At 66.8% G+C, this 55,155-nt stretch carries 55 protein-coding genes and 1 pseudogene (1 of these 56 only partly in view); 25 read left to right on the top strand and 31 right to left on the bottom strand.

Features of this window, described 5'->3' with window-relative positions:
• A pseudogene (locus OEJ37_RS17970) lies at nt 1–95 on the bottom strand (DUF1427 family protein) (its annotated part extends 50 nt beyond the left edge of the window); the annotation flags it as partial.
• 27 nt (nt 96–122) lie between these two features.
• Nucleotides 123–1,100, bottom strand: a complete 978-nt coding sequence (locus tag OEJ37_RS17965) for a zinc-binding alcohol dehydrogenase family protein (protein ID WP_263345021.1) — start codon at nt 1,098–1,100, stop codon at nt 123–125.
• Between the two features lie 202 nt (nt 1,101–1,302).
• Between OEJ37_RS17965 and OEJ37_RS17960 the strand changes: the two genes are divergently transcribed.
• Nucleotides 1,303–1,422 carry a LysR family transcriptional regulator gene (locus OEJ37_RS17960; RefSeq protein WP_411859269.1) on the top strand — a complete coding sequence of 40 codons (120 nt, stop codon included), beginning with the start codon at nt 1,303–1,305 and terminating at the stop codon, nt 1,420–1,422.
• Between the two features lie 134 nt (nt 1,423–1,556).
• Here the strand turns inward: OEJ37_RS17960 and OEJ37_RS17955 are convergent, their stop codons facing one another.
• Nucleotides 1,557–3,725, bottom strand: a complete 2,169-nt coding sequence (locus OEJ37_RS17955; protein WP_263345020.1) for a M1 family metallopeptidase — start codon at nt 3,723–3,725, stop codon at nt 1,557–1,559.
• A 642-nt stretch (nt 3,726–4,367) separates the two neighbouring features.
• Here OEJ37_RS17955 and OEJ37_RS17950 point away from each other — a divergent pair.
• From OEJ37_RS17950 to OEJ37_RS17935, 4 genes are all read left to right on the top strand, one after another.
• Complete coding sequence (locus OEJ37_RS17950) at nt 4,368–4,862, top strand: LEA type 2 family protein (RefSeq protein ID WP_174417296.1); 495 nt, start codon at nt 4,368–4,370, stop codon at nt 4,860–4,862.
• Nucleotides 4,863–5,031: 169 nt separating this feature from the next.
• Nucleotides 5,032–5,364, top strand: coding sequence for a YegP family protein (locus tag OEJ37_RS17945; protein ID WP_034183695.1), 333 nt, complete (start codon nt 5,032–5,034; stop codon nt 5,362–5,364).
• Nucleotides 5,365–5,491: 127 nt separating this feature from the next.
• Complete coding sequence (locus OEJ37_RS17940; protein ID WP_263345019.1) at nt 5,492–6,628, top strand: class I SAM-dependent methyltransferase; 1,137 nt, start codon at nt 5,492–5,494, stop codon at nt 6,626–6,628.
• 89 nt (nt 6,629–6,717) lie between these two features.
• Complete coding sequence (locus OEJ37_RS17935; RefSeq protein WP_174417294.1) at nt 6,718–7,608, top strand: class I SAM-dependent methyltransferase; 891 nt, start codon at nt 6,718–6,720, stop codon at nt 7,606–7,608.
• Nucleotides 7,609–7,657: 49 nt separating this feature from the next.
• On the opposite strand, the gene OEJ37_RS17930 is transcribed toward OEJ37_RS17935, so the two are convergent.
• Nucleotides 7,658–8,230, bottom strand: coding sequence for a DUF1415 domain-containing protein (locus OEJ37_RS17930; protein ID WP_175921020.1), 573 nt, complete (start codon nt 8,228–8,230; stop codon nt 7,658–7,660).
• 76 nt (nt 8,231–8,306) lie between these two features.
• Nucleotides 8,307–8,927 (bottom strand): TetR/AcrR family transcriptional regulator, encoded by a 621-nt coding sequence (locus OEJ37_RS17925; protein ID WP_263345018.1) that lies wholly within the window; start codon nt 8,925–8,927, stop codon nt 8,307–8,309.
• A 220-nt stretch (nt 8,928–9,147) separates the two neighbouring features.
• Here OEJ37_RS17925 and OEJ37_RS17920 point away from each other — a divergent pair, with 220 nt between their 5' ends.
• From OEJ37_RS17920 to OEJ37_RS17910, 3 genes are all read left to right on the top strand, one after another.
• Complete coding sequence (locus OEJ37_RS17920; protein WP_174417428.1) at nt 9,148–10,431, top strand: MFS transporter; 1,284 nt, start codon at nt 9,148–9,150, stop codon at nt 10,429–10,431.
• 156 nt (nt 10,432–10,587) lie between these two features.
• Nucleotides 10,588–11,193 (top strand): nitroreductase family protein, encoded by a 606-nt coding sequence (locus OEJ37_RS17915; RefSeq protein ID WP_263345017.1) that lies wholly within the window; start codon nt 10,588–10,590, stop codon nt 11,191–11,193.
• Nucleotides 11,194–11,381: 188 nt separating this feature from the next.
• Nucleotides 11,382–12,632: an Hsp70 family protein gene (locus OEJ37_RS17910; protein ID WP_174417290.1), complete on the top strand. Its 1,251-nt coding sequence runs from the start codon at nt 11,382–11,384 to the stop codon at nt 12,630–12,632.
• A 97-nt stretch (nt 12,633–12,729) separates the two neighbouring features.
• Here OEJ37_RS17910 and OEJ37_RS17905 read toward each other — a convergent pair whose 3' ends face one another.
• The gene (locus tag OEJ37_RS17905; protein ID WP_006477070.1) at nt 12,730–12,933 is read right to left on the bottom strand and encodes a cold-shock protein; all 204 of its coding nucleotides are present in this window, start codon (nt 12,931–12,933) and stop codon (nt 12,730–12,732) included.
• A gap of 420 nt (nt 12,934–13,353) precedes the next feature.
• Between OEJ37_RS17905 and OEJ37_RS17900 the strand changes: the two genes are divergently transcribed.
• Nucleotides 13,354–14,952, top strand: a complete 1,599-nt coding sequence (locus OEJ37_RS17900) for an APC family permease (protein ID WP_174417289.1) — start codon at nt 13,354–13,356, stop codon at nt 14,950–14,952.
• A 109-nt stretch (nt 14,953–15,061) separates the two neighbouring features.
• Here OEJ37_RS17900 and OEJ37_RS17895 read toward each other — a convergent pair whose 3' ends face one another.
• The 7 genes from OEJ37_RS17895 to OEJ37_RS17865 form a co-directional block, all read right to left on the bottom strand.
• Complete coding sequence (locus OEJ37_RS17895) at nt 15,062–15,853, bottom strand: DODA-type extradiol aromatic ring-opening family dioxygenase (protein ID WP_175921025.1); 792 nt, start codon at nt 15,851–15,853, stop codon at nt 15,062–15,064.
• Between the two features lie 209 nt (nt 15,854–16,062).
• Nucleotides 16,063–16,659 (bottom strand): UbiX family flavin prenyltransferase, encoded by a 597-nt coding sequence (locus tag OEJ37_RS17890; protein ID WP_111015412.1) that lies wholly within the window; start codon nt 16,657–16,659, stop codon nt 16,063–16,065.
• Nucleotides 16,660–16,694: 35 nt separating this feature from the next.
• Entirely contained in the window at nt 16,695–17,006 is a 312-nt protein-coding gene (gene grxD, locus OEJ37_RS17885; RefSeq protein WP_006753626.1) for a Grx4 family monothiol glutaredoxin, read from the bottom strand.
• A 67-nt stretch (nt 17,007–17,073) separates the two neighbouring features.
• Nucleotides 17,074–17,916 (bottom strand): peptide chain release factor N(5)-glutamine methyltransferase, encoded by an 843-nt coding sequence (gene prmC, locus OEJ37_RS17880; RefSeq protein ID WP_175921027.1) that lies wholly within the window; start codon nt 17,914–17,916, stop codon nt 17,074–17,076.
• A gap of 7 nt (nt 17,917–17,923) precedes the next feature.
• The gene (gene prfA / locus OEJ37_RS17875) at nt 17,924–19,006 is read right to left on the bottom strand and encodes a peptide chain release factor 1 (protein WP_174417285.1); all 1,083 of its coding nucleotides are present in this window, start codon (nt 19,004–19,006) and stop codon (nt 17,924–17,926) included.
• 81 nt (nt 19,007–19,087) lie between these two features.
• Nucleotides 19,088–20,386, bottom strand: a complete 1,299-nt coding sequence (gene hemA, locus OEJ37_RS17870) for a glutamyl-tRNA reductase (protein ID WP_152862712.1) — start codon at nt 20,384–20,386, stop codon at nt 19,088–19,090.
• Between the two features lie 26 nt (nt 20,387–20,412).
• Entirely contained in the window at nt 20,413–21,174 is a 762-nt protein-coding gene (locus OEJ37_RS17865; protein WP_174417284.1) for a response regulator transcription factor, read from the bottom strand.
• 171 nt (nt 21,175–21,345) lie between these two features.
• On the opposite strand from OEJ37_RS17865, the gene OEJ37_RS17860 reads away from it, so the two are divergent.
• Genes OEJ37_RS17860 through OEJ37_RS17845 form a run of 4 tightly spaced genes read left to right on the top strand, consistent with a single transcriptional unit; the run spans nt 21,346 to nt 24,660 of the window.
• A complete protein-coding gene (locus tag OEJ37_RS17860) occupies nt 21,346–21,600 on the top strand; it encodes a hypothetical protein (protein WP_034183709.1) in 255 nt (84 codons plus the stop codon).
• An 18-nt stretch (nt 21,601–21,618) separates the two neighbouring features.
• Complete coding sequence (locus tag OEJ37_RS17855) at nt 21,619–23,433, top strand: aminopeptidase P family protein (RefSeq protein ID WP_175921030.1); 1,815 nt, start codon at nt 21,619–21,621, stop codon at nt 23,431–23,433.
• A 55-nt stretch (nt 23,434–23,488) separates the two neighbouring features.
• Nucleotides 23,489–24,040: a cysteine hydrolase family protein gene (locus OEJ37_RS17850; protein WP_263345013.1), complete on the top strand. Its 552-nt coding sequence runs from the start codon at nt 23,489–23,491 to the stop codon at nt 24,038–24,040.
• Nucleotides 24,037–24,660: an HAD family hydrolase gene (locus tag OEJ37_RS17845; RefSeq protein ID WP_174417281.1), complete on the top strand. Its 624-nt coding sequence runs from the start codon at nt 24,037–24,039 to the stop codon at nt 24,658–24,660. Before OEJ37_RS17850 ends, OEJ37_RS17845 begins: the two co-directional genes overlap by 4 nt.
• 136 nt (nt 24,661–24,796) lie before the next feature.
• Here the strand turns inward: OEJ37_RS17845 and ettA are convergent, their stop codons facing one another.
• The 3 genes from ettA to gcvA all read right to left on the bottom strand — a co-directional run bounded on the left by ettA (nt 24,797) and on the right by gcvA (nt 27,977).
• Nucleotides 24,797–26,464, bottom strand: a complete 1,668-nt coding sequence (gene ettA, locus OEJ37_RS17840; RefSeq protein ID WP_072443022.1) for an energy-dependent translational throttle protein EttA — start codon at nt 26,462–26,464, stop codon at nt 24,797–24,799.
• A 184-nt stretch (nt 26,465–26,648) separates the two neighbouring features.
• The gene (locus OEJ37_RS17835) at nt 26,649–26,957 is read right to left on the bottom strand and encodes a DUF3761 domain-containing protein (protein ID WP_175948169.1); all 309 of its coding nucleotides are present in this window, start codon (nt 26,955–26,957) and stop codon (nt 26,649–26,651) included.
• Nucleotides 26,958–27,059: 102 nt separating this feature from the next.
• Nucleotides 27,060–27,977 carry a transcriptional regulator GcvA gene (gcvA, locus tag OEJ37_RS17830; RefSeq protein WP_263345012.1) on the bottom strand — a complete coding sequence of 306 codons (918 nt, stop codon included), beginning with the start codon at nt 27,975–27,977 and terminating at the stop codon, nt 27,060–27,062.
• Between the two features lie 193 nt (nt 27,978–28,170).
• Between gcvA and OEJ37_RS17825 the strand changes: the two genes are divergently transcribed.
• The 5 genes from OEJ37_RS17825 to OEJ37_RS17805 all read left to right on the top strand — a co-directional run bounded on the left by OEJ37_RS17825 (nt 28,171) and on the right by OEJ37_RS17805 (nt 32,880).
• Nucleotides 28,171–29,445 (top strand): MFS transporter, encoded by a 1,275-nt coding sequence (locus OEJ37_RS17825; RefSeq protein ID WP_263345011.1) that lies wholly within the window; start codon nt 28,171–28,173, stop codon nt 29,443–29,445.
• A gap of 81 nt (nt 29,446–29,526) precedes the next feature.
• On the top strand, nt 29,527–29,871 hold the full coding sequence (locus OEJ37_RS17820) for an MmcQ/YjbR family DNA-binding protein (RefSeq protein ID WP_263345010.1): 345 nt from the start codon (nt 29,527–29,529) through the stop codon (nt 29,869–29,871).
• 414 nt (nt 29,872–30,285) lie between these two features.
• The gene (gene gabP / locus OEJ37_RS17815; RefSeq protein WP_174417276.1) at nt 30,286–31,677 is read left to right on the top strand and encodes a GABA permease; all 1,392 of its coding nucleotides are present in this window, start codon (nt 30,286–30,288) and stop codon (nt 31,675–31,677) included.
• A gap of 280 nt (nt 31,678–31,957) precedes the next feature.
• Entirely contained in the window at nt 31,958–32,458 is a 501-nt protein-coding gene (locus OEJ37_RS17810) for a lysozyme (protein ID WP_263345009.1), read from the top strand.
• A gap of 8 nt (nt 32,459–32,466) precedes the next feature.
• Nucleotides 32,467–32,880 (top strand): lysozyme inhibitor LprI family protein, encoded by a 414-nt coding sequence (locus OEJ37_RS17805; RefSeq protein ID WP_411859268.1) that lies wholly within the window; start codon nt 32,467–32,469, stop codon nt 32,878–32,880.
• Between the two features lie 85 nt (nt 32,881–32,965).
• Here the strand turns inward: OEJ37_RS17805 and ychF are convergent, their stop codons facing one another.
• Entirely contained in the window at nt 32,966–34,060 is a 1,095-nt protein-coding gene (gene ychF / locus OEJ37_RS17800) for a redox-regulated ATPase YchF (protein WP_263345008.1), read from the bottom strand.
• Between the two features lie 245 nt (nt 34,061–34,305).
• Between ychF and OEJ37_RS17795 the strand changes: the two genes are divergently transcribed.
• The 4 genes from OEJ37_RS17795 to OEJ37_RS17780 all read left to right on the top strand — a co-directional run bounded on the left by OEJ37_RS17795 (nt 34,306) and on the right by OEJ37_RS17780 (nt 38,946).
• Complete coding sequence (locus OEJ37_RS17795) at nt 34,306–35,484, top strand: UbiH/UbiF family hydroxylase (RefSeq protein WP_174417273.1); 1,179 nt, start codon at nt 34,306–34,308, stop codon at nt 35,482–35,484.
• Between the two features lie 90 nt (nt 35,485–35,574).
• A complete protein-coding gene (locus tag OEJ37_RS17790; protein ID WP_152862733.1) occupies nt 35,575–36,303 on the top strand; it encodes a DsbC family protein in 729 nt (242 codons plus the stop codon).
• Between the two features lie 99 nt (nt 36,304–36,402).
• Nucleotides 36,403–38,202: a M61 family metallopeptidase gene (locus OEJ37_RS17785; RefSeq protein ID WP_263345007.1), complete on the top strand. Its 1,800-nt coding sequence runs from the start codon at nt 36,403–36,405 to the stop codon at nt 38,200–38,202.
• 147 nt (nt 38,203–38,349) lie between these two features.
• Entirely contained in the window at nt 38,350–38,946 is a 597-nt protein-coding gene (locus tag OEJ37_RS17780) for an FMN-dependent NADH-azoreductase (RefSeq protein ID WP_174417271.1), read from the top strand.
• Nucleotides 38,947–39,054: 108 nt separating this feature from the next.
• Here OEJ37_RS17780 and OEJ37_RS17775 read toward each other — a convergent pair whose 3' ends face one another.
• The 8 genes from OEJ37_RS17775 to rpe form a co-directional block, all read right to left on the bottom strand.
• A complete protein-coding gene (locus OEJ37_RS17775) occupies nt 39,055–39,960 on the bottom strand; it encodes a uracil-DNA glycosylase (RefSeq protein ID WP_175921045.1) in 906 nt (301 codons plus the stop codon).
• A gap of 13 nt (nt 39,961–39,973) precedes the next feature.
• Nucleotides 39,974–40,600 (bottom strand): CYTH domain-containing protein, encoded by a 627-nt coding sequence (locus OEJ37_RS17770; protein WP_175948163.1) that lies wholly within the window; start codon nt 40,598–40,600, stop codon nt 39,974–39,976.
• Nucleotides 40,600–41,385 (bottom strand): indole-3-glycerol phosphate synthase TrpC, encoded by a 786-nt coding sequence (trpC, locus tag OEJ37_RS17765; RefSeq protein ID WP_175921046.1) that lies wholly within the window; start codon nt 41,383–41,385, stop codon nt 40,600–40,602. The genes OEJ37_RS17770 and trpC overlap by 1 nt, the downstream gene beginning before the upstream one ends.
• 29 nt (nt 41,386–41,414) lie before the next feature.
• Complete coding sequence (trpD, locus tag OEJ37_RS17760) at nt 41,415–42,446, bottom strand: anthranilate phosphoribosyltransferase (RefSeq protein WP_174417427.1); 1,032 nt, start codon at nt 42,444–42,446, stop codon at nt 41,415–41,417.
• A gap of 13 nt (nt 42,447–42,459) precedes the next feature.
• Entirely contained in the window at nt 42,460–43,050 is a 591-nt protein-coding gene (locus tag OEJ37_RS17755) for an aminodeoxychorismate/anthranilate synthase component II (RefSeq protein WP_175921048.1), read from the bottom strand.
• A gap of 13 nt (nt 43,051–43,063) precedes the next feature.
• Complete coding sequence (gene trpE, locus OEJ37_RS17750; protein WP_105392259.1) at nt 43,064–44,557, bottom strand: anthranilate synthase component I; 1,494 nt, start codon at nt 44,555–44,557, stop codon at nt 43,064–43,066.
• A gap of 357 nt (nt 44,558–44,914) precedes the next feature.
• Entirely contained in the window at nt 44,915–45,679 is a 765-nt protein-coding gene (locus tag OEJ37_RS17745; protein WP_174417265.1) for a phosphoglycolate phosphatase, read from the bottom strand.
• Nucleotides 45,680–45,682: 3 nt separating this feature from the next.
• Nucleotides 45,683–46,369 carry a ribulose-phosphate 3-epimerase gene (rpe, locus tag OEJ37_RS17740; RefSeq protein ID WP_011883156.1) on the bottom strand — a complete coding sequence of 229 codons (687 nt, stop codon included), beginning with the start codon at nt 46,367–46,369 and terminating at the stop codon, nt 45,683–45,685.
• Between the two features lie 182 nt (nt 46,370–46,551).
• Between rpe and apaG the strand changes: the two genes are divergently transcribed.
• Entirely contained in the window at nt 46,552–46,926 is a 375-nt protein-coding gene (gene apaG, locus OEJ37_RS17735; protein ID WP_047899700.1) for a Co2+/Mg2+ efflux protein ApaG, read from the top strand.
• 14 nt (nt 46,927–46,940) lie between these two features.
• On the opposite strand, the gene OEJ37_RS17730 is transcribed toward apaG, so the two are convergent.
• Complete coding sequence (locus OEJ37_RS17730) at nt 46,941–47,084, bottom strand: hypothetical protein (protein ID WP_014898203.1); 144 nt, start codon at nt 47,082–47,084, stop codon at nt 46,941–46,943.
• Between the two features lie 28 nt (nt 47,085–47,112).
• Between OEJ37_RS17730 and OEJ37_RS17725 the strand changes: the two genes are divergently transcribed.
• The gene (locus tag OEJ37_RS17725) at nt 47,113–48,237 is read left to right on the top strand and encodes a murein transglycosylase A (RefSeq protein ID WP_244130892.1); all 1,125 of its coding nucleotides are present in this window, start codon (nt 47,113–47,115) and stop codon (nt 48,235–48,237) included.
• 251 nt (nt 48,238–48,488) lie between these two features.
• Here OEJ37_RS17725 and paaK read toward each other — a convergent pair whose 3' ends face one another.
• The 5 genes from paaK to paaN form a co-directional block, all read right to left on the bottom strand.
• A complete protein-coding gene (paaK, locus tag OEJ37_RS17720; RefSeq protein ID WP_174417264.1) occupies nt 48,489–49,787 on the bottom strand; it encodes a phenylacetate--CoA ligase PaaK in 1,299 nt (432 codons plus the stop codon).
• Between the two features lie 38 nt (nt 49,788–49,825).
• Nucleotides 49,826–50,278 carry a hydroxyphenylacetyl-CoA thioesterase PaaI gene (gene paaI / locus OEJ37_RS17715; protein WP_174417263.1) on the bottom strand — a complete coding sequence of 151 codons (453 nt, stop codon included), beginning with the start codon at nt 50,276–50,278 and terminating at the stop codon, nt 49,826–49,828.
• A gap of 1 nt (nt 50,279) precedes the next feature.
• Nucleotides 50,280–51,071 carry a 2-(1,2-epoxy-1,2-dihydrophenyl)acetyl-CoA isomerase PaaG gene (gene paaG, locus OEJ37_RS17710; protein ID WP_263345005.1) on the bottom strand — a complete coding sequence of 264 codons (792 nt, stop codon included), beginning with the start codon at nt 51,069–51,071 and terminating at the stop codon, nt 50,280–50,282.
• Nucleotides 51,072–51,116: 45 nt separating this feature from the next.
• Nucleotides 51,117–52,319, bottom strand: coding sequence for a 3-oxoadipyl-CoA thiolase (gene pcaF, locus OEJ37_RS17705; protein ID WP_263345004.1), 1,203 nt, complete (start codon nt 52,317–52,319; stop codon nt 51,117–51,119).
• 87 nt (nt 52,320–52,406) lie between these two features.
• Nucleotides 52,407–54,113: a phenylacetic acid degradation protein PaaN gene (gene paaN, locus OEJ37_RS17700; protein WP_263345003.1), complete on the bottom strand. Its 1,707-nt coding sequence runs from the start codon at nt 54,111–54,113 to the stop codon at nt 52,407–52,409.
• A 129-nt stretch (nt 54,114–54,242) separates the two neighbouring features.
• Here paaN and OEJ37_RS17695 point away from each other — a divergent pair, with 129 nt between their 5' ends.
• Nucleotides 54,243–55,019 (top strand): enoyl-CoA hydratase, encoded by a 777-nt coding sequence (locus OEJ37_RS17695; protein ID WP_174417259.1) that lies wholly within the window; start codon nt 54,243–54,245, stop codon nt 55,017–55,019.
• The last annotated feature ends 136 nt before the right edge of the window (nt 55,020–55,155 follow it).

The raw sequence follows: 55,155 nt of genomic DNA, 5'->3' as shown, positions 1-55,155 counted from the left end.
CGAGCGCGACGAGCGGCGGGGCCGGCGAGCGCACGTGCAGCAGCGCGTACAGCACGCCGACGCCCACCCACCGAGAGTGAGGTCGCGTAATCCATCATGGTGATCTCCCGCGCGGTCCGGCGTCAGGGCTTGAGGATGACGCGCTCGCGCGCACCGGCCAGCACCGCGCGATACGCGTCGTGCGCGCGTTCGAGTGGGTACACGTAGTCGTCGCCAATCGGAAACGGGCGCAGCGTGCCGTTGTCGAAACCGGGCGCGAGCGTGTCGAGGATCTGCGCGACCGCGGCACCGCCGAGCTGCAGCGAATCGATACCCACGTACGTATGCTGGCCGCGATAGAACGCGAAGATGTCGAACGGCACGCTGCGGTCGATCGTCGAGATGAAGATCTGCCGCGCACCGATCGCCATCGATGCGTTCGCGGCTTCGAAATACGGGCTGCCGACCGTGTTGTAGACGATGTCCGCGCCGTGGCCGCCGGTCGCCGCGTGCACGGCGTCGGCGACCGGCAGGCTCGACGCGTCGATCATGTGCACGTCCCCCGATGCGTGGCCGCGATAGCCGCCGGGGCCGCGTTCGACGCCGATCACGGTCGCGCCGCGCGCGGTCGCGAGCTGAATTACGGCCTGGCCGACCTTGCCGTTCGCACCGAACACCAGCACGACGTCGTCGGCCGTCGGCAAGCCGGCCCGGCGCAAACCCTCGTACGCGGTGACGAACGGCACACCGACGCCGGCCGCTTCGTCGAGCGTCAGCACGGCCGGCTTGCGGCGCACCAGTGCCGCGTCGAGCACGAGCCATTGCGCGTGCGAACCGTCGCGCCCCACGCCGAGATCGCCGCCCGACCCCCACACGGGCGCGCCGATCCAGTCGGCAGGCCCGCTGCGCACGATGCCCGCCCAGTCGCGCCCGGGCGTGCGCGGCCACACCGCGTGCGGCATGCGGCCGAGCGCGGCCTTCACGTCGCTCGGGTTGACGCCGGCTGCGCGTACCTCGATCAGGATCTGGCCGTCGGCCGGCACGGGTTGGTCGATTTCCCTGACGCGCGCGTCGAGCGATTCGATGTCGGCGGCGGGGGCGTCGAAGCGGATGCTGCGCATGATGATCTCCGTGGCGGATGGCTGCCGCGCTGCCCGGCAGGCCGCCGCGTGCAACGGTTGAAAAGGATGAATGCAGTCTAGTCGGGCCGAACTGACGTGGAAATGCGCAAAGGCGGATGATTGTTTTGCGATCCATGCATGACAAAACCCGAGCCTCCTGAATGGACGACTTCCTTTCCCGCACCTGGCGCCGTTCGTCGACGTGATCGACCGGCAGGGCTTCTCGGCGGCCGCGCGCCGGCTGGGCGTCGCCGCGTCGTCGGTCGTGCGGCGCATCGACCGGCTCGAGACGCAGCCGGCGTGGGATGCCGCGTGGGTGTGACGGCCTGAATGGGCGTCGGGCGATAGCGTCGCGCGGAAAGAAAAAAGGGCCTCGCTCGCGAGGCCCGTCAAAGGTCGGGAGGAGGTGCGCCGGCCGGCGCCGCAGGTTGCGCGGCACCGGCCGGACGCGCACCGTTACTGCGTCAATACCTTGCGCGGCTTGAAGATGCCCTGGTATTGCAGGGCCGGGCGTTCCTTCGTGGCCGGCGCGATGCCGTCGAAGGTCGGCGTCTGGCGCAGCTTCATCGCGGCCGGCGAAGCGACCGAACCGATCGACGTCGAGCGCGAAGCCGGCGCGAGATTGTTCGCGACGAGCAGCGCGGCCTCGCTCTTCAGGTTCGACAGCAGCACCGGATCGGACGAGCCGTTGACCTGCGTGAGCAACCCGCTCCAGGCCGCGTCGCTGTAGTTCACGACGTAGTAGTCGAGCCCGCTCGGGTCTGCGACCACGCCCGTGCAGCCGTCGATCCGCGTTTGCGTCTGCGTGTCCTTCAGCGCGAGCGTCGTGCGTTGCGCGAGACCCTGGCCGTACGCGAGCGTGATCGGCACCGTCCACTGCAGGCCCGGATACGCGTTCTTGTTCGGGAACGGCTGCTGCTTCAGCGTGACGATCGTCTGGTTCTTCGTCAGGTCGCACTGCGTGTCGAGCGAGATCAGCGGCACACCGGTCTGGCGCACGTAGCTGTCGCCGATCGCGCCGACCGACTGGCCGCTCTCCTTCGACAGCGCATCCCACAGGCGCTTCGGCGTGCCGTTGCCGAACGAGTAGTCGACCAGGTACTGCTGCAGACCCTTGCGCAGCGTCTGTTCGCCGAGATAGTTCTCGAGCGTCTTCAACACGTGGCCGCCCTTGTCGTACGTGAACGCGCTGGCGCTCAGCACGAAGTCGTTCGACGCCCAGCCGTTGAAGTTCGGTGCGACCGGGAACGCGTTCGGGCCGATGTCACGATTGATCACGCGGTACTTGTTCTTCACCTGGTCGAGCCAGCTGAACTCGTCGGGGAAGAACTGGATCGTCGTCTTCGTCTCGAAGAACGTCGCGAACGACTCGTTGAGCCACACGTTGTCCCACCAGTCGGTCGTGACGAGATCGCCGAACCACTGGTGCGCGACTTCGTGCGTCAGCACCTCGTTGCCGTAGTGCGACATCGGCTGGCCCGGCTGCGGCAGGATATCGTCGGCGAACTCGAGGATCGACCCCCAGTTCTCCATCCCGCCGAAGTTCAGGTCCTTCTGCTCCTTGAACGCGTCGTTCGCGGCCACCGTGTCGAACTTCGTGAGCGGCAGCGCGATGCCCGTGTAGCGGTAGTAGAAGTCGAGTGCCTGCTTGGTGCGGTCCATCGCCGGCTTCGCCCAGTCCCTCATGCCCGGCGGCGTGAACACGCGCAGGTGCAGGCCGCCCTTGCCGCCCGGCAGCGGGCTCGTGAAGTCGTCCTCGTAGGTGTCGAACAGGCCGCCGCCGAAGAACAGCAGGTACGACGGCATCGGCGGGGTCTTCTCGAACTGCACGAGCTTGTAGCCGCCGCCGACGCTGGTGGACGGCTTCTCGGCCGCGTTCGACACGACGCGCCAGCTCTGCGGCACTTCGGCCGTCACTTCATAGGTCGGGCGGAACGCCGGCTCGTCCCAGCCGGGGAACCATTGGCGCGCCAGGTTGGTTTCGCCTTGGGTGAGGATCGCGCCGCTCGTCGTGCCGTCGGTGCTCTTCAGGTCGACGCGGAAGATGCCTTCCGCGGCCGAGCAGCCAGGATACGGATCGTCGCCGCAACTGCCGCCGGTTTTCTTGACGGGATCGTCATACGACTTGAAGTTGATGATGCCAGACCACTCCATGTGCAGCGAATAGTTGCCCGGCGAGATCGAGCCGCTCACGGGGCGCAACTGATAGAAGTCGCCCTTGTCCTGAGGCGTCGCGATCAGCTGGATATTGCCCGGCTGCAGCGTGATGCGGCCGTTCGTGAACTTGATCCGGTGGCCCGCGATCACGATGTTGTTGACCGGCTTCAGCACCTTGATCTCGACGTCGGCGCGGCCGTCGAACGCGTTCAGCGCTTCGTTCGGGCGGAACCACAGCCGGTAGTTCACAGGTACGACGGTGTCCGGCAACTCGACAGGCGACACGCTCTTGTCGACGTTGGATGCGCTTGGCGGCGCGGTGACGGCGGGCGACGAGCCCGAGTGCGGCGCGCCGGCGGAGCTGAGCGCGGAAGCCGAGCCCACGCCGCCGTCGTCGCCGCCGCACCCGGCGAGCGCGAGTGCGGCGACGAGCGGCAGATAACGCATCTTGCGAATGTTGATCGACATGACTGAAACCTCGATTGTAGAAAGAATCGTTCAGTGCTGCGAAAGCGCCGGCAAAAGCAATCCCCTCGCCGTTAATCGACAGCGATGAAAATGCTAATGACGGATTATTCGAAAAGACGGCGGCCGACTACGTGAAGGTAATCATGGTTTACTGCCCCCTCTGGATTTCCGGATGTCGGTTAACTTGCCGGTTCAAAATGGACGGGCGCGTGTTGTACTGAATTGATTTCGCGCGCACGACACGGGGCCGCACGCCCTGCACGGGCGCGCAATCCCTTTGAACCGACGACCTACGGGGCTGGCCGGGCCAGTTCGCAGGACGGAAGGAAGGCGTGTCGCCATTCCGTAAATGCGCCGTCATGCGGCTTCAAGGTTTGTCGGCTAGCTCGAAGGATGCGTAAATATACTTGATGGTTTTAGGTAAAGGAAACGAAAAATTTAGAAAGTGCGTCTATTGATTTTTTTGCGCTTCATTGAATGCCGTTGGTCATTAATGCGCTTTCCGTTTGGCTGGTGGCTTCGTAGTTTTAATCTATTAACGATCTGGAGCGGCTGCGAAAACTACGAAATCCGGCGCACCGCGGCACGCTCGGTACAATGCGTCGACGACCCGCTCACCGATTGCCGCGAGGAGGCCTTCCCATGCCACGAGCCCTGTTCCGTATCGCGCCGCTGCGCGCCGTGCTGCTGCTGTTCGCCGCCGTGTTCCTGCTCGGCGGTTGCGCGGGGCTGACGCGCGACCCCGTGCGCGTGTCGGTTGCCGGGCTCGACCCGCTGGTCGGGCAGGGGCTCGAGATGCGTTTCAGCCTGAAGCTGCGCGTGCAGAACCCGAACGATGCGCCGATCGAGTACGACGGCATCTCGGTCGCGCTCGACCTGAACGGCACGCTGTTCGCGAGCGGCGTCAGCGATCGCTCGGGCACCGTGCCGCGTTTCGGCGAGGCCGTGCTCGACGTGCCGGTTTCCGTGTCGGCATTCGCCGCCGCGCGGCAGGCGTGGAACCTGCCCGGCGCGGCGGCGAACGGCGAACTGCCGTATGCGCTGCGCGGCCGGCTCGCCGGCGGCGTACTCGGCACCGTGCACTTCAACGACGCGGGGACGCTGCGCCTGCCCGCGATGCCGGGATGGGGCGGATAGCCCGCGCGCCGCGTGGATGCCGGAGTCATGCCTGGCCAAGCGGCGCGCGCGTCGGCCCTGACGATTCCTGACGATTGAATTGCACCGGCCTTGCGTTTTCCCGGCGGGATCGCGCTTAAACTGGCCGGGTCCGGAGGGCCGGACGAACTTTCACCCGAGGGGGATCCCAATGGCAGCGAAATTCGTCATCAAGAAAGCGAGCGACGGTCAGTTCCTGTTCCACCTGAAGGCCGGCAACGGCGAGATCATCCTGCGCAGCGAGCTCTACAAGACCAAGGCATCGGCGGAGAACGGCGTCGCGTCGGTGCGCAAGAACGCGCCGGACGACGCGCGCTACGAGCGCAAGACCGCGAGCAACGGCCAGTTCATGTTCAACCTGAAGGCCGGTAATCACGAGATCATCGGCACGAGCGAGTTGTACAAGGCGGAAGCGGGCCGCGAGAACGGCATCGCGTCGGTGAAGCAGAACGCGCCCGACGCGGCGCTCGACGACGAGACCTGACGCGCGTGCGTCCCGGGCGGCGGTGCGTGCCGCCGCCCGTGCTTTGCCGCGCGGGCAAAGCGCGGTATGGTGTGAGCCGCGCGGCGCGATGCCGCCGCCCGTTGAAGCCAACCGTAACCGAGTTCGCGTGACCGATTTCCCCGTTTTCCACTGGACCGACCCCGACGGCGTCGATCATGCCGTGCGCTGGCGCTCCGAAGCCGGTGTGCAGCCGCCGAAGCGTGCAGTGCCCGCCGACGACCGCCTCACTGCCGACGCGGCCTACCGTCTTGCGTGCGAGGGCACCGCGCTCGTCTGGCAGGGCGACTTCCAGAATGCGCGCCAGCTCGTGCAGGCGATGGCGCGCCGCGTCGAGCGCAAGCCGAAGAAGGCAAAAGCCGCCGCCCCCGGCGTCGACGCGTTCAACCTGCATCGTCTCGCGCAGTCGCAGCGCGCCCGCACGCTCGGGATGCTGCTGATCCCGCTCGACGCCGACTATACGATCCCGCTGCGCCGCGCGCCCGACGTGCGCGCCGCATGCGAGGAGGCGTACGGCCCCGGCGGCGCGCCGTCGGTCGTATCGCTGCGCGAACTTCTCGGCCTCGTCGGCGCGCATGAATGGCGCAAGAAGGGCGTGCCGATCCCGGCGCTCGGCGGCGCGCCGATCCATCCGCACTACGGCGTGTTCTCGCCGGTGCGCGGCGAATATGTCGAACTCGTCGCGCGCACGCCGCTGCCGGCGACGTCGCTTGCGTTCGACATCGGCACGGGCACCGGCGTGCTCGCGGCCGTGCTCGCGTCGCGCGGCGTCGAGCGCGTGATCGCGACCGATCAGGATCCGCGTGCGCTCGCCTGCGCGCGCGAGAACGTCGCGCGGCTCGGTCATGCGGATCGCGTCGACGTCGTCGAGGCCGACCTGTTTCCGGCCGGCCGTGCGCCGCTCGTGGTCTGCAACCCGCCTTGGGTGCCGGCCCGGCCGAGCGCGCCGATCGAATACGCGGTCTACGATCCCGACAGCCGCATGCTGCGTGGTTTCCTCGCGGGGCTCGCCGCACATCTCGAGCCGGGCGGCGAGGGCTGGCTGATCCTGTCCGATTTCGCCGAGCACCTCGGCCTGCGGCCGCGCGACACGCTGCTGCAATGGATCGACGAGGCGGGCCTCGTCGTGCTCGGCCGCGAAGACATCCGCCCCGCGCACCCGAAGTCGACCGACGCCGACGATCCGCTGCATGCGGCACGCCGCGCCGAGGTCACGTCGCTGTGGCGGCTCGGCGCCCGAGCCTGACCGCGCATTTTCGGTAAACTGTCACTCTCCCTCACGAATTCCCGCCGCCGGGCCGTGGTCGACCGACCGTGGCCCGGCGCCGCATCACGATGTCGAACAAGACCCACGAAATCCGCCCGGAGCAGTCCGTCGAGCTGCTGAAGGAACTGCACATCCTCACCCGCGACGGGAAGCTGAACCAGGACAGCCGCCGCAAGCTGAAGCAGGTCTATCACCTGTTCCAGTTCATCGAGCCGCTGCTGGCCGGCGTGCAGGCCGACAAGGGCAGCGTGACGCTCGTCGATCACGGTGCCGGCAAGTCGTATCTCGGTTTCATCCTGTACGACCTGTTCTTCAAGCAGCAGCCGGGGCACGGCACGCCGGCGTTCGCGTCGCACGTGTACGGGATCGAGACGCGCGAGGAGCTCGTCACGCGCTCGACCGAGCTTGCCGAGCGGCTCGGGTTCGGCGGCATGTCGTTCCTGAACCTGTCGGTTGCCGATTCGATCACGTCGCCGCAACTGCCCGAAGCGGTCGACGTCGTCACCGCGCTGCACGCGTGCGACACGGCAACCGACGACGCGATCCGCTTCGCGCTCGCGAAGCGCGCGCAGCACATCGTGCTGGTGCCGTGCTGCCAGGCGGAAGTCGCGGGCGTGCTGCGCAGGAACAAGGGCAAGTCGCTCGCGAACGCGCTGACCGAGGTGTGGCGACATCCGCTGCATACGCGCGAATTCGGCAGCCAGATCACCAACGTGCTGCGCTGCCTGCAGCTCGAAGCGCACGGCTACCAGGTCAGCGTGACCGAGCTGGTCGGCTGGGAGCATTCGATGAAGAACGAGCTGATCATCGCGCAGTACAAGAACCTGCCGCGCCGGCGGCCCGGCGAGCGGCTGAACGAAATCCTCGGCATGTTCGGGCTCGCCGAACTGAACGAGCGCTTCTTCGTGCCGGAGGCCGCGGCAGCGGGCGGCGAGGCCGTCGAGTCGGCTGAAGGCTGACGCGCGGGCGGACCGAACCGCGTAGCGGCCGGCGCGAGCGCGCGGCGCATCAGACGTCGTCGCCCGGCCGGCGCATCCATTCGCGCCAGCCGTCGTGGCCGAGGCGGCGCAGCGTTTCCTGGTTCTTTTCGTAGATCGCGGACGCATCCGGGAACGCGTCGACCGCGCGCGCGATGCTGTCTTCGCGCAGCAGGTGCAGGATCGGATACGGCGCGCGGTTCGTGTAGTTCTCGATGTCGTCGGGGTTGCTGCCTTCGAACCGGTATTGCGGATGGAAACTCGCGATCTGCAGCACGCCGTCGAGCCGCAACTGCTGCACGAGCCGGTCGGCGAAGAACAGCGCGTCGTTGAAGTCGACGAAATCGGCGAACGCATGCGGGAAGATCACGAGCGTCGTGTCGACCTGCTGCGGGTCCGCCGCGTCGAGCGCGCGCAGCTCGGTTTCGAGCTCGGCGAGCGCGTCTTCCAGCGTCGTCGCTTCGCTGATCGCATAGCGCACCTGTTCCTTCACATAGACGCTTTTCGCGAACGGGCACAGATTGAGCCCGATGACCGCGCGAGCGAGCCAGTGCCGCGTGGCGGCTAGGATATCGTCATGCGATTCGGGGCGGGTGTCGGTCATCGTTAAACCAGTCGGGCGGTGGAGCGGAGAGGGCCGCATTGTAGCGGGCACGCCGGGTTCGGGCGTGCGCCGCACGTCATGCGCACGCGGCCTCGATCAACTGCGTGACGAGCGCGGGCGCGATGCCGATCGGCGTTTCGCCGTGCCGGTAGGTCTGGCTCGCCGCGTAGATGCCTTCGATCACCAGCGCGAGCGCATCGGCGAGCGCCTGCGGCTGCCGCGCGTCGGCGCCTTCGCACAGCGCGACGAGCCGCTTCATCAGCTGTTCCTTGTTCTGCGCGACGCGCTCGCGCGCCGGGTGCGACGCATCCGGGAATTCCGCGGCGACGTTGACGAACGGGCAGCCGCGATAGTCCTTCTGCGTCGCGCGCTCGGCAAGATCGACGAAATACTGGATCAATTGCGCCTTCGGCTCACCCGGATGCTTGGCGACGCTCGTCTCGAGACGCTCGAAGAAGCACGCGTCCATCCGCTCCAGGTACGCGAGGATCAGCTCGTCCTTCGACGAGAACTGGCGGTACAGGCTCATCTTGTTGACGCCCGCGCGCTCGACGACCGCCTCGACGCCGACGGTACGAACGCCTTCCCGGTAAAACAGCTCCTCGGCGGCGCGCAGCAGGTGCTCGTGCGCGGTGGCGCCGTCGATCGGCCGGCGCGTGCGGCGCGCTAGCGGTTTGGCGGCTTCGATGCCCGACATGATGACCCTCGACTACGTGATGAATTGCTTGACATGTTACCGACTGGTAACTACGATCGCAACACAGTTGTGACCGATCGGTAACAATGCCGGCCGGATCGACAGACAAATGCCAAGCATCGGCCCGGGTCAGCCGATGCAGTGTGCGGCGGAGGTGGCCTGGCTGGGTGAGGCGGAGCAGGTGCGATGGCGCCGGAGCCGCCAACTGGAGAAGATGACGATGAACTGGGCGGTGACACGAATCGGCGGGCGCTTCCACTACGGATGGCTCGCGGCAGCGGTGGTATTCCTGATCCTGCTGGCGGCAGCCGGCACGCGCGCGACACCGAGCGTGCTGATGGTGCCGCTCGAACGCGAACTCGGCTGGAGCCGCGCGGCGATTTCGCTGGCGATCTCGGTGAACATCGCGCTGTACGGGCTGACGGGGCCGTTCGCTGCCGCCGCGATGCAGCGCTTCGGGCTGCGCCCGACGATCCTCACCGCGCTCGTGACGATGAGCGCGGGCGTCGCGCTGTCGTCGATGATGACGCAGAGCTGGCAGATGGTGGTGATCTGGGGCCTGATGGTCGGCTGCTCGACGGGCGTCGTCGCGCTGACACTGTCCGCGACCTTCGTCACGCGCTGGTTCCATGCGCGGCGCGGCCTGATCATGGGCATCCTGACCGCGAGCACGGCCACCGGCCAGCTCGTGTTCCTGCCGATGCTCGCGGCGATCGCGCAGCGTCACGGCTGGCGGCCGGTCGTGCTGGTCGTCGCGGTGGCGGCCGCGATCGTGATTCCGCTCGTCGCGTTCCTGCTGCCCGAACGGCCGGCCGACGTGCAGTTGCGCCCGTACGGCGAGCCGGCCGATGCGCCGCCCGCGCCCGAAGCGACGAAGGACAACCCGCTCGCGGTCGCGTTCCGCACGCTGCTGATGGCGAGCCGTTCGCGCGACTTCTGGCTGCTGTTCTTCAGCTTCTTCATTTGCGGCGCGAGCACCAACGGCTATGTCGGCACGCACCTGATCGCGATGTGCAGCGACTACGGGATGACCGAAGTGCAGGGCGCGTCGCTGCTCGCGGCGATGGGCGTGTTCGACCTGTTCGGCACGACGCTGTCGGGCTGGCTGTCCGACCGTTACGACAACCGCGTGCTGCTGTTCTGGTACTACGGGCTGCGCGGGTTGTCGCTGATCTACCTGCCGCATGCGTTCGGCATCGATTTCTTCGGGCTGCCGCTGTTCGCGATGTTCTACGGGCTCGACTGGATCGCGACCGTGCCGCCGACCGTGCGGCTTGCGACCGACGTGTTCGGCAAGGCTGCGGCGCCGGTCGTGTTCGGCTGGATCGTCGCCGGCCACCAGCTCGGCGCGGCGTTCGCGGCGCTCGGCGCGGGGCTGCTGCGCGCGAGCCTCGGCACCTACACGATCGCGTCGATGATTTCGGGCGGGCTGTGCATCGTCGGCGCGCTGATCGTGCTACGAATCAACCGCGGCCCGTCGCGCGCAGCGGCGCAGGCGGCCTGAGCACGGTGGCCCGGCCGGTCGCGCGGCATGCGGCCGGCCATTGCAGGCACGGTGATTTGCATAGCGCGGGAGGATCGGGCGCGCAACCGCTCAAGCGGGTATGCTTGCGGTTCGCCGGGCGTTCGCGCCCCTTCATCGATTTCAGCGAGGAACCGCATGTCCGTCAAACCTGCTCCCACCACTGTTTCGATTCACGATCTGATCGCGGGCCGGTGGAGCCCGCGCGCGTATTCGGATGAGCCCGTCAGCGCCGGCGATCTGCACACGGTGCTCGAAGCCGCGCGCTGGGCGCCGTCCGCGTACAACGCGCAGCCGTGGCGCTTCATCGTATTCGATCGCACGCAGGACGGAGAGGCATTCAAGCGCGCGTTCGCGACGCTGGTGCCGTTCAACCAGGGCTGGAATGCGCCGGCGCCCGTGCTGATCGCGGTGACCGCGCACACGCTTTCGCCCAAGGGCGAACCGGCGCCGACCGCGCTGTACGATGCAGGCGCCGCGGCGATGTCGCTGGTGCTGCAGGCGCACGCGCTGGGCCTCGCCGCGCACCAGATGAGCGGTTTCGACGCGAAGGCGTTCCGCGACGCATTCGCGATTCCGGCCGACGTCGCGATCGTATCGATCATCTCGCTCGGCCACTACGGCAACGTCGACAAGCTCGATCCCGTGCTGCGCGATCGCGAGAAGGCGCCGCGCACGCGCCATGCGATCGGCGAAGTCGTGTATGCGGGCGCATGGAAGAAGAGCTTCGACGCGGCAGCCTGATCGCGCCACGCGGATGGCTGCATCGTGCATCCCGTCCGCGCGCATCTTCGGCGCGCCAGGCCGCGCGCCGTCCCCGCTGAAGCCCGTTCCGCGGCACCCGTGGCCGGCCCCGGTTGTGATCCCGCGGGCTTCATGTTAAAAAGCCCGTCCTTTCCGTTTTCGCGCCGGCCCTGCTGCGGCAACTTCCCATGACTTACTGCGCGATCGATTTCGGCACGTCCAATTCCGCCGTGGCGCTGCCCGACGGTGACGGCATGCGCCTCGCGCCCGTCGAGGGCGACCACCTGACGCTGCCCACCGCGATCTTCTTCAACAACGACGAGGAGACGGTCGAGTACGGTCGCGCGGCGCTGGCCTCCTATATCGACGGTTTCGACGGCCGGCTGATGCGTTCGATGAAGAGCATCCTCGGCTCGCCGCTCGCGGAAACGACGACCGATCTCGGCGACGGCAGCGCGATCGCGTACACCGAAATCATCGCGCGTTTCCTGACGCACCTGAAGCGCAAGGCCGAAGCGCGCGCGGGCGCGCCGATCGGCCGCGCGGTGCTCGGGCGGCCCGTGTTCTTCGTCGACGACGATCCGCGCGCCGACCGTCTCGCGCAGGATCAGCTCGAGGCGGCCGCGCGGTCGGTCGGCTTCGCGGACGTTCACTTCCAGTACGAGCCGATCGCCGCCGCGTTCGACTACGAATCGCGCCAGCAGGCCGAACGCCTCGTGCTCGTCGCCGACATCGGCGGCGGCACGTCCGATTTCTCGCTGGTGCGCGTCGGGCCCGAGCGGATGGCACGGCTCGAGCGCAAGGACGACGTGCTGGCCCACCACGGCGTGCACGTCGCGGGCACCGACTACGACCGGCGTGTCGAGCTGGCGGCGATCCTGCCCGCGTTCGGCTACCGTTCGCTTGACCCGGAAGGGCGCGAACTGCCGAACAAGATCTACTTCGATCTCGCGACCTGGCACCTGATCAACACGGTGTACACGCCGAAGCGGCTCGGCGAGCTGAAGCTGATGAAGCACCTGTACCAAGATGCGCGACAGTACGAGCGGCTCACGAGCGTGGTCGAGCAGCGGCTCGGGCATGCACTGATGGCGCGCGCGGAAGAAGCGAAGATCGGCGTCGCAGCGGGCGGGGAGACGATGATCGACCTGAACGACGTGGAAGAAGACTTGCTGATCGCGTTCGATTCCGATCGTCTCGTCGATGCAAGTCGCGACGACACCGCGCGCATCGTCGACGCCGCGCGCGAGACGGTGCGGCTCGCGGGTGTCGCGCCACGCGACGTCGGCGCACTGTATTTCACCGGCGGCTCGACGGGGCTCGCGTTTTTGTCGGGCGCGCTCGCGGGCGCGTTCCCGGATGCGCAGCCGGTATTCGGCGACCGCCTCGCGAGTGTCGCGACGGGGCTCGGCATTCACGCGCAGCGCCTCTTCGGCTGAACGGCGGGCGGCTGCATTGCCGCCGTGCCGAACTGGCGCCGAAAAACAAAAAGCCCCGCCGAAGCGGGGCTTTTTTTCACGAATTATCGCGCCAAGCTTAGACCGGACGGATGTTCGCAGCTTGCAGACCCTTCGGGCCCGTCTTCACTTCGAATTCAACCTTCTGGTTTTCTTGCAGCGTCTTGAAGCCTTCGACGCGAATTTCCGAGAAGTGCGCGAACAGATCGTCGCCGCCGCCTTCCGGGGTAATGAAGCCGAAGCCCTTTGCGTCATTGAACCACTTGACGGTACCGGTTGCCATGTTACTTGTTCCTAAAAAGATAAAACGGGGCCGAAGCCCATGGGGTGCGGAAAATCAAGGAAGGGGTAATAGGACCAACCGGAGTACCGTTGATGGGCGAACTACGAAAGAACCAATTCACTCGCCACTTGAAATCCTGCGAAGTCCTTTATACGGCTAATCATCCGCGTGGTCAACCGTATTTCCATGCTCTCAGGGTTATTGCGTATATCCGGTTTACAAAGCTTGCAAGCGATGCGAATTTTTTGTAGGGGCCGATCGATTTAGGCGCCACGCTTGAGGTGCAACCGTTAAACTACGCGCCGCGCGGACGGGTTGCCCCGATCGGATGACTCGTCCCCCCAAGAATGCGTGCGCGGTGCTGTCCGAGCCGATCCCGGACCGCAGGCCGACCATGCTTTTTGAGACACAGGAGAGGATGTGAAGAGTTCTATTCAACGGAACATCGGCCCGTTTGCATTGATGCTGACGGGGCTGGGTTCGATTATCGGCTCGGGCTGGCTGTTCGGCGCCTGGAAGGCCGCGAAGATTGCCGGTCCGGCGGCGATCTGCGCATGGATCATCGGCGCGGTCGTGATTCTCGCAATTGCATTGACGTATGCCGAACTGGGCGCGATGTTCCCCGAGTCGGGCGGCATGGTGCGCTACGCGCGCTACTCGCACGGTTCGCTGGTGGGCTTCATCAGCGCATGGGCCAACTGGATCGCGATCGTCTCGGTGATCCCGATCGAGGCCGAAGCGTCGATCCAGTACATGAGCACGTGGCCGTATCCGTGGGCGCACGCGCTGTTCGTGAACGGCGAGTTGACGACTCCCGGCCTGCTGTTGTCGGCCGTGCTGGTCGTCATCTACTTCATGCTGAACTACTGGGGTGTGAAGGCCTTCGCGCGTGCGAATACCGCGATCACGATCTTCAAGTTCCTGATCCCTGGCCTGACGATTCTCGGCCTGATGCTGACGAGCTTCCACTCGGAAAACCTCGGCACCGCAACCAACGCAAGCTTTGCGCCGTACGGCTGGTCGGCGGTGCTGACCGCGGTTGCGACGAGCGGCATCGTGTTTGCGTTCAACGGCTTCCAGAGCCCCGTGAACCTCGCGGGCGAAGCGCGCAATCCGTCGCGCAGCGTGCCGTTCGCGGTGATCACGTCGATCCTGATCGCACTCGTGATCTATGTGCTGCTGCAGGTCGCGTACATCGGCGCGGTGAATCCGACCGACATCGCGGCGGGCTGGTCGCACTTCAACTTCAAGTCGCCGTTCGCCGAACTTGCGATCGCGCTGAACCTGAACTGGCTCGCGATCATGCTGTACGTCGACGCGTTCGTCAGCCCGAGCGGCACCGGCACGACCTACATGGCGACGACGACGCGGATGATCTACGCGATGGAGCGCAACAACACGATGCCGAAGATGTTCGGCAACGTGCACCCGCTCTACGGCGTGCCGCGTCAGGCGATGTGGTTCAACCTGCTGGTCTCGTTCATCTTCCTGTTCTTCTTCCGCGGCTGGAGTTCGCTCGCGGCGGTGATTTCGGTCGCGACGGTGATTTCGTACCTGACCGGTCCGATCAGCCTGATGGCGCTGCGCCGTTCGGCGACCGACATCGAACGGCCGTTGTCGATCCCGGGCATGAAGCTGATTGCACCGTTCGCGTTCGTCTGCGCGTCGCTGATCCTGTACTGGGCGAAGTGGCCGCTGACCGGCGAAATCATCCTGCTGATGATCGTCGCGCTGCCGGTGTACTTCTTCTTCCAGGCGAAGTCGGGCTGGACCGGCTGGGGTGAAGACCTGAAGGCCGCATGGTGGCTGGTCGCGTACCTGCCGACGATGGCCGTGCTGTCGCTGATCGGCAGCAAGGAGTTCGGCGGCTACGGCGTCCTGCCGTACGGCTGGGACATGCTGATCGTCGCGGCAATCTCGCTGGTGTTCTACTTCTGGGGCGCGAAATCCGGCTACCGGACCAAATATCTCGACGAGCGCGAGTCGCACGACGAGATCCTCGAAGGCGTCGGCGCCTGACGCCTGACCTGCCGCCGGATTCGGCGGCGGCAGGAAGCAGCGAAAAAAGCCCGCCCGAGCATCGCTCGGGCGGGCTTTTTGTTGGTTGCCGCCGGTAGTCTCGCGGAATTCAGGCGGCCGCGCTCGCGAACACGTAGTTCGTCATCGCGAGCACGCGCTGGTAGGTGCCGAGCGACTGGATGCCGAGCTGGTAATCATCGTCCGCCGCGCCGAGTGCGGTGAACACCGGCAGCAGATGTTCGTCGGTCGGGTGCATCAGCGCCGCGTGAGGCGCCTGCCGGCGGTAGTCGAGCAGCGCGTCGACGTCGCGCGCGGCGAGCTTCGCCTCGAACCAGTCGGTGAATTCCGCGACACGCGGGTCCGCATCCTCGGGCGCCGCGCTGAAATCGGCCGCACGCAGGTTGTGCGTGATCTGGCCCGAGCCGATCACCATCACGCCTTCGTCGCGCAGCGGCCGCAGCGCGCGGCCGAGCGCGAAGTGATGGGCGGCATCCGCGCGCGGCTGGATCGACAATTGCGCGACGGGCACGTCGGCCTCCGGGAACATCAGCAGCATCGGCACCCACGCGCCGTGGTCGAGCCCGTGCTCGGTCGTCGCGGTCGCGATGCCGGCCGCGTTCAGCAGCGCGGCCGCGCGCTCGGCGACGTCGGGGGCGCCGGGTGCCGGATAGCGGATCTCGTACAGCGCGCGCGGAAAGCCGTAGAAGTCGTGGATCGTTTCCGGGTGCGCGGCGACGCTCGCGACCGGCTGTTGCGTGCCCCAGTGCGCGGACAGCATCAGCACCGCGCGCGGGCGCGGCAATTCGGCGCCGAGGTGCGTGAACGCACCGGACGGCAGCGTCGGGTCGATCGGCAGCGTCGGCGCGCCGTGAGACAGGTACAGCGAAGGCAAGCGGTTCATGGCGGTGGCCTGCAAAAGGGTTTGCCTGTGACTATAGGCGTGCACCGTGCATTGATAAATCCGCGTCGAGGAATTTGATTGATTCCTGTTTGTTGATAATCGTCGCGATGCAATGCGCTCTGGTGTGGGTAGGCGTCAGTACGCGTGAAATCGAATGAATTGCCGATTGAATCAGCGAAGATGCACGAGGAAGCGGGGCGGCGATCGGCTTACTGCGCGTGCCGGATGCCGGCCCACGGCGTCGTCAGCGGTGCGCTGAGCGCGAACAAGTCGAGCACGCGGGCGACGGTCTGGTCGACGAGTTCCTCGATCGTCTTCGGCATCGCGTAGAACGCGGGCAACGGCGGAAAGACGATGCCGCCCATTTCGGTGACGGCGGTCATGTTGCGCAGATGCGCGAGGTTGAACGGCGTTTCGCGCACCATCAGCACGAGCCGGCGGCGTTCCTTCAGCGTGACGTCGGCCGCGCGCGTGATCAGGTTGTCGGACAGCCCGTGCGCGACGCTTGCGAGCGTCTTCATCGAGCATGGCGCGATCACCATCCCATCGGTCGCGAACGAGCCCGATGCGATCGTCGCACCGACGTCGCGCACCGAGTGCACGACGTCCGCCCGGCTTTCGACATCGGCCTTCGGCAGCTTCAGTTCATGCTGGATGTTGAGCCAGCCGGCGTTCGAAATCAGCAGGTGCGTTTCGACGCCGCCGGCGGCGCGCAGCAGATCGAGCAGCCGCACGCCGTAGATGGCGCCGGTTGCGCCGGTGATCGCGACGATCAGCCGGCGTGGCGGCGCGCTGGGAGATGCCATCGAAAGGGGAGCGGGTGGGGCGCGGGTCGGGCGTGTTAAGCGGCGGCGAACAGTTGCTGCAGCTCGCCCGACTGGTACATCTCCATCATGATGTCCGAGCCGCCGACGAATTCGCCCTTCACGTAGAGCTGCGGAATGGTGGGCCAGTTCGAGAATTCCTTGATGCCCTGGCGGATTTCGTCGTCCTCGAGCACGTTGACCGTCTTGAACTGGTCGACGCCGCAGGCCTTCAGCACCTGCACGGCGCGGCCCGAGAAGCCGCACATCGGGAATTGCGCGTTCCCCTTCATGAAGAGCACGACCTGGTTTTCGTCGACGATTTGCTTGATACGTTGTTGGGTGTCCATGACTGACCTTGCGTTTGCGGGGCGTTAGATCGAAATGATAGCGGATTTCAACCGGACGGGCCGGGCATCAGCCCGGCAGGCGGCCGCCGGTCGTGCGTTCGATCGCAGCCAGATCGGCGAGCGATTCGACCGCGACGAAGCCGTGCGACAACAGCACCGCGCGGACGGCTTCGGCCTGGTCGTAGCCGTGCTCGATCCATAGCGTGCCGCCCGGTTTCAGGTAGGCGCCGGCGCCCGCGACGATCGTGCGGATTGCGCTGAGGCCGTCGGCGTCGTCGGTAAGCGCACCGCGCGGCTCGAAACGCAGGTCGCCCTGCGCGAGATGCGGATCGTGTTGCGCGATGTACGGCGGGTTGCTGACGATCGTGTCGAATGCGAGCGCCGGATCGAGCACCGCGTACCAGTCGCTCTGCAACCAGTGCAGCGGGCCGCCGGGGCGGTGCGCGTCGAGCAGCTTGCCGGCGTTGCGTTGCGCGACCGAGAGCGCGGCCGGCGAACGATCGAGCGCCCACACGCGTGCATCGGGACGCTCGGCGGCGATCGACACGGCGATCGCGCCGCTGCCGGTGCCGAGATCGAGCACGGCCGGATGCGGCAGCCCGTCGATCGCATCGAGCGCGGCTTCGACAAGCAGTTCTGTTTCGGGGCGCGGGATCAGCACGTCGGGCGTCACGTCGAACGGCCGGCCGAAGAATTCGCGCATCCCGACGAGCTGCGCGACCGGCTCGCCGGCCATGCGGCGCGCTTCGAGCGCGCGATAGCGTTCGACCGCGGCAGCGTCGAGCGGTGCGTCGCCGCGCGTGATCAGTTGCGTGCGGGTCCAGCCGAGCGCGTGCGCGAGCAGCACGCGCGCATCGACCGCGTCGAGCGGCGACGCGCGCAGCAGTTCGTCGGCGGTAGTGTCGGGCATCGCGGCCTCAGTCGGCGTCGCCGAGCGACGCGAGCAGTTCGGCCTGGTGCTCGCTGACGAGCACGCCGATCAGTTCGTCGAGATCGCCGTCCATGATTGCCTCGAGCCGGTACAGCGTCAGGTTGATCCGGTGATCGGTCATCCGGCCCTGCGGGAAGTTGTACGTGCGGATCCGTTCCGAGCGGTCGCCGGAGCCGATCAGGCTCTTGCGCGTCGCGGCTTCCTTCGCGTGCTGCTCGTGATACTGCTTGTCCTTGATGCGCGCGGCGAGCACCTTCAGCGCGCGATCCTTGTTCTTGTGCTGCGAACGGTCGTCCTGGCACTCGACGACGATCCCGGTCGGGATGTGCGTGACGCGCACCGCCGAATCGGTCTTGTTGATGTGCTGGCCGCCCGCGCCGGACGCACGGAACGTGTCGATCCGCAGGTCGGCCGGATTGATCTCGATCTCGCCGATCTCGTCGGCTTCCGGCATCACCGCGACCGTGCACGCGGACGTATGGATGCGCCCCTGCGTCTCGGTCGCCGGCACGCGCTGCACCCGATGGCCGCCCGATTCGAACTTCAGGCGCGAATACGCGCCCTGGCCCGCGATCCGCACGATCACTTCCTTGAAGCCGCCGAGATCCGACGCGCTCTCCGACATCATTTCTACCTGCCAGCGATGGCGTTCCGCGAAGCGCAGGTACATGCGCAGCAGGTCGCCCGCGAACAGCGCCGATTCGTCGCCGCCCGTGCCCGCGCGGATTTCGAGGAAGATGTTGCGATCGTCGTTCGGATCCTTCGGCAGCAGCATTTTCTGCAGCTCGACCTCGAGGCGGGTCATGCTCTCGCGCGCGCTGCGGATCTCGTCCTCGGCGAAATCGCGCATCGACGGATCGGCGAGCAGCTCCTGCGCGGCCGTTTCGTCGCTGCGCGACTGGCGCCACAGCGCGTACTGCTCGACGACCGGGCCGAGTTCCGCATGTTCGCGCGTCAGTTTGCGGTACTGGTCGAGATCGGCCGTGACGTTCTCGCGGCTCAGCAGGTCGTTCAGTTCGGCCAGCCGTGTGGACAGCTGGTCGAGCTTGCGTTGCATGCTCGTCTTCATGGTGTGGAGCGGCGCTCCCGGGCAAGGGTATTCGGAAAGGATAGGCCGGCTCGCGGCCGGCGGCAGGGCGACCGACCGGCGCTAGTGGCCGGACTGGTCGTTCGAGCGCGGCGCGTGCTGGTAGAAGCCGCGCATCAGGTCGATCAGCGAATCGCGATCGGCGCCGTTCACGCGGTTGAGCGCGCTCGTCGGGCCGTGGATCAGCTTGTTGGTCAGCGCCTGCGACAGCGCTTCGAGCACGGCGGCCGGATCGTCGCCGCGCGCGAGCAGCTTCTGCGCCTTGTCGACTTCGGCACGGCGCAGCGCGTCGGCCTGCGTATGCATGTGACGGATCACCGGCACGACGCTGCGCGTGTCGAGCCATTGCATGAAATTCTGCACGCGCGTCTCGATGATCGCTTCAGCCTGCGCGACCGCCGCCTGGCGCGATGCGTTGCCTTCGCGCACGATCGCGCCGAGATCGTCGACGGTGTAGAGGAACACGTCCTTCAGCTTGCCGACTTCGGGCTCGATGTCGCGCGGCACCGCGAGGTCGACCATGAAGATCGGCCGGTGGCGGCGCGCCTTCACCGCGCGCTCGACTGCGCCGAGGCCGATGATCGGCAGCGTCGACGCCGTGCACGACACGATGATGTCGAATTCCTGCATGCGGGCCGGCAGGTCCGACAGCGGCATTGCGCGGCCGTTGAAGCGTTCGGCGAGCCGCTGGCCGCGTTCGGCCGTACGGTTCGCGACGACGAGTTCGCGCGGGCCTTGCGCGGCGAAGTGCGTCGCGCACAGCTCGATCATCTCGCCGGCGCCGATGAACAGCACGCGCTGATCCGACACCTTTTCGAAGATCCGCTGTGCGAGGCGAACCGCGGCGGCGGCCATCGACACCGACTGCGTGCCGATCTCGGTCGTGCCGCGTACTTCCTTCGCCACCGCGAACGTGCGCTGGAACAGCTGGTTCAGATAGGTGCCGAGCGCGCCGGCTTCCGTCGCGGTGCGTACGGCGTCCTTCATCTGACCCAGAATCTGCGTTTCGCCAAGCACCATCGAATCGAGGCCGGATGCCACGCGGAACGCGTGACGGACCGCTTCCGACTGCGGCAGCGCATACACGTGCGGCGCGAGTTCGTCGACCGGAATCCGGTGATACTCCGACAGCCAGCGGACCGCGCCTTCACGTGCCGCGCGATCGTCGGTCGCGCAATACAGTTCGGTGCGGTTGCAGGTGGAGAGGATCGCCGCTTCGGGCGTATTGGGCGCCTGGGGCCCGAGAAGCACGTTCTTGAACGTGACGAGAGCCGGCTTGATCTGCTCGAGCGGAAACGCCACGCGTTCGCGCAGGGCGACAGGCGCAGTGTGGTGATTGATTCCGATCGTGAGGAGTTGCATATCGAGGGCTATCGTTTAGCCTCATATTATAGCGTTTCGGCGATTTCCTCACTCGCCGCATACCGGGCATCGGCGTGGCGTGGCCGGGAATTCGGGGGCTCGATCGGCACGCGGTCGAGCTGATAGCCGTAGCCGTAGAGCGGCAGCAGGCGGTAGCCATGCTCCGGAAGCAGTTGCAACTTGCTGCGCAGCCGGGACGCGTGCGTATCGAGCGTGCGCGACTTCATGTCGCGGCGGCGCGCCCACACCGTCTCGAGGATATGGGCACGCGACACGGGCCGCGACAGGTTCGCGAACAGCAACTGCGCGAAGCGGAACTCCTTGGGCGTGAGTGAAACGATTGCGTCGCCGAAGCGCACAAGGCAGTGCGTGGCGTCGAAAGCGTATTCGCCATACATTTCGCGCGAGCGGGTCGGCGGCCGGCGCACGCCGGCGCGCCGGCTCAGCGCGTTGACGCGCGCGAGCAGCTCGGGCCCGCTCACGGGGCGCACGAGGCAATCGTCGGCGCCCGCGTGCAGGCACGATACGATTTCGCTTTCGCGCGGCAACTGCATCACGGCGATGGCCGGCAGCCCGGGCAGGATCGCTTGCGCGCGCGGTATGACTTCCTCGGCTGGCTGGTCGCCGGCCCAGTTGCCGGTGATCAGCATGTCGCAGGTGTCGGTGGCGAGCCATTGGAAGAACGCCGTGCTGGACGAAAACGCGTGGCACACATGACCGCCCGCAAAGAGCAGGCGGTTCAGGAGTGCGGCATGACGCGCCTCCGGATCGATCAGAGCGATTCGCATGAGAGTTTCTTCAATACGGCAGCCGGTGCGCGCTTGCCATAACGTCGAGTCGGCCCCTACACTCGAATGTTCGCGGCGCCCGGCTGGTCTCGGGTTCGATGGATGAATCGATGCTAGCCGCTGGCAACGTTCACGCCTATGGGACGAATCTGAATTTATAGAAGGCGTCGAATGAACTGGTTTGGAATCCTTGTCCTGGGAGCGGCCGTCGGGCTGTTCGGCCGATGGCTGCATCCGATGCGGCGCACGGGCCGGCCGGCGTGGTGGATCGCGGTGCTCGTCGGCATCGTGGGCGCGGCCGCTGCCCGCATGGCCGGCAATCTCTCGGGACTGTTTTACGATGGCGAGACGCTCGAATGGCCGGTCTGCACCGGCGTCGCGTTCCTTGCCGTAGCCGTGACGGTCGCGCTGTCGGCTCGTCGCTGAATGCTCTCAGGTGAAATCATGAATGCCCGTCTTCCCGAAGTCTCGTCGGTGCCGGCCCGTCTCGCGCTGCTGCGCGGCGCCATGGCCCGCGAGGATCTGGCCGCCTATCTCGTGCCGTCCGCCGATCCCCATCTGTCCGAATACCTGCCCGAGCGCTGGCAGGCCCGCCGCTGGCTGTCCGGCTTCACCGGCTCGGTCGGCACGCTGGTCGTGACCGCGGATTTCGCGGGGCTGTGGGTCGACAGCCGCTACTGGGTGCAGGCTGACGCCGAACTGGCCGGCACGGGCGTGCAGTTGATGAAGATGACGGGCGGGCAGCAAAGCGCGCCGCACGTCGACTGGCTCGCGCAGAACGTGGCGGCGGGCGCGACGGTCGGCGTCGACGGCGCCGTGCTCGGCGTCGCGGCCGCGCGCGGGCTGACGGCCGCGCTGAGCGCGCGCGGCATCGCGCTGCGCACCGATCTCGATCTGCTCGACGCGATCTGGCCCGAGCGGCCGGGGCTGCCCGGCGACGCGGTGTTCGAGCACGCGGCGCCGCAGGCCGATACGACGCGCGCGAGCAAGCTGGCCGAAGTGCGCCGCGCGATGCACGCGCAGGGCGCGCAGTGGCATTTCGTGTCGACGCTCGACGATCTGGCCTGGCTGTTCAACCTGCGCGGCGCCGACGTCAACTTCAATCCCGTGTTCGTTGCACACGCAATGATCGGCGCCGATCGCGCGACGCTGTTCGTCGCCGACGGCAAGGTGCCGACGGCGCTGGCCGCATCGCTCGCGCAGGACGGCATCGACGTCCGTGCATACGATGCCGCGCGCGCATCGCTCGCGGCGCTGCCCGACGGCGCTACGCTGCTGATCGACCCGCGCCGCGTGACGTTCGGCACGCTCGAGGCCGTGCCGGCCGGCGTGAAGCTCGTCGAGGCCGTGAATCCGTCGACGTTCGCGAAGTCGCGCAAGACGTCCGCCGAGATCGAGCACGTGCGCGTGACGATGGAGCACGACGGCGCCGCGCTCGCGGAATTCTTCGCCTGGTTCGAGCAGGCCGTGAATCGCGAGACGATCACCGAGCTGACGATCGAGGAGAAACTCACGGCCGCGCGCGCACGGCGCCCCGGTTATGTGTCGCCGAGCTTCGCGACGATCGCCGGCTTCAACGCGAACGGCGCGATGCCGCATTACCACGCAACGCCCGAGTCGCACGCGACGATCGCCGGCGACGGCCTGCTGTTGATCGATTCGGGCGGCCAGTACGTGACGGGCACGACCGACATCACGCGCGTCGTGCCGATCGGCACCGTCAGCGACCTGCAGCGGCGCGATTTCACGATCGTACTGAAATCGATGATGGCGCTGTCGCGCGCACGCTTCCCGCGCGGCATCCGCTCGCCGATGCTCGACGCGATCGCGCGTGCGCCGATGTGGGCGGCCGGGCTCGACTACGGCCACGGCACGGGGCATGGCGTCGGCTATTTCCTGAACGTGCACGAGGGCCCGCAGGTCATCTCGCACTACGCGCCGGCCGAGCCGTACACGGCGATGGAAGAGGGGATGATCACGTCGATCGAGCCGGGTGTGTACCGGCCCGGCCAGTGGGGCATCCGGATCGAGAACCTGGTCGTGAACCGCGCGGCCGGGAAGACCGAGTTCGGCGATTTCCTCGCGTTCGAGACGCTGACGCTGTGCCCGATCGACACGCGCTGCGTGCTGATCGGGATGCTGCACGACGAAGAGCGCGCGTGGCTGAACACGTACCACGCGACGGTGCGCGAGCGCGTCGGCCGGCACCTGAGCGGTGATGCGAAGGCGTGGCTCGACGCGCGCACGCAGCCGATCTGACGCGACGGGCGATTCCGGCCGGGCGGCGGCCGAACCACAGCAGCGAGGGCGACAAATGGCGGACACAGCAGTGATCGTGGTCGACATGCAGCGCGGGCTGGTGCAGCGGGCGCAGCCCGCGTACCGGCTCGACGATGTGGTGTCTGGCATCAACCGGTTGACGGTGGCGGCACGCGCGGCGAACGCGCCCGTGTGCTTCGTGCAGCACGACGGCGATGCGGACGACGACGTCGTGCCCGGCACGCCGGGCTGGGAGCTGCATGCGGGGCTGGTCGTCGGGAGTGACGACTGGCGCGTGCGCAAGCAGATGAGCGACTCGTTCCACGACACGCCGCTCGCGGCGCAGCTCGACCGCCACGGCATCCGTTCGGTGCTGATCTGCGGCTATGCGACCGAGTTCTGCGTCGATTCGGCCGCGCGCCGTGCGGCGCTGCTCGGCTACCGGACGACCGTCGTGTCCGACTTGCACACGACGAACGAGCGCGCGCACCTGTCGGCCGCGCAGATCGTCGCGCATCACCACTTCATCTGGGCAAACAATTCGCTGTCGGGCAACGCGGTCACGCCGCGCCCGCTCGCCGACGTGCTCGGCGCGGAGTTCGCATGACGATCAAGGCCGTGGTGTTCGATTTCGGCGGCGTGCTGATCGACTGGAGCCCCGATTACCTTTACCGGCAACTGATTCCCGACGAGGCCGAGCGTCGCTGGTTCCTCACGCATGTCTGCGCGATGGACTGGGTGATTCGCCAGGACGGCGGGCAGACGATCGAGGAAGGCACGGCCGAGCTCGTCGCGAAGTTTCCGGAGCACGACGCGCTGATCCGCGCGTTCTATGCGCGCTGGCACGAGATGATCGGCGGCGTGCTCGACGAAGGCGCCGCGCTCGTCGACCGGCTCGACGCGCAGGGGATGCCGCTGTTCGGGCTGACGAACTGGTCCGCGCAGACGTTTCCATACGCGTGGGACAACTTCCCGGTCCTGCGGCGGTTCAGGGACATCGTCGTGTCGGGCCGCGTGAAGCTCGTGAAACCCGATCCGGCGATCTACCGCGAGATGCATGCGCGGATCGAACCGCACCTGCCGGGCATCGCGCCGCACGAGCTCGTATTCATCGACGACAACGCGAAGAACGCCGCGGCCGCGACGGCGCTCGGCTGGCACGGCATTCATCACACGAACGCGGCGGCGACCGAGGCGCGGCTGCGCGAGCTGGGCGCGCTCGCGTAGGCGGCGGGCGAGCGATCGTCAGATGAAAAAAGCGGGCTGCGGGCCCGCTTTTTCGTTTTGCCGATCCGGAAGGAAGCGGCCACCTACGGCATCCGGCCCCGCGTTGCCGCGGTGCCGGGCGCCCGGGCCGCGCCGTTCAGCGGCTGATCGGCTTGTAGCGCAGTCGGTGCGGCTTCGCGGCTTCCTCGCCGAGGCGCGCGCGCTTGTCGGCTTCGTACTCCTGGTAGTTGCCGTCGAAGAACGTGACTTGCGAATCGCCTTCGAACGCGAGGATGTGCGTCGCGATCCGGTCGAGGAACCAGCGATCGTGCGAGATCACCATCACCGAGCCCGCGAATTCGAGCAGCGCGTCTTCCAGCGCGCGCAGCGTTTCGACGTCGAGGTCGTTCGACGGTTCGTCGAGCAGCAGCACGTTGCCGCCCGAGATCAGCGTCTTCGCGAGGTGCAGGCGGCCGCGTTCGCCGCCGGACAGGTTGCCGACGATCTTCTGTTGATCGCCGCCCTTGAAGTTGAAGCGGCCGATGTACGCGCGCGACGGCGTCTCGTACTTGCCGACCGTCAGCACGTCGGCGCCGCCCGAGATTTCCTCGAACACCGTCTTCGAGCCGTCGAGCGCATCGCGGCTCTGGTCGACGTACGCGAGCTTCACCGTCGGGCCCATCACGACCTCGCCCGAATCCGGCTGCTCCTTGCCCGTCAGCATCCGGAACAGCGTCGACTTGCCGGCGCCGTTCGGGCCGATGATGCCGACGATCGCGCCGGCCGGGATCTTCAGGTTCAGGTTGTCGATCAGCAGGCGGTCGCCGAACGCCTTGCTGACGTTCTTGAACTCGATCACTTCATTGCCGAGGCGGTCGCCGACCGGAATGAAGATTTCCTGCGTTTCGTTGCGCTTCTGGTATTCCTGGCTGTTCAGCTCCTCGAAGCGCGCGATACGCGCCTTCGACTTCGCCTGGCGGCCCTTCGGGTTCTGGCGCACCCACTCCAGTTCCTTCTTGATCGCCTTCTGGCGTGCCGACTCCGACGCTTCTTCCTGCTTCAGGCGCTCTTCCTTCTGGTCGAGCCAGCTGCTGTAGTTGCCCTTCCACGGAATGCCGTGGCCGCGGTCGAGTTCGAGAATCCACTCGGCCGCGTTGTCGAGGAAGTAGCGATCGTGCGTGACGGCGACGACGGTGCCCGGGAAGCGCACCAGGAACTGTTCGAGCCAGTCGACCGATTCGGCGTCGAGGTGGTTGGTCGGTTCGTCGAGCAGCAGCATGTCGGGTTTTTCGAGCAGCAGCTTGCACAGTGCGACGCGGCGCTTTTCGCCGCCCGACAGGTGCTCGATCTTCGCGTCCCACGCCGGCAGGCGCAGCGCGTCGGCGGCCACTTCGAGCTGCTGCTCGGGGCTGCCGCCGTCGCTCGACGCGAGGATCGCCTCGTACTTCGCCTGTTCGGCCGCGAGCGCGTCGAAGTCGGCGTCCGGCTCGGCATATGCCGCGTAGATTTCTTCAAGCTTCTTGTTGGCCTGGAACAGGTCGCCGAGGCCTTCCTCGACGGCTTCGCGCACCGTCTTCGTCGGGTCGAGCTGCGGTTCCTGCGGCAGGTAGCCGATGTTCAGGTTCGGCATCGGCGTCGCTTCGCCTTCGATGTCCTTGTCGACGCCTGCCATGATGCGGATCAGCGTCGACTTGCCCGAGCCGTTCAGGCCGAGCACGCCGATCTTCGCGCCGGGAAAGAACGACAGCGAGATGTCCTTCAGGATCTGGCGCTTGGGCGGCACGATCTTGCCGACCCGGTTCATCGTGAAAACGTATTGGGCCATTTGGGTGTGAAAGTCAGAAGTTGAGACGGCCGCGCAGCGCGCTGGCATGGCGGCGTCGGGTGATTCGGTACGGAGCGTGCCGCGCAAGGCGCGGCGTCGTCGCCGTGTGGCGGCGGCGCGAGCGGCTATTGTACTTCGCCGCCGGGTGTCGCTGGCACGACGCAGGCATTCGGGCGCGCGCCGTTCACAGCCATGCGGCGACGCCGCCATGCCCCGAGCACGTGCCGCGCCGATGGCGGCTGAAGCTGTACGTGCCGTCGCGGCAGCGCGCGCTCGCGCCGTCGGGCACGCGGCCCGATTTCGAATGTGCGGGCGCATGCACGGTTTCGCCGTCGCGGTTGCGATACGTGTCGTGACGGTCGAGATCGGCTTCGTTGCCGTAGCCGGGCGGTGCGCGGTACGCATGCGCGGAAGGAGGCAGGGCGGCGCACGCAACGAGGAGCGCGATCGACAGCGTCGCGACGTGCGTCGCGCGGCGGAGCAGGGCAGTCATGGTCTCTCTCGGTCTGTTGTTATCGATGTCAGGTCGATGGCCCGCGCCGCATGTTAGCCGATCGGCCAGGGGAGGGCGCCGGCGCCTCGCGGTGAAGCGACGTCAAGCCGCGCCGGACATCGACGCCGCGCCGTCGGCCTGCGCGGCGTCGAGAATCCACCGGCGGAACGCGGCGACCTTCGGCCGTTCCGCGTGATGCGGCGGATAGACGAGGTAATACGCGAAATCGTCGAGCCACGCGACGTCGGCGAGCTGCACGAGCCGGCCGCTTTCGAGCTCGCCGCGCACCATCGCGGCCGGCAGCAGCCCCGCGCCCTGGCCGGCGACGATCGCCTGCAGCAACAGGCCCGAGTCGTCGAACGCGGGGCCGCGCGGCGGGCCGAAATCGTCGATACGCTGCGCGCCGAACCAGATGTGCCAGCCCTTGCGCTCGGCGTCGTGCAGGTGCGGCCAGCCGACGAGATCGGCCGGCGTCGCCGGCATGCCGAGCCGCGCGACGAGTTCGGGCGACGCGAGCGCGACGATTTCCACCGTCAGCAGGCGCTCGCTGCACAGCCCGATGTAGCGCCCGAGGCCGTGACGAATCGCGACGTCGACGCCGTCGCGCGAGAAATCCGCGAGTGCATGGCTCGTGACGATCTGCAGGTCGACGTCCGGGCACGCGTGCCGGAACTGCGCGAGGCGCGGCACGAGCCACGCGGACGCGAAGAACGGCGTGACGCTCACCGTCAGCACGCCGCTGTCGGCGGCGCCCGACACGCGCCGCGACGCATCGGCTATCTGCCGGAACGCGTTGCGCACCGGCGGCAGGTAGTCGCGGCCGGCGGCCGTCAGCAGGATGCCGCGGTTGACGCGCTCGAACAGCTGCACGCCGAGATGCGTCTCGAGCGTGCGGATCATCTGGCTCACCGCGCCGGGCGTGACCGACAGCTCCTCGGCCGCCGACTTCACCGACAGGTGGCGGGCGGCCGCTTCGAATGCACGCAGCGCGTTGAGTGGCGGCAGACGGGAACGATTCATTCAGTTTTTCTAAAGCGAAAGGCCGACGAAATATCGTTTGAGACGACGCGTACGCGCGAGTACCGTTGTCGCATCGGATCGCATTCTTCAGGGCTGCCTCGCGGCGGCCGATGCGATCAACATAGTTCAACTATATCCATGAGGCAATCCGGACGCCGCGCGGCCTTCGGAGGGACCTGAGAGGAGCATTGTCATGAACCGTCCAGGCGCGTCGCGCCTTTTCTACGGCTGGTACGTGGTCGCGGCCGCGTTCGCCGTCACGTTCGTCGGGTTCGGCAGCGCGTATACGTTCAGCGCGTTCGTCGAGTCGCTGCAGCGCGATTTCGCCGCATCGCGCGGGCAGATATCGCTCGTGTTCTCGCTCGCCGGCTTCCTGTATTTCGGCTTCGGCATCGTCAGCGGGCCGCTTGCCGATCGCTTCGGCTCGCGGCGGCTCGCCGTCGCCGGGATGCTGCTGACTGGTGCCGGGCTCGCATCCGCCGGCGCCGCGCACACGCTGCTGCAGGTCTATGTCGCGTACGGGCTCGGTGTCGGTCTCGGCGTCGGCTGCGCGTACGTGCCGGCTGTCGGGGCCGTGCAGCGCTGGTTCGTGCGGCGGCGCGGCTTCGCGTCGGGGCTCGCGGTCGCGGGGATCGGCGTCGGCACGCTCGTGATGCCGCCGCTCGCGTCCGCGCTGATCGCGCATGTCGGCTGGCGCGGTGCTTATTTCACGCTGGCAGTGCTCGCGGTGGTCCTGGGGGCAGGCATGTCGCTGCTGATCGAGAACGATCCGCGCGGCCGCGGGTTGTTGCCGGATGGCGATGCGGCCGGCGACGGCGGCCGGAATACCCGTGCATCCGTAGCCGGCAAGGCTGCCACGTCCGTGCACGCCGGCGCTACGGTGCGCGAGGCCGTCACGTCGCGGCCGTTCGCGAGCCTCTACGCCGCCTGTCTCGTATGCTCGTTCGGCGTATTCGTCCCGTTCGTCCATCTCATGCCGTACTCGCTCGATCACGGCATCGCGCCGTCGACGGCCGTGCTGCTGCTCGGTGCGATCGGCGTCGGCAGCACGGCCGGCCGCTTTTTCCTCGGCGGCCTTGCCGACCGCTTCGGCCGCCGCGCATCGCTGCTCGCGATGTTCGCGGGCATGGCCGTCGCGCTCGTTGCGTGGGCGGGCGCCGGCACCGTTGCGACGCTTGCCGCGTTCGCACTCGTGTTCGGCGTGTTCTACGGCGGCTGGGTCGCCGTGCTGCCGGCGGTCGTGATGGACTATTTCGGCGGCCGCAACGTGAGCGCGATCATCGGCATCCTGTACACGAGCGTCGCGTTCGGCACGCTGATCGGGCCGGCCGCCGCCGGCTTCATCTACGACGCGGGGGGCGGCTATCTCGTGCCGATCCTCGCGAGCGCCGTCGCGAATGCGATCGCGTTCGCCATCGTCGCGACCACCGGACGCGCGCCGGTGGCCGCGCGAGCGACCGGCGGATAGGCGCACGTCGCTGGGCACGCCGCGCGATTTCCGATAGGGTGGCCGGACCGTCAACCGTCGACCAACGGTCGGGGAGGCATCGTGACATTCGACGAAGTCCGGCAGATCGCGCTGGCGTGGCGCGGCGTCGAGGAAGGCACGTCGTACGGCACGCCAGCGCTCAAGGTGAAGGGCAAGCTGCTCGCGCGGCTGCGCGAGGACGGCGACACGCTCGTCGTCAAGGGCGTCGGCTCCGACGAGCGCGCGTGGCTGATCGAATCGGAACCCGACGTGTATTACGTGACCGATCACTACGCGGGCTGGCCGATCGTGCTGGTGCGCCTGTCGGCCGCGCATCCCGACGCCGTGAAAAACCTGCTTCTGCGAGAATGGCACGCGATCGTGCCGGCCAAATGGCGGGACGAAGCCGCGCGCGGCGGGAGCTGAGCGTCCGGCGCGCGACGCTGCCGGATTCCCTTTGACGGAAGCGCCCTGACGGGGCGCGAGCCGGCGCCGACCGGACCAGGCGTTACATCGGTTCGCATCGATGCAACAAGTGGTCCCATCGAAATTATTCAATTGGTTCTTAGTGAAGAACCGTTTGATGCTTACACTCCTTCGCTTCGAAGGCGGCTGACGAAAGCCGACGGAACGGGCGCACGCGATGCGCCGGCGCCTCGTGCGCCGCATCGCCCACGCAGCTTCGCAGACTGCGCGGCGTACCGACCCGAACGGCCCCATCCGGCCCCATGCGCGCGTGCGATGCGTGCGCGGTCGCAGCCGGATTCAAGAACGACAACTCCCCGCGCCGCCTTTACGCGACACCCGGTCGTATCGGAACCGTTTTTTGGAGAGAGACAGATGAGTGGAAGCAACACAGGCCTCGGCACGGGCCTGAAGCAGCGTCACGTGACGATGATGTCGATTGCCGGCGTCATCGGCGCCGGTTTGTTCGTCGGCTCCGGCCACGCGATCGCGGAAGCCGGTCCGGCGTCGATACTCGCGTATGCGATCGCGGGTGTGCTGGTCGTCCTGGTGATGCGCATGCTCGGCGAGATGGCCGTCGCGCATCCGGACAGCGGCTCGTTCTCGACCTATGCCGATCGCGCGATCGGCCACTGGGCCGGCTTCTCGATCGGCTGGCTGTACTGGTGGTTCTGGGTGCTCGTGATCCCGATCGAGGCAACGGCTGCGGCAACCATCCTCAATGCATGGTTCCCGGGCATCGCGACCTGGATCTTCGCGCTCGGCATCACGCTGCTGCTCACCGTCACCAACCTCTTTTCCGTCAAGAACTACGGCGAATTCGAATTCTGGTTCGCGCTGATCAAGGTCGTCGCAATCGTCGTGTTCCTGTGCATCGGCGGCGCGGCAATCGTCGGGATCATACCGGCGCCGGCCGTATCGGGCGTGTCGAACCTGTTCGCGCATCAGGGCTTCATGCCGAACGGCGCCGGTGCGGTGCTGGCGGCGATGCTGACGACGATGTTCTCGTTCCTCGGCACCGAGATCGTGACGATCGCGGCCGCCGAATCGGACAACCCGCAGCGCCAGATCGTGCGTGCGACCAACTCGGTGATCTGGCGCATCACGCTGTTCTATCTCGGCTCGATTCTCGTCGTCGCGGCCATCGTGCCGTGGAACGACCCGCTGCTGCCGAAGCACGGCTCGTATCAGCGCGCGATGGAGCTGATCGGCATCCCGAACGCGAAGGCGATCATCGACGTGATCGTGCTCGTGTCGGTCGCGAGCTGCCTGAATTCGGCGCTGTACACGGCGTCGCGGATGCTGTTCTCGCTGTCGAAGCGCAAGGACGCGCCTGCGTTCCTGCATCGCACCGATTCGACCGGCACGCCGCGTGCGGCCGTGCTCGCGTCGACGGCATTCGGCTTCGTGACCGTGATCGCGAACTACCTGATGCCGGAGCAGGTGTTCGGCTTCCTGCTCGCGACGTCGGGCGCGATCGCGCTGCTCGTGTATCTCGTGATCGCGATCTCGCAGCTGCGGATGCGCAAGACGCTCGAATCGAGCGGCGCTGACCTGACGCTGCGGATGTGGATGTTCCCGTGGCTTACGTGGGCCGTGATCCTGTTCATCTGCGGCACGCTGACCGTGATGTTCGTCAGCGAGGATCACCGGATGGAAGTCGGTGCGACGGCCGTGCTGGCGTTGATCGTGCTGTTTGCGTCGTGGCTGAACAAGCGCGGCCGCGATGCGCAGGCGAGCGCGGGGCAGCGGGTGTCGGCGACGTGAGGCAGTGATGTGACGGCATGGCGGCGGGCCGCCTGTCGTGAAAGTGGCCCGATCGGCGTTAGCCGGTCGGGCCATTTGTTTTGTGGGGGTAAGCGGATGCACTTGCTCGTGGCAACGCAGGGCGTTCTGCAATAGGGCGCGGCATTGACATTTTGAGTCACAGAAATCGAACTCGTCTGAATTCATCGACGACGGCAACTTCATACATTGATCACTTCGACAACCGAAGTGAATGATGAAATCGACGCGCGATTAGCGCGTCGTGCCGGGAGGGTGGCAGATGGCGAATGAGAACATGCGGTTGAGTGAAGCGGGTTGGGCCGAGCTGCGTCTGCGGGAAAGCGCGGTCATGGCGTACTACAACGATCAGGCGAACAACTGTACCTATGGCGTCGGGACGCTCGCTCATACCGGGCCGTGCACCCCGGAAGAACTGCGGAGGCCGGTTACGCCGTCGCAAGTGAATGCGCAACTCGCGGTCCGTGTCGGCCGGGCGGAGGCCGCCGTGCGACGACATGTCCCGACTCGGCAATTGACGCGGTTGCAATTCGACGAACTCGTCAGCTATTCCTACAATGCCGGCAACACTGGCGCACTGGCCGCGCTCCGTTCCGCGAATCAGAGCAACGACACTGGCGTGGTGTCGCACATGAATCAGCGTGTCTGGATTCATCCGCGAGACGCGAATGGGCGCCGCTTGGCACCTGTTCGTTCGACCGGCCTTGTTAACCGGCGTCGGCTCGAATCGGCGCCGTTCCAGCCACAGCAGGGGGCGCAGTGAGAAGGGCCATGATCGGGTTGTTCGTGCTGGCGTCGGTGAGTGCGTTTGCTGGCCAGACGCCGGCCGATGAGATAGCGGCGCGCAGCGGTTTGCCGGCGAGCGAGGTCAACGCACGGCTCAGCGACTGCGATTCGAATCAGACAAGCATGAATTTCTGTGCGTGGCGCGATCAACTCGTCGCCGAGCAAGAATTGCAGCAGGTTGTCGACAAGCAAGTGAATGAACGGCCACAGCGCAAGAAGGCGCTCGACGCACGGATCGCAAAGTGGAAGAAGGCGCGCGACACATCATGCGAAAAATCGGCGCGCAACGCATGGGGCGATGGTTCGATGCGTCCTGCGGCACAGGCGATCTGCGCGACGGCGGCTACGAAGGAAATGACGAAAAGATTGTCGACGAGCGCATCCCGCAAACCTTCATGAGTTGCTCCGGAATAAAGAAAGGCCCGCTGCTCGCGGGCCATTTCGGGCTACTCTGACACTGCACGAAACAGCGTCGTTCGACGCGTCAGACGTTGAACAGGAAGTTCATCACGTCGCCATCGTGCACGACATATTCCTTCCCTTCCGCGCGCATCTTGCCGGCTTCCTTCGCGCCCTGTTCGCCCTTGTACGTGATGAAATCGTCGAACGCGATCGTCTGCGCGCGGATGAAGCCACGCTCGAAGTCGGTGTGGATCACGCCGGCCGCCTGCGGCGCCGTGTCGCCGGTATGGATCGTCCACGCGCGCACTTCCTTCACGCCCGCGGTGAAGTAAGTCTGCAGGCCGAGCAGCTTGAAGCCCGCGCGGATCACGCGGTCGAGGCCCGGCTCTTCCATGCCCATGTCGGTGAGGAATGCTTCCTTGTCGGCATCGTCGAGATCGGCGATTTCCGCCTCGATCGCCGCGCACACGGCGACCACCGGCGCATTCTCGCTCTCCGCGTACTTGCGCACCGCATCGAGGTGCGGATTGTTCTCGAAGCCGTCGTCCTTCACGTTGGCCACATACATCGCCGGCTTCGCGGTGATCAGGCAGAACGGCCTGAGCAGCGCCTCTTCGTCGTCCGACAGCGCAAGGCCGCGCACGGCCTTGCCCTGGTCGAGCTGCGCGCGCACCTTGTCGAGCACCGCGACGAGCTTGGCCGCTTCCTTGTCGTTGCCCGACTTCGCAGCCTTCGAATAACGCGTGAGCGCCTTCTCGACGGTGCCGAGGTCGGCGAGCGCGAGTTCGGTATTGATCACCTCGATGTCGTCGATCGGGCTGACCTTGCCGGCGACGTGAATGACGTTCTCGTCCTCGAAGCAACGCACGACGTGCGTGATCGCATCGGTTTCGCGGATGTTCGCGAGGAACTGGTTGCCGAGCCCTTCACCCTTGCTCGCGCCCGCGACGAGGCCGGCGATGTCGACGAATTCGACGACGGCCGGCACGACGCGCTCGGGCTTGACGATCTCGGAGAGCGCCTTCAGGCGCGTATCGGGCACTTCGACGATGCCGACGTTCGGCTCGATCGTGCAGAACGGGTAGTTCTCGGCGGCGATGCCGGCCTTGGTCAGCGCATTGAACAGGGTGGACTTGCCGACGTTGGGCAAGCCGACGATGCCGCATTTGAGGCTCATGGAATCCTTCGAACGGGTAAAGCGGCGCGGCCGGACAAGGCACGGCGGCGCGGGAAAAAGGGCGGCCGGCGCTTGGGGCGCGTCGAGCCGACGGTCAAAGGCGCTATTGTACCGTGCCGACGCCCCGGTTTCCGGGCTTGCGCCGATCGGCCGATGCGGTGGGCCGCCGCGCGGGATCGTCCACCTGCGATTCTGCTGATTTCCCGCAAAGTCCGGCCGCGTAAGGGTTTGGCCCCACGGCTATAATGCCCGCCATGACTGCCCACCACTCCTTCGACGTCGCCGTGGTCGGCGGCGGGCTCGTCGGCAAGACTGCCGCGCTCGCGCTGACCCAGTCCGGCTACAAGACCGCCTTGCTTGCCCAGCCGGCCACGCCGCGCCCCGCCGATCTCGCGTTCGACACGCGCGTCTACGCGCTGTCGTCCAGCTCGCAGGCCTTGCTCGAGCGGCTGCGGGTCTGGCAGGCGCTCGACCACGGCCGGCTCGCGCCTGTTTACGACATGCGCGTGTACGGCGATGCGCATGCCGAACTGCATTTCTCCGCGTACCAGGCCTCCGTGCCGCAGCTCGCGTGGATCGCCGAATCGTCGCTGGTCGAGACGTCGCTCGATGCCGCGCTGCGGTTCCAGCCGAACCTCACGTGGTTCGATGCACGCGCGCAGGGCTTCGACGTGCGCGACGATGCAGCCGTGCTCACGCTGTCGTCGGGGCAGGTGCTCGAAGCCGACCTCGTCGTCGGCGCGGACGGCGCGCATTCGTGGGTACGGTCCCAAATGGGGGCCAAAGTCGAACGGCGCGACTACCGGCAGACGGGCGTCGTCGCGAACTTCAAGGCGTCACTGCCGCACCGCGAGACGGCCTATCAGTGGTTCCACGAAGGCGAGATCGTCGCGCTGCTGCCGTTGCCGGACGGCCACGTGTCGCTCGTGTGGTCCGCGCACACCGCGCATGCGGACGAACTGCTCGCACTCGATCCGGCGCAGCTCGCGGCCGAGGTCGAGCGCGTGTCGCACGGCCAGGTCGGTACGCTCGAATGCGTGACGCCGGCCGCCGGCTTCCCGCTGGCGCTGCAGACGGTCGACAAGCTGATCGCACCGCGCGTCGCGCTCGTCGGCGATGCCGCGCACCTGATCCACCCGCTCGCGGGGCAGGGGATGAACCTCGGGCTGCGCGACGTCGCGGCGCTCGCCGACGCGATCGCGGGCAAGGAAAGCTTCCGCAACCTCGGCGATACGGTGCTGTTGCGCCGCTACGAGCGTTCGCGCCGCGAGGACATCCGCGCGCTGATGGTCGCGACCGACGGCCTGCAGCGGCTGTTCGCGGTGCCGGGCCCGCTCGCGAAGGCCGTACGCAATGCGGGCATGGCATTCGTCGGCGCGCAGCCGCTCGTGAAGCGCTGGCTCGTGTCGGCCGCGCTGGGCTGATCGAACCTTCGGCTGCATTGCCGGTCGGACTCGGTTCCGTTACGGCGTACACTGTGCCGTGCATACCGATTGAGCTGAAGGAAGATTTCGATGAAAAAAACGATCCGGATCGCGTCGCTGGCGCTGGCCGTCACGATGGCGACGCTGGGCTGCACCGCGCAGGCCGACCAGACCACCGACAAGCTGAAAGCCACGCTGCAGGCCCGTCTCGGCAACGACGCGCCGATCAAGAGCGTGTCGAAATCGCCGGTCGCGGGCCTTTACGAAGTGAACCTCGGCTCGCAGATCATCTATAGCGACGCGGCGGGCGACTACGTGCTGCTCGGCGACCTCGTCGACACCAAGACGCACAAGAACCTGACCGACGCACGCCTGTCCGAGATCAACAAGATCGACTTCGCGAGCCTGCCGTTCGCGAATGCGATCAAGGTCGTCAAGGGCAACGGCGCACGCAAGATCGCGGTGTTCTCCGATCCGAACTGCCCGTACTGCAAGAAGCTCGAGACGACGCTGCAGTCGATCGACAACGTCACCGTCTACACGTTCCTGTACCCGGTGCTGTCGCCGGATTCGACCGCGAAGTCGAAGGCGATCTGGTGCGCGACCGACCGCGCGAAAACCTGGCAGAGCTGGATGCTCGATCACCGTGCGCCGTCCGGCGCCGGTAGCTGCGATACCAGCGCGCTCGACAAGAACCTCGCGCTTGGCCGCGGGATGAACGTCACGGGCACGCCGACGATCTTCCTGCCGGACGGCCGCCGCCTGCCGGGCGCGGTATCGGCCGACCAGCTCAACCAGGCGCTCGCCTCGAGCAAGTAACCGACCGACACGCCGGGCCGCATGGCCCGGCCAGCGAGGGGCGCCCGCGTTATCTGCCGGCGCCTCTCTTCGTTTTCGCCGCCCCGACCGATTGCCACGATGACCCAGCCGATCCGCTATTCGATTGTCCCGAAAGATCTTGCCGCGCACCTGTTCGAAGTGTCGGTGACGGTCGCCGATCCCGATCCCGCAGGCCAGCGCTTCTCGCTGCCGGTGTGGATTCCGGGCAGCTACCTCGTGCGCGAGTTCGCGCGCAACATCGTGACGCTCGGCGCGTTCAACGACGCAGGCCGCAAGGTGCGGATCGCGAAGACCGACAAGCACACGTGGCAGGCCGCGCCCGTGACCGGTGCGCTGACGCTGCGCTACGACGTGTATGCGTGGGACCTGTCGGTGCGTTCCGCGTATCTCGACGAATCGGGCGGCTTCTTCAATGCGACGGCCGTGTTCCTGAGCGTCGCGGGCCGCCAGGACGCGCCGTGCGAAGTCGACATCGCGAAGCCGGCCGGCGCGGCGTTCCGCGCGTGGCGCGTCGGCACCGCGCTGCCCGAGGCGCGCGGCACGAAGCGCTACGGCTTCGGTGCATATCGCGCAGCGAACTACGACGAGCTTTCCGACCATCCGGTGACGATCGGCGAATTCGCGCTCGCGACATTCGACGCGCACGGCGTGCCGCACGACATCGTGGTCGCGGGGCGCGTGACGCAGCTTGACCTGGAGCGGCTGCGGGCCGACCTGAAGCGGGTGTGCGAAGCGCAGATCGCACTGTTCGAGCCGAAATCGAAGAAGGCGCCGATGGACCGCTACGTGTTCATGACGCTTGCGGTCAGCGACGGCTACGGCGGCCTCGAGCATCGCGCATCGACCGCGCTGATCTGCAACCGCACCGACCTGCCGGTGAAGGGGCGGCCCGAGACGACGGAAGGCTATCGCACGTATCTCGGCCTTTGCAGCCACGAGTACTTTCACACCTGGAACGTGAAGCGCATCAAGCCGGCGGCGTTCGTGCCGTACGACCTGACGCGCGAGAACTACACGTCGCTGCTGTGGCTGTTCGAGGGTTTCACGTCGTATTACGACGACCTGATGCTGGTGCGCAGCGGATTGATGTCGCAGGACGAATATTTCGCGGCGCTCGGCCGCACGATCGGCGGCGTGCTGCGCGGCACGGGCCGGCTCAAGCAGAGCGTCGCGGAAAGCTCGTTCGACGCGTGGATCAAGTACTACCGCCAGGACGAGAACGCGACCAACGCGATCGTCAGCTACTACACGAAGGGTTCGCTCGTTGCACTCGCGTTCGATCTGGCGATCCGCTCGCAGACGCGCAACCGGAAGTCGCTCGACGACGTGATGCGCCTGCTGTGGCAACGCTACGGTCGCGATTTCTATCGCGGCAAGCAGGCGGGCGTCGCGGAAGACGAAGTCGAGACGCTGATCGAAGAAGCGACGGGCGTTGCGCTCGGCCGTCTGTTCGCCGACGCCGTGCACGGCACGCGCGACCTGCCGCTCGGCGAGCTGCTCGCGCCGTTCGGCGTGACGCTCGCACCGGATATCGCGAACGGCGCGGCCGCGAAGCCGACGATCGGTGCGCGCTTGCGCGGCGGCGCGGACTGCACGTTCGCGGCTGTCTATGGAGGCGGCGCCGCGCATCGCGCGGGGCTGTCGGCCGGCGACACGCTGATTGCGGTCGACGGGCTGCGCGTCACGGGCACCAACCTCGATGCGCTGCTCGCGCGCTACCGGCCGGGCGACAAGGTCGAGGTTCACGCGTTCCGCCGCGACGAGCTGCGTACCGCGAAACTGAAGCTCGACGGTCCGGAGATCACGCGCTACCGGCTGACGTCGGCCGCGAAGCCGGCCGCGGCATCGAAGGCCCGGGAAGCCTGGCTGAAGGGCTGAGCGCACGGCAGCGGTAATCGGGGCGCGATCGAGGATTGTTCTGCTGCTGCAACAATCCGTCGCCCTGAACCCGCTTTTTCCGGCAAATGCGGCCACGCACAATGGCGTCACTCGCGCTACCGAAGCGCAACCCAACCGGAGCATGACATGACGACCATTCTGCAAATCAATTCCGCCGCGCGTTCGCAAGGCGCGCAATCTACGCTGCTGGCCAACGAACTGACGGCAAAGCTGCAACAATCGAACCCCAGCGCGAAGGTCGTGGTTCGCGATCTGCTGGCCGATGCGCTGCCGCACCTCGACGAATCGGTGCTCGGCGCGTTCTTCACGCCGGCCGACCAGCGCAGCGCGGAGCAGAATGCGATCGTCGCGAAGAGCGATGCACTGATTGCTGAGCTGCAAGCCGCCGACATCATCGTGATCGGCGCGCCGATGTACAACTTCGGCATCTCGTCGCAACTGAAGACGTACTTCGACTGGATCGCACGCGCAGGCGTCACGTTCCGCTACACCGAGAACGGTCCGGAAGGCCTGATCAAGGGCAAGAAGGTCCACGTGGTGACGGCCCGCGGCGGGAAGTACGCCGGTACGCCGAACGATAGCCAGACGCCGTACCTGCGCACGTTCCTCGGCTTCGTCGGCATGACCGACGTGAGCTTCATCTTCGCGGAAGGCCTGAACCTCGGCCCGGATGCGCAGAGCGCCGCGCTCGCCAGCGCACGCGAAGCGATTGCCGCCGCGTAAGGTCGATGCGGGTGCGACGCACTCGCTGCATCGTCCGAAAAAAACGCCGCGCCCCCGAAGGGGCGCGGCGTTTTTGCATTCCGGCCGGCGACGAAGCCGGCGCGGCCGTTACGCGAGCGTCTCGGCCGCTTCCGGCAGGCGCCAGTCGATCGGTTCGCAGCCTGCTTCGACCAGATACTCGTTCGCGAGCGTGAAATGGCGGCAGCCGAGGAAGCCGCGGTGCGCGGACAGCGGCGACGGATGCGGCGCCTCGAGCACGCAATGCGCACTCGTGTCGAACAGTGCGCGCTTCGCCTGCGCGTGCGCGCCCCACAGCATGAAGACGAGCCCGCGATGGCGGCCGGCGAGTTCGCGGATCAGCGTGTCCGTGCATTGCTCCCAGCCGCGCTTCGCATGGCTCGCGGCCGCGCCGCGCTCGACCGTCAGCACGGTGTTGAGCAGCAGCACGCCCTGGCGCGCCCACGTGTCGAGGCAGCCGTGACGCGGCGTGTCGTGACCGAAGTTCGCGGCGATTTCCTTGAAGATGTTGCGCAGCGACGGCGGCGTGCGGACGGCCGGCGGCACCGAGAACGCGAGGCCGTGCGCCTGCGGCGTGCCGCGATCGTCGCCGTGGTAGGGGTCCTGGCCGAGGATCACGACCTTCACGTCGTCCGGGCTCGTGAGGCGCAGCGCGCGGAACACGTCGGTCGGGTAGACCGTCTTGCCGGCCGCACGCTCGTCGTCGACGAAGCCGCACAGCGGCGCGTACGCGTCGCTGTCGGTAAAGGGTTTCAGCACGTCGCGCCAGACGGCCGGCAGCGCGTCGAATTGTGCGGCGAGGTGCGGGACGTCGGCGGCAACGGGCTTCGGCGCCGTGGCGGCCGGGGCCGGCGCGGCGGCTTTCCTTGCGGGCTTGCACCCGGCCGCGGGCGGCGCGGAAACCGGGGACGGAATATCGGCCGATGCCGTTTCCGGCGCGGGATCATCGAACAGCGACGCCTGTTGCGGCGCGCGGGAAGTCTTGCGGGTTGCCATGCGTGATGCGTGTTTATTGCGCGCGCAGCCGGTAGCCGCGCTGCGCCTTGCTGATGTTTTCGGGAGCGAGGCCCGGCAGCGCCTGCTGCAGTTCGGCGGCGAGCGTCGCGAGCGCCGCTTCCGGGCCGTCGATCAGTTCGAGTTCGATTTCGCTGATCGGTTCGCGGCGCGTTTCGTGTTCCGCCTGGACGACGATTTCGCCGAGGTCCACCGCGGCTTCGACGGTTGCGCCGCCGATTGCGATGCGCCACAGCGTACGCGAAAAATCCGTGCGGAACAGCGCGGACAGCGCGCCGGCCGCGTCGCTCAGCGCCGCGGCGGCTTCCGGCACGTCGCAGGCCGCGACGAGCGCATCCATCTCGAGCGCGTCACCGGCCACAGGCAGTTCCCATTCGTGGCGGCGATGCAGGCCGCCTTCCGCGCTGCCGACCGTCTTGAACGTCTGCAGCCAGCCGTGCGGCGTGCGGCGCACGCGCACCGCGCTCTTCGAGCGCGCCAGCGCGAGATCGGGCGTGTCGTAATAGACGTTCGCGAGCGTGATGTCGTGACCGGGTTCGCCGGTCAGCGTCTCGAAGAAGCGCCGCGCGGCATCGGCCTGGCCGGCCGGCAGCGCGAGCTTGATTTCCCTTTCGATCGCCATCAGAAGAACATCCGCGCGAGTTCCTCGCCCGGCTGGTCGGCGCGCATGAACGCTTCGCCGACGAGGAACGTGTTCACGTTTGCCGCGCGCATCGTGTCGACGTCGATGCGCGACAGGATGCCCGATTCGGTCACGACGATGCGGTCCGGCGGAATCATGTCGAGCATGTCGAGCGTGGTCTGGATCGACGTCTCGAACGTGCGCAGGTTGCGGTTGTTGATGCCGAGCAGCGGCGTCTTGAGCGTCAGCGCCTGCTCCATCTCGTTGCGGTCGTGCACTTCGACCAGCACCGCGAGGCCGAGCGAGTGCGCATACGCTTCGAGATCCTGCATCAGCGGCGTGTCGAGCGCGGCGGCGATCAGCAGGATCGCGTCGGCGCCCATCGCGCGCGCCTCGAGGATCTGGTACGCGTCGACGATGAAGTCCTTGCGCAGCACGGGCAGCGTGCAGGCTGCGCGCGCCTCTTCGAGGTAGCGGACGCTGCCCTGGAAGAACTGCTCGTCGGTCAGCACCGACAGGCACGCGGCGCCGTGCGCCGCATACGAGCGCGCGATGTCGGCCGGCACGAAATGCTCGCGCAGCACGCCCTTCGACGGGCTTGCCTTCTTGATTTCGGCGATCACGGCGGCGTCGCCGGCCGCGTGCTTCGCACGCAGCGCGCCGACGAAATCGCGCAGGTCGCGCGCGGATGCGTCCAGCTTCAGTGCCTCGAGCGGCGTGCTGCGCATGGCCGCCGCGACTTCTTCGCGCTTGACGGCGATGATTCGGTCGAGAATGTCGCTCATGTGGGTTCCTGCTTGAGTCGTAAGGGGAGTCAGCGCTTGAACTGCTGCGTGAAGCGCACGAGTTCGTCGACTTTCGCGCGCGCCTTGCCGCTCGCGATCGCTTCGCGGGCGAGCTGGATGCCGTCCGCGATCGATTCGGCGACGTTCGCCGCATAGAGCGCGGTGCCCGAATTCAGCGTGACGATCTCGCGTGCGACGCCCGGCTGGTTGTCCAGTGCGCCGAGCAGCATCGCACGGGATTCGTCGGCATTTTCCACCTTCAGCGTGCGGTTCGACACCATCTGCAGGCCGAAGTCTTCCGGATGGATCTCGTATTCGTGCACCTTGCCGTCGCGCAATTCGCCGACGAGCGTCGCGGCGCCGAGCGACACCTCGTCCATCCCGTCCTTGCCGTATACGACGAGCACGTGCTGCGCGCCGAGGCGCTGCATCACGCGCACCTGGATGCCGACGAGGTCGGGGTGGAACACGCCCATCAACTGGTTCGGCGCGCCGGCCGGATTGGTCAGCGGGCCGAGGATGTTGAAGATCGTGCGCACGCCGAGCTCGCGGCGCACGGCCGCGATGTTCTTCATCGCCGGGTGATGGTTCGGCGCGAACATGAAGCCCATGCCCGTTTCAGCGATCGACGCGGCGACCTGGTCCGACTGCAGGTCGATGTTCACGCCGAGCGCCTCGAGCACGTCGGCGCTGCCGGACTTGCTCGACACGCCGCGGTTGCCGTGCTTCGCGACTTTCGCGCCGGCCGCCGCCGTGACGAACATCGACGCGGTCGAGATGTTGAACGTGTGCGAGCCGTCGCCGCCGGTGCCGACGATGTCGACGAAGTTCGAGTTGTCCAGCACGTCCACGTGGTTCGCGAATTCGCGCATCACGGTCGCGGCGGCGGCGATCTCGCCGATCGTCTCCTTCTTCACGCGCAGCCCGGTGATGATTGCGGCGGCCATCACGGGCGACATGTCGCCGCGCATGATGAGCCGCATCAGGTGCAGCATCTCGTCGTGGAAGATCTCGCGGTGTTCGATCGTGCGCTGCAGCGCTTCCTGCGGGGTAATCGTCATCATGAGGCTCCCGTCAGGCGGCTTGCGCGGCCGCGGCGCGGGCCTGCTTCAGGAAATTCTCGAGCAGCGCATGGCCGTGCTCGGACAGGATCGATTCCGGGTGGAACTGCACGCCTTCGACCGGCAGCGTCTTGTGGCGCACGCCCATGATTTCGCCGTCGTCGGTCCATGCGGACACCTCGAGGCAGTCGGGCAGCGATTCGCGCTCGATCGCGAGCGAGTGGTAGCGCGTAACGTCGAAATGCTTCGGCAGGTCGGCGAACACGCCGCGGCAGTCCGTTTCGATCCGGCTCACCTTGCCGTGCATGATGGTCTTCGCGCGCACGACGCGGCCGCCGAATGCCTCGCCGATCGCCTGGTGGCCGAGGCAGACGCCGAGGATCGGCTTCTTGCCCGAAAATTCACGCAGCACGTCGAGCGTGATGCCCGCGTGCTGCGGGTTGCTCGGCCCCGGCGACAGGCAGATCGCGTCGGGATTCAGGCGTGCGATCTCGTCGAGCGTGATTTCGTCGTTGCGGTACGTGTGCACGTCCTCGCCCAGTTCGCCGAAGTACTGGACCAGGTTGTAGGTGAACGAGTCGTAGTTGTCGATCATGAGCAGCATGGTCAGTCTCCGGTCAGAAGTCGCTATCGAGGCCGTCCTGGACCTGTTCGGCCGCACGCAGCACCGCGCGCGCCTTGTTCTCGGTCTCTTGCCATTCGGATTCGGGCACCGAATCCGCGACGACGCCGGCCGCCGCTTGCACATACAGGTTGCCGTTGTGGATCAGGCCCGTGCGGATCGCGATCGCGAGATCCATCTCGCCCGAGAACGACAGGTAGCCCACCGCGCCGCCGTACAGCCCGCGCTTGATCGGCTCGAGCTCGTCGATCAGCTCCATCGCGCGTACCTTCGGCGCACCGGACAGCGTGCCGGCCGGGAACGTCGCGCGCAGCACGTCGTAGTTCGTCATGCCGGGCTTCAGCTTGCCCTCGACCGAGCTGACGATGTGCTGCACGTGCGAGTACTTCTCGATGACCATCTTGTCGGTCACCTGCACCGAGCCGATTTCGGCGATGCGGCCGACGTCGTTGCGCGCGAGGTCGATCAGCATCACGTGCTCGGCGATCTCCTTCGGATCGTTGAGCAGTTCGGTCGCGAGTTCCGCATCGCGCTCGGGCGTGTTGCCGCGCGGTCGCGTGCCGGCGAGCGGGCGAATCGTGACGATCTGGTCTTCACCGCGCTTTTCCTGGCGCACGAGGATTTCCGGCGATGCGCCGACCACGTGGAAATCGCCGAAGTTGTAGTAGTACATGTACGGCGACGGATTCAGCGAACGCAGCGCGCGATACAGCGACAGCGGATTGTCGCGGTACGGCTTGGTCAGCCGCTGGCCGACCTGGATCTGCATCAGCTCGCCGGCCGCGATGTATTCCTTCGCCTGGCGCACGGCGGCCAGATAGTCTTCCTTCTTGAACTCGCGGAACGTCTCGGTGCGCACGCTCGCCGACGTGACGGGCGGCTGCACGGTCGTGCGCAGGCGCTGCTTCAGTTCGCGCAGGCGCTGTTTCGCCTTCGCGTAGGCTTCCGGCTGGCCCGGGTCCGCATAGATGATCAGGTACAGCTTGCCGGCGAGGTTGTCGATTACCGCGACTTCCTCGGTCAGCAGCAACTGGATATCGGGCAGGCCGAGATCGTCGCGCGGCGCGGTGTTCGCGAGCTTCTTCTCGATATAGCGCACCGCGTCGTAGCCGAAGTAGCCGGCGAGACCGCCGCAGAAGCGCGGCAGGCCCGGACGCTGCGCGACCTTGAAGCGCGCCTGGAACGATTCGATGAATTGGAACGGGTCGCCGTCATGCGTCTCGACGACCTGGCCGTCGCGCACGACTTCCGACACGCCGTTGCGGGTGCGCACGAGCGTGCGGGCGGGCAGGCCGATGAACGAGTAGCGGCCGAAGCGTTCGCCGCCCACCACCGATTCGAGCAGGAACGAGTTGGCGCCCGCACGTTCGGGCTGGGCCAGCTTCAGGTAGAGGGACAGCGGCGTTTCGAGATCGGCGAGGGCTTCCGCGATCAGCGGGATACGGTTGTAGCCTTCGTTCGCGAGCGATTGGAATTCGAGTTCGGTCATGTTCCGGTCCTGTTCGGGACGAGCGGCGCGTGCGCCAGGGATCACTTGACGCTGCGCGGGTTGCCGTCGGCGAAAGGGCGGTCGATCGAGAAGTGCCTGTTGCCGGCCGGCAGTCCGGGCGTGAACGTCGCGAGCCTGCGGCCGATCCTGAACGCAAGCGTTCGGAAGCGGTGGAACTCGAGGTGGTGCGACGATCGGCGCGCGGATGCGCAGCGAGATAAAAAACGGCGCTGAAGACGTGCTTCAGCGTACCTCATCGAAGAGGTTAGCGCGACCAGCGACGCCAGGGCCAGGCTCCCCGGTCGATGCTGCTCAGACTCCGTTTTTTATTCAGAAACATGCGGATGGAAGAAATAATCAGAGGGTTGGCCGGCCGGCGTTGTGCGCGGTGATCGCGCGAGCTGCGACCAGCAACGAATCGACTATACCATCCGAATTTATCGTTTGTATAGCTTTGCCGTGGTTGTAGCCGTATGGCACCGTCAGCGTCGCCATCCCGGCCGCGCGGCCCGCCAGGGCGTCGTTTTCCGAGTCGCCGATCGCGACCGCCGCGTCCGGTGCGACGCCGAGCGCATCGCAGGCCGTCAGCATCGGCAGCGGGTCGGGCTTCTTGCGCGCGACGCTGTCGCCGCCCAGCACGATGCCGAAGCAAGCGGCCAGCCCGTATTGTTCGAGCAGCTCGACCGCGAAGCGGTGCGGTTTGTTCGTCACGCACGCGAGCCGGATGCCGGCCGCGCGCAGCGCGTCGAGACCGGCTGCCACATCCGGATAGAGGCGCGTATGGCGGCCGTTGATCTTCGCGTATTCGGTCTGGTAGATCGCCAGGGCGTCGTCGAAGCGCGCGTGCGCCTCGTCGGCCGGGAAGCGCGGTTTCAGCACGCTCCGGATCAGGTGCTCGGAGCCCTTGCCGACGTAGCCGATCACTTCGTCGCGCGACGTGGCCGGTGCGTCGAGCCGCGCAAGCATCCCGTTCAGGCCGGCCGTGAAATCGTCGGCCGTGTCGACCATCGTGCCGTCGAGATCGATCAGCGCCGCGTCGATGCGCGGCGCGGCGAAGCGGATCGGGGCGGCGTCCGTTGCGGCCCCGGCCGGCACATGGCCGGCGAGCGACGATTCGGCCACGGCTCAGCTCCGCTCGACGGTGGCGAGCGCGGCGCGCATCTCGTCGATCACCTTGCGGTAGTCGGGCTTGCCGAAGATCGCCGAACCCGCGACGAAAGTGTCGGCACCGGCCGCCGCGATTTCCGCGATGTTGTCGGTTTTCACGCCGCCGTCGACCTCGAGCAGGATCTCGCGGCCCGTGCGCTCGGTGTATGCGTCGATGCGTGCGCGTGCTTCGCGCAGCTTGTTCAGCGTTTCCGGAATGAAGGACTGGCCGCCGAAGCCGGGGTTGACCGACATCAGCAGCACGAAGTCGAGGCGGTCCATCACGTGGTCGAGGTAGTTCAGCGGCGTGGCCGGATTGAACACGAGGCCGGCCTTGCAGCCGTGGTCGCGGATCAGCGACAGCGTGCGGTCGATGTGATCGGAGCCTTCCGGGTGGAAGCTGATCAGGTTCGCACCGGCCTTCGCGAAATCGGGCACGATCCGGTCGACCGGGCGTACCATCAGGTGCACGTCGATCGGAACCTGCACGTGCGGGCGGATCGCTTCGCACACGAGCGGGCCGATCGTCAGGTTCGGCACATAATGGTTGTCCATCACGTCGAAGTGGATCCAGTCGGCGCCTGCGGCGACCACGTTGCGGACTTCTTCGCCGAGCCGTGCGAAATCGGCCGACAGGATGCTGGGAGCGATGCGGAATTGGGTCATGGCAGGAGAGCGGGGACGTTGCGGCGCAAAACCGACATTCTACCGCCCGGCGGCCGGCGCGCGGCGGCGGGCCGTGCGGTTGCAGCCCGATTCCGCATCAAGCAGAATGCCGAACCAAAGCGGCGCGTCCGCGGCCCCGTCGCCCACGCCGGCACGGACAGTCACCCTCCAGCGGAAACACCATGAGTCAGTATCAGTTCACCGTTTCGGTGAAAACCAGCTACTTGCCGGAACAATCCGACCCCGATCGCCGTCAATACGCATTCGCGTACACGCTGACGATTCGCAACACGGGACAGGTCGCGGCGCAGCTGATCGCGCGTCACTGGATCATCACGGACAGCGAGAGCCACGTGCAGGAGGTGAAGGGGCTCGGCGTCGTCGGGCACCAGCCGCTGCTGCAGCCGGGCGAGCAGTTTGAATACACGAGCTGGGCCGTGATCGCGACGCCGGTCGGTACGATGCGTGGCGCGTACTTCTGCGTGGCGGAGGACGGCGAACGTTTCGAGGCGCCGGTCGAGGAATTTGCGCTGCACATGCCGCGCACGCTGCATTGAGCGCGCGGAGCGCGTCAGCGCGGCTGGCGATCGTTGTTGCGGGCGTGCTTCTTTCGGCCCGACGACGTCCACACGACGATGAAGATCAGCAGGGCAAGCGCTACGAAGGCTTCGAGCGCGAAGATGAGCATCGGATATTGGTCGAGAAAATCTGACATGGCGGTTTCCATCAAGAACGGACATTGTATGTGGTTTGGGCCCCGGCTGGCCGGCTGGGTTGCGGCGGCCGCGGCGGCGGCGCTGCTTGCCGCGTGCGGCGGCGCGCCGACGCGAACGTCTGCGCTCAAGCCGCCGACCGGCGCGGCGATCGTGCCGGGGCAGGTTGCCGCGAAGCGGCTCACGCCGGTTGCATGGCAGCAGGTACCGGGCTGGCAGGACGATTCGCTGCTCGGCGCGACGGCCGCGCTGCGGCAGAACTGCGTGCGGCTCGCGCGCCAGCCGGCCTGGCAGCGCGCTTGCGCGGCCGCCGACCGGCTCGACGAGCTCGACGCCAGCAGCGCACGCGCCTTCTTCGAAACGTATTTCACGCCGTTCCAGCTCGCGAACACCGACGGCACGCTCGATGGGCTCGTGACCGGCTATTACGAGCCGCTGCTGCATGGTTCGCGTGTGCGCCGCGGCCCGTATCAATACGCGCTCTATCGCTGGCCGGCCGGTTATCGCGCGGGCGCCGCACTGCCTGCGCGCGCACAGCTCGAGCGTGCGGGCGTCCTGAACGGCAACGAACTCGTGTGGGTCGACGATCCGATCGAGGCGTTCTTCCTGCAGGTGCAGGGCTCGGGGCGCGTGCTGCTCGACGATGGTTCGGTGATGCGGGTCGGCTTCGGCGGTACCAACAACCAGCCTTACCGCTCGATCGGCAAATGGCTGCTCGATCGCGGCGAGCTGACGCCCGCGCAGGCGACGATGCAGGGCATCAAGGCATGGGCGAAGGCAAACCCGAACCGCGTCGACGCGTTGCTCGACACGAATCCGCGGTTCGTGTTTTTCCGCGACATGCCGACCAAGGAAGATGCGCCGCATGGCGGCGCGGACGGCCCGATCGGCGCGCTCGGCGTGCCGCTGACGGCGGAGCGTTCGATCGCGGTCGATCCGTCGTCGATCCCGCTCGGCACACCCGTGTTCCTGCAGACCACGCGCCCGCTGACGAATACGCCGATGAACCGGCTCGTGTTCGCGCAGGATACGGGCTCCGCGATCAAGGGCGGTGTGCGGGCCGACTATTTCTGGGGGCTCGGCGACGACGCAGGCGACCAGGCCGGCCGGATGAAGCAGGTCGGGCGGATGTGGCTGCTGTTCCCGAATTCGTGACGTGCGGCGGCGTGGGCTGTCCGGGGGCCGTCCACGCATGAGACGCGGCATTCGCGGGCGCGACGGTGCGCGTGGAGTGCGTCGGTCTGAGAGCGGTGTACCCGAGTGGTATCAGTTCGTGTGATGCGCCTGTCGCGTCGAACGACGTCGCGGAACACAATAAATAGCCCGATTGGCGTTGGCCGATCGGGCTATTCTTTTGTTGCGCAACGGGATTGCCTCTCCGCGCGACGCACGCGCAGCGTCTGCCGTCAGCCCTTGCGCTTGTCGACGACGCGGCGCGCTTTGCCGACCGAGCGCTCGATGCCGTTCACGGGCAGCACGTTGATCACGGCCGTCACGCCGATCAGCGACTTGATGTCATGCGCGAGCGCCTGTTTCGCCGCGTGGATCGCCGCCGTATCCGGCGCGGTCTCGGGGCAGGGCTCGACGTTGAGCGTCAGCACGTCGAGCGGGCCTTCCTTCGTCAGCACGATCTGATAGTGCGGCGCGAGCGCGCGCTGCTTGAGCAACTGTTCCTCGATTTGCGTCGGGAACACGTTGACGCCGCGCACGATCATCATGTCGTCCGAGCGGCCGGTGATCTTTTCCATCCGGCGCATCGTGCGAGCGGTGCCGGGCAGCAGGCGCGTGAGGTCGCGTGTCCGGTAACGGATGATCGGCAGCGCCTCCTTCGTCAGCGACGTAAACACGAGCTCGCCGAGTTCGCCGTCCGGCAGCACTTCGCCGGTGTCCGGATCGATGATTTCCGGATAGAAGTGATCTTCCCAGATGGTCGGGCCGTCCTTGGTCTCGACGCATTCGGACGCGACGCCGGGGCCCATCACTTCGGACAGCCCGTAGATGTCGACCGCGTCGATGCCCATCCGCTGCTCGATCGCGACGCGCATGTCGTTGGTCCATGGCTCCGCGCCGAAGATGCCGATGCGCAGCGAACTCTGCACGGGATCGAGGCCCTGGCGCTCGATTTCGTCGGCGATCGACAACATGTAGCTCGGCGTCACCATGATGATGTCGGGCCGGAAATCCTGGATCAGTTGTACCTGCTTCTCGGTCTGGCCGCCTCCGAACGGAATCACGGTCAGTCCCGCACGTTCGGCGCCGTAGTGCGCGCCGAGCCCGCCGGTGAACAAGCCGTACCCGTAGCTGACGTGTACCTTGTCGCCGCGACGTGCACCGGCTGCGCGGATCGAGCGCGCGACGAGATTCGCCCACGTGTCGATGTCGCCGGCCGTATAGCCGACGACCGTCGGCTTGCCGGTCGTGCCCGAGGACGCGTGGATGCGCGAGATCTGGTCCTGCGGCACGGCGAACATCCCGAACGGGTAACTGTCGCGCAGGTCGCCCTTGGTCGTGAACGGGAAGCGCGACAGGTCGGCGAGCGTCTTCAGGTCGTCGGGATGCACGCCCGCGTCGTCGAACTTGCGACGATAGACGGGAGAGTGGTCATACGCATGCCGGAGCGACCACTTGAGGCGTTCGAGCTGCAGCGCGGTCAGCTCGTCGCGTGAGGCGGTCTCGATCGGCTCGAGCGGTAGCGGGGTAGTCATGCATGTCTCCAGTGTTTGTTATGTGCGAGCCGTCGACGTCAGCGGTCTTCCGGGATGACCGTGCCCTTGATCTGGGCGGATTTGCCGCGAAACATCGCGACCGTTTCGCCTGTCTGGTTCGTGACGCGGATGTCGTAGATGCCTTGGCGGCCGGCGCGCGCCTGTTCGATCGCCTCGGCCGTCAGCACGTCGTCGCCGCGCACGGGGCGCAGGAATTCGATCGAGCAGCCGGCAGCGACCGTATTCAGGTTGTACGAGTTGCACGCGAACGCGAACGTCGAATCTGCGAGCGTGAAGATGATCCCGCCGTGGCAGGTCTGATGCCCGTTCAGGAACTCTGGCCGCACGCGCATCTGCAGGCGTGCGTAGCCCGCGCGTACTTCTGCGATTTCCATGCCGAACGCGCGGCTGCATGCGTCGGCGTCGTACATGGCCTGCGCGGTGGCGCGGGCGAGCGAATCGGGATCGAGCGTGGCGGTGGCGTCCGTCATGTCAACGTCCCTCGAAGCGCGGTGCGCGCTTCTCGATGAATGCCTGCACGCCTTCCGCGTAGTCGTGCGACTGGCCCAGCTTGCGCTGCAGGTCGCGTTCCAGGTCGAGCTGCTGGTCGAGCGTGTTCGTGACGCTGTCGCGCATCGATTGCTTGATCGATGCGATCGCGAGCGTCGGCTGCTGCGCGAGCTGGGTCGCGAGCTGCCGGGCTGACGCGTCGAGTGAGTCGTCGTCGACCGCGCGCCAGATCAGGCCCCATTGCTCGGCCTGTTCGGCGCCGAGCTTGTCGCCGGTCAGCGCAAGCCCCAGCGCGCGTGCCATGCCGACGCGTTGCGGCAGGAACCACGTGCCGCCCGAATCGGGCACGAGTCCGATCTTGACGAAGGCCTGGATGAAACTGCTCGAGCGGGCGGCGAACACGAGATCGCATGCGAGTGCGAGATTCGCGCCGGCGCCGGCCGCCGTGCCGTTGACGGCGGCGATCACCGGCATCGGCAGACGCTGCAGGCGGCGGATCAGCGGATTGAAATGCTCGTCGATCAGCGTGCCGAGGTCGGTGGACGCACCCGGCGTGAAGTCGAGGTCGGCCAGGTCCTGGCCCGCGCAGAAGCCGCGCCCCGCACCCGTCAGAATCAGCGCGCGTGCGCCGGCCGCTTCGACTTCATCGAGAGCCGACTGCAGTTCGCGATGCATCGCCCGCGTGAAGCTGTTCAGCTTGTCGGGGCGGTTGAGGGTGATCGTGGTCACGCGCGCGGCTTGATCGATATCCAGCTGAATCGCCTGATAGGACATGCAGTGTCTCCTTCATGACTTCGTTATAGGCGCGCGGCGCGTCGGTTACACGCGCTCGATCGCGAGTGCGATGCCCTGGCCGACGCCGATGCACATCGTACACAGCGCAAAGCGGCCGCCCGTACGCTCGAGTTGGTGGAGCGCCGTGGTCACGAGCCGTGCGCCCGATGCGCCGAGCGGATGGCCGAGTGCGATCGCTCCGCCGTTCGGGTTCACGCGCGGATCGTCGTCGGCGACGCCGAGCATGCGCAGTACCGCGAGACCTTGCGACGCAAACGCCTCGTTCAGCTCGATCACGTCGAACTGGTCGATCGTCATGCCGAGTCGCGCAAGCAGTTTCTGCGTGGCCGGCGCGGGGCCGATGCCCATCACGCGCGGCTCGACGCCCGCCGTCGCCATGCCGACGACGCGCGCGCGGCGGCGCAGGCCGTACTGATCCGCTGCCTGTGCATTGGCGAGCAGCAGCGCGCATGCGCCGTCGTTGACGCCCGATGCATTGCCGGCCGTCACCGAGCCGTCCGGGCGCACGACGCCCTTCAGCTTCGCGAGTGCCTCGAGTGACGTCTCGCGCGGATGTTCGTCGCGCGACACGACAATGGCGTCGCCCTTCTTCTGCGCAATCGTGACTGCAACGATTTCCTCGGCGAGCGTGCCGTCCTGCTGCGCACGCGCGGCCTTCTGCTGGCTGCGCAGCGCGAACAGGTCCTGGTCGGCGCGGCTGATGTTGTAGTCGACCGCGACGTTCTCGGCCGTCTCCGGCATCGAATCGACGCCGTGAAGCTGTTTCATCAGCGGATTGACGAAGCGCCAACCGATCGTCGTATCGAAGATGTCGGCCTGGCGTGCGAACGCGCTCGCGGCCTTGCCCATCACGAACGGCGCGCGCGTCATGCTCTCGACGCCGCCGGCGATCATCAGGCGCGCTTCGCCCGATTTGATCGCGCGCGCGGCCGTGCCGACCGCGTCCATCCCGGAGCCGCACAGCCGATTCAGCGTCGTGCCCGGCACGGCGGTCGGCAGGCCCGCCAGCAGCGCAGACATGCGCGCGACGTTGCGGTTGTCCTCGCCGGCCTGGTTCGCGCAGCCGTAGATCACGTCGTCGATCGCCGTCCAGTCGACGTTGCGGTTGCGCTCGAGCAGCGCCTTGAGCGGCACCGCGCCTAGATCGTCGGCACGGACATCTTTCAGGGCGCCGCCGTAGCGGCCGATGGGGGTGCGAATCGCGTCGCAGATGTAGGCGTCTGTCATGGGCGTATCGATGAACAACGAACCCGCCGGGTGGCGGATTCGTTCATGGTAGAGAACGTGGCGGCGTTTGCACGTCGGCCATTCGGGTTATGCCGGTTGGCCAGCTTCCGCAGGTACCGACTTCGGGGCAACATGGACGCGGCTTTGCACCACGCGGAACCGGTTGGCGACGAACGCCGGGTCGGCCAGCGCCGCGTTGGCGGCCGGGTTTGCCCCCGTGCCGTGGAAATCGGAGAACGCGGCCGACTGGTTGACGAACACGCCGCCCGTCAGGTTGATCGACAGCGCGACACCGCCGCGCACCGCTGCATCGTGGGCGGCGTCGACGATTGCGTCGTCGGTGCTGTAGACGGAGAGGGTCAGCGCGCCATGTTCCGCCGCGATTTCGCCGGCGAGATCGAGCGACTGCGCGGTCGAGTCGGTCGCGATCACGAACGAGATCGGGCCGAACCACTCCTGCGTGAATTTCTCGCGATCGGTCACGTCGAGTTGCAGCACGAGCGGTGTGCGCACGCGGGCGTCGGGGAACGCGGGGTGCTGAAGGGCCAGGCTGTCGGCGAGCACGCGGCCGAGGTGGCGGGCGTCGTCGATGCGCGCGGTCACGCCGTCGTTCTGGATTGCGCCGATCAGTTCGACCGAACGTGCCGCGTCGCCGGTCAGTTTTTGCACGGCAACGGCGATGGCTTGCGCGACTTCGTCGAAGCTCGCATGGCCGTCCGCCGTCCGGATGCCGTCGCGCGGCACGTAGATGTTCTGCGGCGCCGTGCACATCTGGCCGGAGTACAGCGCCAGCGAGAAAGCGATGTTCTTGGCTGCGGCCTTCAGGTCGTCGGTCGAGTCGATCACGATCTGGTTGACGCCGGCTTTCTCGGTGTAGACCTGTGCCTGGTGCGCATGGCGTTCGAGCCACGTGCCGTTCTGCGTGCTGCCCGTGAAGTCGATCAGCTTGATCTCGGGGCGCAGCGCGAGGTCCTGAACGAGGGCGCCGTCGTTGGGCTCGGTCGCCAGGAGCGTGACGACGTTCGGATCGAACCCGGCTTCGCGCAGCACGTCGCGGGCGATCCGGACCGTGACTGCGAGCGGCAGGATCGCACCCGGATGCGGTTTGACGATCACGGTGTTACCGGTTGCCAGATCGGCGAACAGGCCCGGGTAGCCGTTCCAGGTCGGGAATGTGCAGCAGCCGAGCACGAGCCCCGTGCCGCGCGGGACGATCGTGTAGCGCTTGTGCATCGCGAGCGGCGGGTTCTTGCCTTGCGGCTTTTCCCAGTGAGCTTCGGCCGGGATGCGGCGCAGTTCGTCCCATGCATAGGCGACAGCCTCGAGCGCGCGATCCTGTGCGTGCGGGCCGCCGGCTTGGAACGCCATCATGAATGCCTGCCCCGTGGTGTGCATCACACTGTAGGCGATCTCGAAGCTCGCGCGGTTCAGGCGCGCGAGGATTTCGAGGCTCACACCGATCCAGGCGCTGGGGCCGGCTTCGCGCCACGTGCGTTGCGCGGCGGCTGCGGCGGCGATCAGTGCGTCGGGCGTCGACTTCGGATACCGGATGCCCAGTGCGATGCCGTACGGCGACCGCTCTGCGCCGACCGTTTCGCCTGACGCCGGCTGGTCGAGCGCGAACGTCTTGTCGAGGTGCGACTTGAACGCTGCTTCGCCGTCTGCGTTCGCGCTTTCCCCGTACACTTTGGGACTCGGCATTTCGGCGAACGGGCTCCAGTACCCGCGGCTCTCGATGGCGGCGAGTGCGTGCTTCAGCGTGTCTTCGTGCTTCGTGAACAGTGCATGGGTCATGGCGGCAGCCTGATGGACGTTGAGAGGGGTTGGATCGATTAATTAACCGACCGGTTGGTCGGAGAATGTTAGCATCAAACTATTCGCATGTGCGAGGCGTTTCTCATTTCATTGATCGAGGAGAAATAGATGGCTTACGAGAACATCCTGGTGGAGACCCGGGGGCGTGTCGGGCTGGTTACGCTGAACCGTCCGAAGGCGCTGAACGCGCTGAACGATGCACTGATGGATGAACTGGGCGACGCACTGAAGGCGTTCGACGCGGACGACGGCATCGGCGCGATCATCGTGACGGGGAGCGAGAAGGCGTTCGCGGCTGGTGCGGACATCGGCATGATGGCGACCTATTCCTATATGGATGTTTACCGGGGCGACTACATCACGCGCAACTGGGAGACGGTCCGCCAGATCCGCAAGCCGATCATTGCTGCGGTTTCGGGCTTTGCGCTGGGCGGCGGCTGCGAGCTCGCGATGATGTGCGACATCATCTTCGCGGCGGACACGGCGAAGTTCGGCCAGCCGGAGATCAAGCTGGGCATCATGCCGGGCGCGGGCGGCACGCAGCGTCTGCCGCGTGCGGTGTCGAAGGCGAAGGCGATGGACATGTGCCTGACCGCGCGCTTCATGGATGCCGCCGAAGCGGAGCGCGCCGGGCTTGTGTCGCGCGTGCTGCCGGCCGACAAGCTGCTCGACGAGGCGATTGCCGCCGCGGCGACGATCGCCGAGTTCTCGCTGCCGGCGGTCATGATGGTCAAGGAGTCGGTGAACCGTGCGTACGAGACGACGCTGGCAGAAGGTGTCCACTTCGAGCGCCGGTTGTTCCATTCGCTGTTTGCGACTGAGGACCAGAAGGAAGGGATGGCGGCATTCGTCGAGAAACGGAAGCCTGAGTTCAAGAACCGCTGATTGGGCTGCATCGCGGCAGGGCAGGTGTCGGCGACTGGTTTGCACCGGTTGTCGGCACAGTCGCCCGGCCGTTTGAGCCCGAAGCCACCGTGCGCGCGAGCGCACGGTGGCTTTTTCAAAATAATTTCACAAAGGG

The sequence above is a fragment of the Burkholderia sp. BKH01 genome, assembly GCF_025685725.1.
GTDB classification, from domain to species: Bacteria; Pseudomonadota; Gammaproteobacteria; order Burkholderiales; family Burkholderiaceae; genus Burkholderia; species Burkholderia pyrrocinia_C.
The sequence above is the reverse complement of the archived record's forward strand: the minus strand, read 5'-3'. Positions and strand labels throughout refer to the sequence as shown.

Excerpts from the sequence above, each read along its gene's own strand:
- OEJ37_RS17965 (WP_263345021.1), bottom strand. The coding sequence starts at position 1,100 with ATGCGCAGCATCCGCTTCGACGCCCCCGCCGCCGACATCGAATCGCTC.
- OEJ37_RS17955 (WP_263345020.1), bottom strand. The coding sequence starts at position 3,725 with ATGTCGATCAACATTCGCAAGATGCGTTATCTGCCGCTCGTCGCCGCA.
- OEJ37_RS17950 (WP_174417296.1), top strand. The coding sequence starts at position 4,368 with ATGCCACGAGCCCTGTTCCGTATCGCGCCGCTGCGCGCCGTGCTGCTG.
- OEJ37_RS17945 (WP_034183695.1), top strand. The coding sequence starts at position 5,032 with ATGGCAGCGAAATTCGTCATCAAGAAAGCGAGCGACGGTCAGTTCCTG.
- OEJ37_RS17935 (WP_174417294.1), top strand. The coding sequence starts at position 6,718 with ATGTCGAACAAGACCCACGAAATCCGCCCGGAGCAGTCCGTCGAGCTG.
- OEJ37_RS17930 (WP_175921020.1), bottom strand. The coding sequence starts at position 8,230 with ATGACCGACACCCGCCCCGAATCGCATGACGATATCCTAGCCGCCACG.
- OEJ37_RS17925 (WP_263345018.1), bottom strand. The coding sequence starts at position 8,927 with ATGTCGGGCATCGAAGCCGCCAAACCGCTAGCGCGCCGCACGCGCCGG.
- OEJ37_RS17920 (WP_174417428.1), top strand. The coding sequence starts at position 9,148 with ATGAACTGGGCGGTGACACGAATCGGCGGGCGCTTCCACTACGGATGG.
- OEJ37_RS17915 (WP_263345017.1), top strand. The coding sequence starts at position 10,588 with ATGTCCGTCAAACCTGCTCCCACCACTGTTTCGATTCACGATCTGATC.
- OEJ37_RS17910 (WP_174417290.1), top strand. The coding sequence starts at position 11,382 with ATGACTTACTGCGCGATCGATTTCGGCACGTCCAATTCCGCCGTGGCG.
- OEJ37_RS17905 (WP_006477070.1), bottom strand. The coding sequence starts at position 12,933 with ATGGCAACCGGTACCGTCAAGTGGTTCAATGACGCAAAGGGCTTCGGC.
- OEJ37_RS17895 (WP_175921025.1), bottom strand. The coding sequence starts at position 15,853 with ATGAACCGCTTGCCTTCGCTGTACCTGTCTCACGGCGCGCCGACGCTG.
- OEJ37_RS17890 (WP_111015412.1), bottom strand. The coding sequence starts at position 16,659 with ATGGCATCTCCCAGCGCGCCGCCACGCCGGCTGATCGTCGCGATCACC.
- grxD (WP_006753626.1), bottom strand. The coding sequence starts at position 17,006 with ATGGACACCCAACAACGTATCAAGCAAATCGTCGACGAAAACCAGGTC.
- prmC (WP_175921027.1), bottom strand. The coding sequence starts at position 17,916 with ATGCCCGACACTACCGCCGACGAACTGCTGCGCGCGTCGCCGCTCGAC.
- prfA (WP_174417285.1), bottom strand. The coding sequence starts at position 19,006 with ATGAAGACGAGCATGCAACGCAAGCTCGACCAGCTGTCCACACGGCTG.
- hemA (WP_152862712.1), bottom strand. The coding sequence starts at position 20,386 with ATGCAACTCCTCACGATCGGAATCAATCACCACACTGCGCCTGTCGCC.
- OEJ37_RS17865 (WP_174417284.1), bottom strand. The coding sequence starts at position 21,174 with ATGCGAATCGCTCTGATCGATCCGGAGGCGCGTCATGCCGCACTCCTG.
- OEJ37_RS17860 (WP_034183709.1), top strand. The coding sequence starts at position 21,346 with ATGAACTGGTTTGGAATCCTTGTCCTGGGAGCGGCCGTCGGGCTGTTC.
- OEJ37_RS17855 (WP_175921030.1), top strand. The coding sequence starts at position 21,619 with ATGAATGCCCGTCTTCCCGAAGTCTCGTCGGTGCCGGCCCGTCTCGCG.
- OEJ37_RS17850 (WP_263345013.1), top strand. The coding sequence starts at position 23,489 with ATGGCGGACACAGCAGTGATCGTGGTCGACATGCAGCGCGGGCTGGTG.
- OEJ37_RS17845 (WP_174417281.1), top strand. The coding sequence starts at position 24,037 with ATGACGATCAAGGCCGTGGTGTTCGATTTCGGCGGCGTGCTGATCGAC.
- ettA (WP_072443022.1), bottom strand. The coding sequence starts at position 26,464 with ATGGCCCAATACGTTTTCACGATGAACCGGGTCGGCAAGATCGTGCCG.
- OEJ37_RS17835 (WP_175948169.1), bottom strand. The coding sequence starts at position 26,957 with ATGACTGCCCTGCTCCGCCGCGCGACGCACGTCGCGACGCTGTCGATC.
- gcvA (WP_263345012.1), bottom strand. The coding sequence starts at position 27,977 with ATGAATCGTTCCCGTCTGCCGCCACTCAACGCGCTGCGTGCATTCGAA.
- OEJ37_RS17825 (WP_263345011.1), top strand. The coding sequence starts at position 28,171 with ATGAACCGTCCAGGCGCGTCGCGCCTTTTCTACGGCTGGTACGTGGTC.
- gabP (WP_174417276.1), top strand. The coding sequence starts at position 30,286 with ATGAGTGGAAGCAACACAGGCCTCGGCACGGGCCTGAAGCAGCGTCAC.
- OEJ37_RS17810 (WP_263345009.1), top strand. The coding sequence starts at position 31,958 with ATGGCGAATGAGAACATGCGGTTGAGTGAAGCGGGTTGGGCCGAGCTG.
- OEJ37_RS17805 (WP_411859268.1), top strand. The coding sequence starts at position 32,467 with ATGATCGGGTTGTTCGTGCTGGCGTCGGTGAGTGCGTTTGCTGGCCAG.
- ychF (WP_263345008.1), bottom strand. The coding sequence starts at position 34,060 with ATGAGCCTCAAATGCGGCATCGTCGGCTTGCCCAACGTCGGCAAGTCC.
- OEJ37_RS17795 (WP_174417273.1), top strand. The coding sequence starts at position 34,306 with ATGCCCGCCATGACTGCCCACCACTCCTTCGACGTCGCCGTGGTCGGC.
- OEJ37_RS17790 (WP_152862733.1), top strand. The coding sequence starts at position 35,575 with ATGAAAAAAACGATCCGGATCGCGTCGCTGGCGCTGGCCGTCACGATG.
- OEJ37_RS17785 (WP_263345007.1), top strand. The coding sequence starts at position 36,403 with ATGACCCAGCCGATCCGCTATTCGATTGTCCCGAAAGATCTTGCCGCG.
- OEJ37_RS17780 (WP_174417271.1), top strand. The coding sequence starts at position 38,350 with ATGACGACCATTCTGCAAATCAATTCCGCCGCGCGTTCGCAAGGCGCG.
- OEJ37_RS17775 (WP_175921045.1), bottom strand. The coding sequence starts at position 39,960 with ATGGCAACCCGCAAGACTTCCCGCGCGCCGCAACAGGCGTCGCTGTTC.
- OEJ37_RS17770 (WP_175948163.1), bottom strand. The coding sequence starts at position 40,600 with ATGGCGATCGAAAGGGAAATCAAGCTCGCGCTGCCGGCCGGCCAGGCC.
- trpC (WP_175921046.1), bottom strand. The coding sequence starts at position 41,385 with ATGAGCGACATTCTCGACCGAATCATCGCCGTCAAGCGCGAAGAAGTC.
- trpD (WP_174417427.1), bottom strand. The coding sequence starts at position 42,446 with ATGACGATTACCCCGCAGGAAGCGCTGCAGCGCACGATCGAACACCGC.
- OEJ37_RS17755 (WP_175921048.1), bottom strand. The coding sequence starts at position 43,050 with ATGCTGCTCATGATCGACAACTACGACTCGTTCACCTACAACCTGGTC.
- trpE (WP_105392259.1), bottom strand. The coding sequence starts at position 44,557 with ATGACCGAACTCGAATTCCAATCGCTCGCGAACGAAGGCTACAACCGT.
- rpe (WP_011883156.1), bottom strand. The coding sequence starts at position 46,369 with ATGACCCAATTCCGCATCGCTCCCAGCATCCTGTCGGCCGATTTCGCA.
- apaG (WP_047899700.1), top strand. The coding sequence starts at position 46,552 with ATGAGTCAGTATCAGTTCACCGTTTCGGTGAAAACCAGCTACTTGCCG.
- OEJ37_RS17730 (WP_014898203.1), bottom strand. The coding sequence starts at position 47,084 with ATGTCAGATTTTCTCGACCAATATCCGATGCTCATCTTCGCGCTCGAA.
- OEJ37_RS17725 (WP_244130892.1), top strand. The coding sequence starts at position 47,113 with ATGTGGTTTGGGCCCCGGCTGGCCGGCTGGGTTGCGGCGGCCGCGGCG.
- paaK (WP_174417264.1), bottom strand. The coding sequence starts at position 49,787 with ATGACTACCCCGCTACCGCTCGAGCCGATCGAGACCGCCTCACGCGAC.
- paaI (WP_174417263.1), bottom strand. The coding sequence starts at position 50,278 with ATGACGGACGCCACCGCCACGCTCGATCCCGATTCGCTCGCCCGCGCC.
- paaG (WP_263345005.1), bottom strand. The coding sequence starts at position 51,071 with ATGTCCTATCAGGCGATTCAGCTGGATATCGATCAAGCCGCGCGCGTG.
- pcaF (WP_263345004.1), bottom strand. The coding sequence starts at position 52,319 with ATGACAGACGCCTACATCTGCGACGCGATTCGCACCCCCATCGGCCGC.
- paaN (WP_263345003.1), bottom strand. The coding sequence starts at position 54,113 with ATGACCCATGCACTGTTCACGAAGCACGAAGACACGCTGAAGCACGCA.
- OEJ37_RS17695 (WP_174417259.1), top strand. The coding sequence starts at position 54,243 with ATGGCTTACGAGAACATCCTGGTGGAGACCCGGGGGCGTGTCGGGCTG.